Raw genomic sequence first — 55,381 nt, forward strand, 5'->3', positions numbered from 1 at the left:
CGCAGACATCTGAAGCTCCAGAATGATTATTGGAGGGAACAACAGCGTACGGTCGGTTTGCCCACCGATTAACCCCGTCGAAGCTGTCGGCTGTCAACCCTTCGATTGATCGCGGCCGTCCTGCCGCACATTTCGCATCGGCACGTGCGGTAACTCTCTACCGCAAGTGCTGCGGGCCGCGCCTCTATTGTTGAGTCCCGGCCCAAGGGCGCCCCGATCAGAGCTTTGATGATGTCCAGTTCGACCGCACCACTCCTGTTCCCCAACATTCTGAATTTCCCAGGTTTGCATCGTGCGCTGGCGACAGCTCACGGTTTCAACAGCAAAGATTTCGCCTGGCTCGCGCACGTACAGCTGGCGAGCCACGAACTGCGCAACGCGCAAACCCCGCCAATGCGCGCCGAGCGAATTCTGCTCAACGCCGACAAACAACCGGCCGTTGCTCTGGCCGGCAGTTTCATCCTCGGTGCCGGGCCGGATGACAACGGTGTTTTTCTCTATACCCCCTACGATGGGCTGAAGAAATACAGCGATGACAAAGCGCTGACGCTGGCCCTGCAAACGCGGCTCGACAACGCCACTGAAGAGGATGACCTGTTGGCGTTTCTCCGCGTTTCGCAGCGCAAGGAGCTGGTGGAAAAACGCGGTATCACCATCACCCGCGAGACCATCGAGGGAGATGTATTCGACGATCAACAAACCGCGATTACACGCTCTCAGGAGCGTTGCGCCGGTGACTTGCTGGACGAACTGAAACGCCTGCCGTCGCTCACCACCCTGCTGGAGAAAATCCTCGACGAACAGCTCCAGCCTCACTTTGGCGATCTGCAGCAGTCGCTCACCCAGGTCGGTTTTTACGCCGCTGCGCCGCCTGCCTCTTCCGGCGCAGGCAAGCAGTGGGTCGACTCGCGCTCACTGCCTGAGGCGCTGTTGCTGCATTTTCGCCGTCAGGGCTGGGCACACGGTCAGACTGTCGAATTTTCACATCCGGCCCGTCTATCCAGCGCTGGCGATCAATCAGCGTGGGCAGCTGCAATCATCCTGGCCTCGGGCAAACTCACCATGCTGTTGTTTCGGCAGCTCGAGGGCTACTGGAATGCCGCTTCATTCGAGGGTTCGCCGCGACGCACCTTCTTCGCCCAGACGCTGAAGGATCAGGCGCGCGCGGACCTGATGATCAAGCGCGAAACGGAGATTCTTTCAGCCAGTGAGTTCGACGCCCTGCACAGCCTGATCCGCGAGCCAAACGTGGCCGTGCGGCGGCCTGCGTACGAAACCGTGTGCCTGCGCGAGGGCACTGCTCAAGTCGAGTTGGCCGGCTCGCTGATGATCAACCACGACAAGGCTTATCTCTACACTCCGAGCGAGGGCGTGCAAGTGCTCACAAACTACGCCGACCTCAAACAAACGCTGACCGCCAAGCTCGGTGCTGCGGGGCACGAAGACGAGCTGTACGGGCTGATGAACCTCGAAGAGCGCAATCGCTACCTGGGTTTTGCCAATGCTCAGGTGTCAGGCGAAAACATCGGCGGCGATATCATGACGACCCTGTTTGAGGCAATCCTCACCAAGCAGCGGCAAAACATCGAATTTGTCCTGCAGCGGTTTCGCCAGAGCGAACGCACCAGCGATATTCACGCGCTGTTCGACAAGGCGCTGGATATCCGTTCAATGCTCCATCAGCGCCTGCTCAAGCTTGACGTCAATCAGCGCTGGAGCACCCGACCGTTGTTTGCCAGCGCTCCGCCATCGTCAGTGGTGCAGGCGGACAAGGCTGCGCAATTGCTGACAAAACTGCAACGAACGCTGGACAACCTCAGCGCTGAGTTCAAGAACCAGCCGACTGCCAGCAGTCGTGAGCAGCGCGGCTTTGTCGAGAGCCTTGGCTGGAAACTGGCCCAGGCTTTCGAAGCGGCCATACGCGGCGAAGCCCAGCTGAGAAACCTCGGTGGTACGTGGCTGGAAGCCGAACGACAGATCGTCGATACCGTGTTCGACACAGGCAACGCGACGCGCGCCGAGCGCAAATCGCTCAATGGTTTTCGTCCGGATGCCTGGTCAATGACGGTGAGATGCGATGGCCAGAATGACGCGTTGCCGCTTGCTCATTGCGTGCTGTTGACCGAGCGCGGTGGCATGGACGTCGCGCATTCCGGACGCGCCCTTATGTGGACGCCAGCCGATGGCCTGGAATCGTTCGACGATATCGAAACCGCGCGCAAACAACTGCAAGGTCGGTTGAATAACAACAACCGGAGCCAGGCCCTGCTGGAAAATCTGCCATCCAAGCAACGGCGCATGGGCCAGCAGTACACGCTCGGCACGTTCCAATTGATAGAAGAAAGTGTGTCGAGCAATCGCATGCAATCGGCTATCGAGCACTACATGGACGAGTGTGATCTGTTCCGCACGTGCATCAAGGACGAAGCCACGCTGGCGAAGTTCCTCGGCCACATGAAAGCCACCGTCATCGATACCAATCTGCGCCGAGCCATTGATTTCGCTCGCGCCGTTGCCGGCCATCTGGACTACCCGGACTGGTTGCGCATGGCCCCGGCGAAAGAGCAACACACGCAACTCGCACTGCTGGATGAATTGCGCCACGCATTTTTTGAAGGCAAGGATTTTCTCGAGGGCGTTCCGGCACTCGCCACTCATGTCGAGCAGACACTGAAGACACTGCTCGACGCCAGATTCCCCAACAACCGCCTCAAACCGCAGGACATCCAGATCACCCCGAACCTGACGCTGGCCGGTACAGCCTGCGACCTTGTGGAGTTTGCCCTGCATCACTACAACATCGTGCAGGGTACCGGTTTCAAAGTGACCGCGAAGACAGCTACGGCGCTACCGAAAAACTTTGGTCAATCCGCGGTGCAGCAGCTGCTGCAGTCTCTGGAAGTATCCACGACCTATGCAGGGAAAGTGACCGCCGCACTGTCCGGCGACAGTGAGTCGGCGCGCATCAGCAAACAGCGGTTTCTCCGTCAGGTGCCCTGGCAACTGATGCAACACGCACACGCGTTGAAGCTGCAACAGCAACTCTCCGAGAACGGTTACGACTACATTTGCCAGGTGCTCGACATGCCTGACGGGATGGCTCGGGCCATGGTCGAGGGCGCCCAGGCAATTGTCTGCCCGCTGTCATTGATCAAGACCGGTGGCGCTGATCCCGTCGACACACTCGGGCTGTATGTCTTCGGGCCAGGATCGGGGCACACCGGCCCACGGGTGCTCTATGCACCCTACTCCAGATTCGTGTTTCGCGAGTTTGAAAACCAAGCGCAATTGATTGATGCGCTGAACACTCCGGGGCACTTCCAGGATCTGATCATTCGGCGTCTGCCGGAGGGGCAGCAGGCCTTATTCAGAAACTTGCTGAAAACGACGATTGGCAAATCCAGCGAGATCACTGTTGGAAGTCAAGCTATCAGCGGCAACGTGCTTGAACGGCTGCACAAGGACACCCTCGGACTTCTGCCGAAAATGCTCGGCAGTCAGCCGCAGATCAATGCCCAGGCGGATTGGGAAGCGGCAAAGTTTCTCTTCAGTCACGGTGTTCGTCTGGTTCCGCACGTGCTGCCAGGCAAACTCGCCTCGTTGCTGTTCCTTTGGAAAAGCTTTGAGGACTTCAAGCAATCCGCTGAAGACCTTCAGGACCACCATTGGGCCAATGGTGTGAAGAGTTTCATCGCAGGGGCCATCTCTCTGTTCAGTCTGGGACGCTTGTCCTGGGAAGACGAAGCAGAAACGGCGACCACTGAATTTGCCGCCCACGCGCAGCCCTCATCCGGTGTCGCCACAACGGTCAAAGCAGCCCCGCGCTGGGCGAAAATGCCGCCGACTGCGGCCGCTCGCGTCAATTTGCAGCCGTATGAAACCAGCACCGCACTGGAAACCCTCAAGCTTGACGCGCAAAAGCTGGTCTACAGTGCCCCTTCGACAACTGACAAGTATGCGGCTATTGCCGGCAAGGTCTATGCGGTGGCCCAGGCCGAGAAAACCTGGCATTTGCGCAAAAAAGACGGCAGCCAGGGGCCAGCACTCGAGGTAAAAAACTCGCGACTGGTAGTCGCCAGCGCGGACCACCCGGCCCATTGCTCCAGGTCCACGCACCGTGACCCCGTGCAGCAGGATGTCGAGAAAAACCGACGCATAGAATTGCTTATCCAGGCGAGAGGAATGGCTCAGATCAATCGTCGTTACCCCGCGAGGGCCTACGTGATACAACAAGCGGTGGTTCGGGCGAGAGAGTACGCATTGAAGTGCCTGCATAACTTCGTCATAAGTCGCGACAATCTGGGCGGCACAAGGGTGGAAACGCTGCTGAAAAGCTTTTTTGAGGTGACTCAGGTTACGCCTGAACTGCTGAGGAAATTCGAGGACGTAGCCATCCCTATTTGCCGCGAATTGATGGATCCCAGAGATGATTTGCTCTCTACCGAACGTTTCTACGCGGGACTCAATGGCTACGTTGACAGCAATATCCTCGCCTTTGTTTTCAAAAACGACAAAAAGCGAATCATCCATCTTACTGAAGTTTTTTTTAATCCCGGGATGGATGGTTACACCGCCCATTTACCTTTCAGATTCGGCGTCGATTCTCACGCCCGCGCGGTGACGCTCATCCACGAACTTTCGCATCTGGTCTGCGCCAGCGAAGATCTTGTCTGGGTACAGGCAATCGGGCCATTTCCCAGCCTTATCGACACCACAACCGACATGGGTCAACTTGCCTTGGAAAGTCTTGAGCGTCAGCGAAATTCATTGTCGCGTTCTGCCCCGCACCTTTTCGCAGAGAAAACCAGCGACACGGTGTGGACTGACCTGGACCAGATTCCGTCGCGCGCCGATGAATACAAAAAAATACTCAGCCTTACCAAAACCACCAATCTCGCAGACGCGCGCAAAGCGTTTCGCAATCGTCTCTCGGGCGAGGCACGCATCGACGTCCATCTGGCCAACGCCGACTCGATCGCGTTGCTCATCAGCGAAATGGGCAAGGATCTGGATCCCCTTCCGACACCCATCCCGCTCCCTGCACCGGTCCCAAGCCAACCGGCATCCTCGCAACCTGAGCCGTAAACAAAAAAGGTGCGCCGGCTCAACGCCGGCGCACCTTTTCCAACAACCTGTATGGGAGGCTTAATCCTTCTGGTCACGCAGCACATTGCCGGAAGCGCCATCGATACGGAACTCATAGACGCTGCCATCGGCCTTGCGCCCTTCGCCTTCCCAGTAACCGTCATTGTCAGCGCCGATCTCATAGACCTCGACATAGCCGGCCTTGGTCTTGGCGACCTCGATGGCTTTCTCGATGGTTATCCAGCCCGCGCCCGGTTTGTCGGCCAGGGCGGCACCGGCGCTGAGCAAACCGGCGGTGGCAATCAGGGCTGCGAATGTCGTTTTGATCATTTTTTCACTCCATTTATGGATAGTAGGCAGTTGCTTCCTGTTTTTTTGGGCGCCACAGGGAAAAATAAGTTCCACGTTGATGGGTAAATGCCATGACGGATGTTCTCGGCAGCCTGCCGGCGAGGTTAGAATGAGCGAAATCAGGACGAGTCAATGACCCAAGACACTCTCTCGGAAGCCGAATACGATGCGATCACCGATGCCGCCGCGCATTGGTGCATGCGTCTGCACGCCGCTGACTGCACGGACGAGGAGCGTCGCGCATTTGAAGCCTGGCACGAAGCCCATCCGTTGCATGCCTTTGAATACGAAGCGATGCAGGAAATCTGGGAAGTGGCCGGGGATCTGCCTCGAACCGAGCCGGGTGAGCTGGCCGCACAACGCAAGCCTTCGCGACCGTGGCGCAAGTTCGCGGTCATTGCCGCAGCATGCGCCCTCGCCCTGCCGCTGGCGGCTTACAGCGGCTGGAGTCTGGGCTGGCTGCCCAACAGTTATCAGCATTACGCCGCCACCGACAGTGTGCGGCGGGTCACGCTGGGTGACGGCAGCCAGCTGGAACTCAACCTCAACACCGACCTGACCTTCAGCAATTACAAACATGAACGTCGCGTTACCCTGAACAAGGGTGAAGCGTTTTTCAACGTCAGTCACGACACCGGGCATCCATTCGTAGTGCGTGCCGGCGACGGCAAGATCCGCGTGACCGGCACCCGGTTCAACGTATGGATGTATGAGGATCAGGTGCGGGTCAATCTGGTCGAAGGTTCGGTGCTGGTCAGCAGCAATCGCGATCTGCCGGGCGACGGCCTGCGCCTGAGCCCCTCGATGCAGGCACGCTACCGACATGGCGATTACGCCCCGCAGATCAGCCAGACCTACCCAGGCGACACTTCACTGGCGTGGCGCAGCGGCAGACTGGTGCTCGACAACCTTGCGCTTCACGACGCCCTGCCGCTGATCAATCGTTACCTCGACAAGCCGTTGATGCTCGCCGACACCAGCACCGGCGCGATCCGCGTGGGCGGCGTCTACAACATCAAAGAGATGAACAACCTCGCCAACACCCTGCCGAAAGTGCTGCCGGTCTACCTGACCCGCAACAAGGAAGGCAATCCGGTGATCAACTCGATGCCGCAGCGTCCGCCGAAAAGCTGAAGGCCGCGTCCCTTGCGGGAGGCGGCCTTCGTTTGTTTCAGGCGACGACTGTTTACTGCGCTGCCACCTTCCCTGCCTGATCCAGCTTGATCGTCTGCACCTGATATTGCGGATCCGCCTTGATCTGCTGCTCAGTGAATGGCAGGACACTCCACTGTTTCTTCGAAAACGCCTCGGTCTGGTCACGCGAATATTGCGACGCCGGATCACTGGATAACGAAAATGCCAACAGCCCTTGGGCGTGAGGGCCTTTTTCGTCGAAGCTCACCACTTGCAGGTAGCTGGTGCCGCTGACCACCTCGAGCTTGCCGTCCTCGCGGGGAATGCTCTGCATCGCGTTGTAAATGCCCAGCGTACCCGGCCCACCGTGAATCGGCGTTTGTTGCCCGCCGCTGCTGACCACCTGGATGTCACCCCAGCGCATGTCCGGCTCCAGGCCCATTTTGCCGGCCAGCGCGACTGAAGCCAGCATCGCTTCACGCAGCGCCTTGGCCACGGCCGGTTGTTCGACCGCAAGGCCGCGCGGAGTGTGTTGCGCATCAGCCGGGTTGAACGCGACGCGCCAGATGTCCGGCGACTCGAGCAGCGCCTGCATGATGTTCTGGAAATGCACCAGACCGAGTCCGGAATCCAGGTTGGCGCGACCATCCCAGGCTTTGAGGCTGGCACAGGCAGGTTTCAGTGTCGCCGCATCGCTGCCCAGATCGGAGGCGCAGAACTTCAACAGGTCCGGCATGATCTGCGCCGCCAGGTACACCTGATCGTCCATCACCATGCTTTGCAGATCCTTGACCGCCAGCGGGCCTCTTTTGCCCAGGTCGCCCAAACGATCAAGGGCGAATCGTGAGCGCAGGCCCAGCGGCAGTCCTTCCTGACTGATCAGCGGCGAATAGCCGGTGAGCGGTTGCGCCGGGTTGGCCAGCCACGCCGAGTCGTTGGAATGCTGCACGAAATCCTTGCGCAACAGTTGCGGCAACTCGCTGGAGGCGAAAATGCCCTTCTGCGCCGCTTGCGGATCGATATCCCAGGCACAGCCGCTGTTGGAGCCGTCCAGCACAATCATGCGCAGACCAAGACGCGGGTCGCTGCACTTGGCCAGTTTTTCCGCGCTGACGTTCGGCACCACCGACAGGTTCATGTACAGCGTCTGGCCCTTGTCATCCGCTGCCAGGGTGTTGACCCACGGGATGCCCTGAATCTTCTGCACCGCGTCTTGCAGATCGTGGAGATTGCGGGCCTGGTTCATCGCATACCACTGTTTGAGTACGCGATCGTTGTCGAGGTTGGCATCGCGCAAGCTGTAGGCGTACTGCTTGTCCCAGTCGAGTTTGCCCGGCCATTGCACGATCGGACCGAACTGCGAGCTATAAATGTTGCGCGCCACCGGTACGATCTGGCCGTCAGCCTGCTTGACCTGCACGGTGACCGTCTGTTTGTTCAGCGGCAGCGACTTGCCGTCAAGCAGATACCGGGTCGGATCCTGCGGATCGAGTTGCAGGCGATACAGCGTGAAGTGTTTCGACGAATCGACGGTATGGGTCCAGGCCAGGTGCTGGTTGAAACCGATGTTGATCATCGGCAGGCCCGGCAACGCAGCGCCCATCACATCGAGCTTGCCGGGGATGGTCAGGTGCATCTGATAGAAACGCATGCCGCCGACCCAAGGGAAATGCGGGTTGGCCAGCAACATGCCACGGCCATTGAATGAACGCTCGCTGCCGACCGCCACGGCATTACTGCCGCGATCCAGGGCGAAACGTTGCTGACGTGCGTCGGCCAGTTGAAACGCCTGGGCGTTGCGCTCGACTTGCGCGGTGGCTCGCGGCGGCGTGGCGCCGGCCAGAGCCTCAGCGAACTGTCCCACCCCACCTTCTACCAACAGGCGCCGCGTCAGTTTGACCAGATCGCGGGCACTGATATCACGCACCCACTCACCCTGACATTGCTGCGGCAGCCCCTGCTGACGACGTTCGCCCAGATAGCGGTTGTACCCGGCGGCATAACCTTCGACCAGGTCGCGGACCTGCACCGGTTGCGCCTGCCAGAAGGTCTCGACCGCTTCAGGGGTATTGAGCCAGGTGAAGAAGACATCACTGACGCGGTTTTCCCGCTGTTCGACAGTGAACTGCTCCGGACCGAAGTAGCGTGAGCGCTCGCCGTTGACCGTCACAATTTCGTTGGCCAGCAAACACAGGTTGTCCTGGGCGTAGGCGTAACCGATGCCGAAACCCAGCCCGCGTTCGTTTTCGGCGCGAATGTGCGGCACGCCGAAGCTGGTGCGGCGAATGTCCGCGCTCGTTTGTGCAGCCGGACTCAGTGCATGGGCCGACAGGCTCAGTCCGAATAGGGTGCCGGCAAGGGCCAGCCCGGTGAGTTGCCTGGAAATGATCACGCTCGCTCCTGCTCGAAAGGTCAATTGCCCACGCGTCCACGCGCAATGAGCCTGTCGAAGAAACGAAACTGATGAAAAAAATTTAGCGAGCATTCCATCCAGGCAAAGCCGTCATCACACGGCCAAGACGAATTAGCGACGAAATTTCTACATCTTTTCTTTCATGATTTGTCGTGCTGAAACGTCTTGTTTAGAGAGCGCAACAAAACCTTTCCCGATCTGGCTCTGAAAAGGAGTAATCGCATGTACAACTCGCAACTACCATCGGACGGTAGCCAGACGCCACAGGGCGTTTCCATGAGTTCGCACACCGGCAGTTTCCCTCAGCGCGGCGAGCGTCCGGGCAATGAGCGTATTCGCGTGTTATTGAAGAGTTTCGGCCTGCGCACCAGCCTGATTCGGCTGAAAGTCATCGATGCCCTGCTGGTGGCGGCTCAGAGCAATCGTCGCCTGGGCGTGCGCGGTGTGCATGGTCAATTGCTCGATCTCGATGTGCCGCTGTCCTTTCTCAGCGTGCGCGAAGTGCTTAAACGCTTGTGCGCCGAAGGCGTGATCACCTTCAACGCCGACAAGAGTTACAGCCTGCACCCACAGGCTGCGGCAGTCCTCAACAACGAATGAGGCCCTGGGCGCCCGCCGTTACGGCTTGACCTTGCGGCGCATCACACCATTGATCACCACCACAACCACGGCGACACCGATGGCGACGTACTGGAAGGTCTTCTCGGTGATCATCCCGGCATTTTGCAGCCAGGACAGGCCCAGCATGATCGCCAACACGGACAGGGCGATCAGAATCGAATAAATCAAGCGTTGCTTCTGGGTCATTGCGGTTTCCTGAAACGTTGGAATAGATCTGCGCGCATGTTCATGCGCTTGCCGATGCGCGGACGCGTCGCTGCAAACGGGCTGTCATGTTACAGCCGCCGAAGCGTTTTGGCTGCATGCGGCTCAACCGCAAGGCACGGCACCACCACTCGCTCCACTGCAAACACCTCTTGCGCTGCGCCGACCCTGTAAACATGCCGAGAGTTTTTGAAATCTGCTGACGCAGCAAACGGCTAGGTGAGCCGCGTGTCTGCACCTAGGCTCTGCGAACTTTCCACAGCTGTTAAAACAGGGATGTTCATGCAGAGCACACTTATAAACATCAGCCCCCGCCAGATTGCAGGTTTCTGTCTGGCGCTGACCACTTTCGAACTTCTCACGTATATGGGCAGTGACGTGATCATGCCGGCAATGCTGGATGTCACGAGCGAACTTGAGGCGCACGCGCGGCACGTGCCCAATGCGTTCAATCTGTATCTGTTGGGCGGTGTTTGCCTGCAATGGTTACTCGGGCCTTTGTCCGATCAATTCGGGCGCCGGCCACTGTTATTGAGCGGCAGCGCGCTGTTCGGTAGTTCATGTGTGGCAGCATTTTTCAGCGACAGCATTGAAGCCTTCAACCTGTTACGTGTATTGCAGGGCATGGGCCTGGGGTTTGTCGTCGCGGTGAGTTATCCGGCGCTTCAGGAAGTGTTCTGCGAAGCCGACGCGGTCAGGCTCATGGCCCTGCTGGGGAATATCGCCTTGTTGTCGCCGCTGCTCGGGCCGCTGCTTGGCATCCTGCTGCTGGAATGGCTGAACTGGCGGGAGATTTTTCTGCTGCTTGGTTTCGCAGCGGCGCTGGTCTGGCTCGGCCTGTTGCTGTGGATGCCGGAAACCGTGGGCGTCGAGCGCCGCGACGGGCATCGAAACCCGACAGTGTCTTTCTCCTGGCGTCTCACTGCGCAACGCTATGGCACGCTGTTGGGCAATCCGCGCTTTCTCTGCGCCAGTCTGGCGCTGGGCCTTATGAGTCTGCCGCTGATTGCCTGGATTGGCCTGGCACCGTTGCTGTTGGTACGGGTTCTGGAGCTGACGCCGCTGGAATATGGCCTGTGGCAGATTCCGGTGTTCGCCGCGGTTATTGCCGGCAACCTGCTTCTCGACCGCGTGCTGCGCACCCATACATTGCAGCAATTGATTCAACTGGCGCTCTGGCCGTTCTGTCTGGGCCTGCTGCTGTTGGCGGCATGCGCCTTGCTCGGCGTGGGGATTGGGCCGGTGGTCGCCAGCCTGGCGCTGTACGCCGTCGGGCTGGGCATGAGCAACGCGGCGGTGTATCGGATTGCGCTGTTTTCCAGCGATGACAGCAAAGGCCTGGTGTCGGCGCTGACAGGCATGATCTCGATCGCCGTCATGGGACTTGGCGGTTCGCTGATCGCGGCCATCGGTGGCGGCAGCCGTCTTGAATACTTCGCTCTCTGGGCCGCGTTCGGCGGGTTGATGTGTCTGCCCATGGTGTACCGACTGCTGCAAACCACCACGCCGGATGTCGCCTCGCCTCAATAAGGAACATTGATGATCGACTTGCCCTTTGCCGACGCGCTCTGCGCGTTGACGGCCCCCTATTGCGCTGATTCCGCCCCGGCTGACCTGTTTGATCGGGCGATGGCTGAAATCAGCCGCTTTCACTGCGATCACACCCCGGGTTACGCCCACTGGCTCAGCGTTCATGGACTGGCGCCGAAGGATCTCGACAGCCTTGATGACTGGTCGCGTCTGCCGCCGATCTTTGCCAGTTTCTTCAAGCAACACCTGCTGCTGAGCAGCACGGGGACGGACGCCCTCGAACTGACTTCATCAGGCACCAGCGGGCAGAAAAGCCGCATGCGTTACGACGAACGCAGTCTTGCTCGGGCGCAGTTCATGGTTGCGCAGATATTTCGCCACTACGGCTGGGACACTCCCGATACGCCGTGCAATTACCTGTTGCTCAGCTATGAGCCTGAGGGGCGCATTACCCTGGGAACGTCGTTCACCGACCAGTTTCTCTGTCAGTTCGCCCCGGCCAATCGCGTGGTTTATGCCTTGCGCAGCACCGGTAGCGGCCATCAGTTCGACGTGTTCGGCGTCATCGCCGCGTTGCAGTCATTCGCTGAAGAAGGTTTGCCGGTAAGGATTTTCGGCTTCCCGGCGTTCCTCTGGCAGGCGCTGCAACGCATGCAGGCTACCGCTGTGCAGGACCTGCAACTGCCCGCCGGTTCACTGGCGTTTTTTGGCGGTGGCTGGAAAAACCAGGCCACGCAGGAAATTCCCAAACAGCAGTTCTACGCGCATATCCATCGGCAACTGGGCATCGAACCCGGCCGCTGCCGCGACGGTTATGGCGCTGTCGAACACGCGGTGCCTTACATCGAATGCGCCCGGCACCGCTTTCATGTGCCGGTGTATTCGCGGGTGCTGATTCGCGACCCGGTAGATTTTTCCCTGCTGCCCCATGGCCAACCAGGCCTGCTCGGCTTCGTCTCGCCCTATATCACCTCCAGCCCGGCCCACGCCGTGGTCATGAGCGACCTGGCCACGCTGCACCCGGGCGCAAGCTGCGGCTGCGGACTGACCAGCGACTGGTTCGAACTGCACGGCCGCGCCGGCACCACGGCGGGCAGGAGCTGTGCAATGGCCGCCGCCGAATTATTGGGAAGTCACTGATATGTATTTGATCAATGGACAACTGCACGACGTTTACCAACTCGACCAAGCGCTGCAAGAGTTGCAACAAAAGTTGCCGCAGCTCTTGGCGACGGCAATCGACAGCAGCCAGGTCATCAAGGCAGTGGCAAGGTTTACCGACCGACTGCGTAGCGCACCGACGAATCTGCCCCTCGACAACGAGCAGCGTCAGGCCCTGATGGATTTCTGCCGGCCCGAGGCCTTGATCTCTAAACGCGAGCGCGAACTTGGCGCCGATCCCGACTCTCTGCGTCGCATCGATTATCGCCAGCCGCGCTTCGAAGCGTGGCGCCCACTCGGGCTGGTGGTGCACATCACTCCCGCCAACGCGCCGTTGCTGGCCTTTTGTGCGGTGGTCGAGAGTCTGCTCGCCGGCAACATCAACTGGCTGCGCCCCAGCCGCAGCGATCAGGGCCTGACGGCACGACTGCTCAGCGCATTGGTGGACTGTGATCCGAGCGGACACCTGGCCGGTTACGTCGCAGTCGTCTCGGCTGATACCGAACAGATCGGCCAATTGTGCAAGCACGCCAACGGTGTTGCGGCATGGGGTGGCGAAGCGGCGTTGCAAGCGATTCGGCAACAGCTGGCGCCGGGTTGTCGCTGGATCGATTGGGGGCATCGCATCAGCTTTGTGTATCTCTGTGCAGAAACTGCGACGCCGCAAACCCTCGATGCCGTCGCCGACGAAGTCTGCCGACTGGATCAGCAGGCCTGCTCGAGCCCGCAATGGCTGCTGGTCGACAGCGATGATCCGCAGGTGTTGCGCGATATCGGCGAACGCCTGGCGCAGGCGCTGCAACGACGCGCCGCGCAATGGCCGGCACTGGTACCGACAATCCAGGAGGCCTCGCAAATTACCACGCACACGCAGATGGCCCGCCTCGGCCAGAGTTTCGCCGGTCACACCGGGCAAGTCTGGAACGGCGCGGGCTGGCGGGTGATCTGGGCGCACGACCGGCAGCTTGCGCCTTCACCGCTGTTTCGCAGCGTACTGCTGCATCCAGTGCCGCAGGCGCTGCTGAGCGCCACCCTGCTGCCGTGGCGCAATGTGCTGCAAAGTTGTGCGTTGGCGTGTGCTCAACCGCGCATTGTCGAGCTTTGCCATGCGCTGATCGCTGCCGGGGTCACGCGGATCGCACCGATCAGCGGCATTCACGACGGTTACGCAGGCGAACCCCATGACGGCGTCTACGCGCTGCAACGCCTGAGTCGACGCGTATCGGTGTGTCTGGAGGCCACGCATCTGTCGAATCAGGCCAGTCTCGATTCAGCGCCGTTACCAGCGAAGCCATGCACTGCGATCATGGACAAACAGGCCTTCGTCGCCCAGCCCATCAACGATCAGGCGCAGTTGTATTTCCGTTCTGGAGGCAGCAGCGGCACCCCTGCTCTGGCCGGCTACAGCTATCGCGACTTCAATCGGCAAATGCGCGCAACCGCAGACGGTCTGTTCGCCGGTGGCCTTGATCCGGCGCGGGATCGGGTCATGAACCTGTTCTTCTGCGGCGGGCTGTATGGCGGTTTTCTCAGCTTCAGCAAAGCGCTGGAACTGCTTGAGGTGACGCACCTGCCCATGGCCGCTCCTACAGATGACGATTATCGTGAGATTGCCCAGCTGATCATCGATCAGCGGGTCAACGTGCTGGTGGGTATGCCAGCCACGCTGCATCGCCTGTTTCTCAACGAGCAGGAATGTCTGCGCATTTATGGCGGTGTCGAAAAAGTCTTTTTGGGTGGCGAGCACCTGAGCGAGCAGAACCGGGCATTGCTGCGCAGCTGCGGCGTATCGACGATTCGTTCGGCGATCTACGGCAGCGTCGATGCCGGCCCGCTTGGCCATGCCTGCCAGGCTTCGGCCGATGGGATTTTCCATTTGATGAGCGATATCCAGCAGTTGGAAATCGTTGCGTTCGAAGAAGATGTGCCGGTTGCTGGTGATCAGGTGGGGCGGCTGCTGGTGACCTCGCTCGCCCGCGACGGTGGTCAACGCGTGCAGCGTTATGAGATTGGCGACACCGGGCGCTGGCTGCCGGGCGCCTGCGCCTGTGGGCTGAAGTCCCCTCGCTTCGAACTGTTGCAACGCCACGGCAGGTTGCTGCGTATCGGCACTGACTTTATCTCCCTGAGCGAATTGGCGTCGCGACTGCAAGTTCCGTTTCAGTTGCAGCTGGACCACAGCGCTGACGGCGTCGAGCGCATGCAACTGCGCTGCGAACTCGCAGCCGACATCGCTGAAACCCGTCTCGCCGATTACCTGACATTGATGACCGTCATCGACAGCGGACTGCTGGTCCTGCACATCGAGCAGTGCTCGCCCGCGAATTTCATTCAAAACAGACACAGCGGCAAAACGCCGCTGGTCATCGACTCACGCCGCTGACGTTCGAGCGTGAGCCTGCTCATTCGAATCAAGAAGAATACATCGTGAAAACAACCGACCCGATTAGCGAATTGACGGGTTATGCCCGTGAGCATTCGCCCTACTACAAGAACAGCCTCGCCGATGTTCCCGAGGCAATAAACTCGCTGTGCGAATTACCGTTGCTTGATCCGGCAGATTTCTGGAAAGTCAGTGCGGATCTGGCGCACTGGCCGGTACTGACAGCTCCCATTGAACACGCCTTGGTCTTCAAGACCGGTGGCTCAACCGGCGGCGGCAGGCTTTCGGTCTATACCCGCACTGAATGGCAACGCACGGTCGAAGATTTCGGCCGCAGTCTGAGCGGTCAATTCAGCCCTGGCGACCGTGTCGCCAATCTGTTTTTCGCTGGCGACCTGTACGCCAGTTTTCTGTTTATCCATGATTCGCTGGCCCATGTTGAAACAGCGATCACCGAGTTTCCGTTTACCGGTGAGGTCGATCCGCTGAAGTTGGCCGATGCCATCGCCCAGCACCGGATCAACGTGCTGGCTGGCGTGCCAGCGCAACTATTGACCTTCGCCAGTTGGCTCAAGCAACGCAACCTTGCGTTACCGTTGGTTGATACCGTGCTTTACGGCGGAGAAAGCCTGTTTGCCTCACAGCGCCAACTCCTTGAGCAAGTGCTGCCCAACGCGCGCATTGCCTCGATCGGCTACGCCAGCGTCGACGGAGGATTTATCGGTGCCAGTCATCGTGACTGCAGGGAAGGCGAACATCGCACGCCAGACGGCCACGTCCTGCTGGAGATTGTCGATCAGCACAGCGGCGCAACGGTCGAGGCCTGCGAGCAAACAGGTCTGCTGGTGTTGACCAATCTGCATCGGCGCCTGATGCCGCTGATCCGCTATCCCGTGGGTGATCTGGCGTGCTGGCGCGAACCGACTGGAACCGCGCAACGCAAATTCGCCTTGAAAGGCCGCAGCGCCAGCAGCCAGCGTGTTCGGGTCGGCATTCTGTCGCTGATAACCGATGAAATCGGCGAAACCGTGCGATGCATCACGGGCAGCGACGACTGGCAGTTGTTGATCGAGCAGGCCGACGGCAGCGATGTGTTGACCTTCAAATGCGTGATCAACGAACGCTCGATCTGCAGGCTCGGCCAGCTTGAAGCGCGACTGATCGAACTCTACCCCGGGATATTGCCCCTGCAGGCCGCAGGGTTACTGGAGTTGCGTATTCAAAGCTGCCAATTCGAGGATCTCGCACGTCATCCTCGCGCAGGCAAACGACTGCGGGTGATTGATCTGCGCTGCTATGACCGGAATGACAGGGAGGTGTCTGATGGAATCTTTGGTCCTGCGCAATTACCGTGACAGCGACGCGGTTGCTGTCAGCGAACTGTTTCGCGAGGTTTATGGCGACCGTTACCTGAAGATCGACGTGTATCTGCCCTGTCTGATCAACCAAAACCATGCGGATAAACGCTGGCATTCACTGGTGGCAGTCGAGGGCGAGCGGATCCGGGGTCATGCGACCTTGTATCGGCAGAGCGAAAAAGCGCACGACGCCGAGTTGGCGTTGAGCGCCGTACATCCCGACACACGCGGGCAGAACATTGCCACGCGGCTGGGCGAGCAACTGCTCACTCACGCGCAGGCGTTGGGCTGTCGCAGCGTTTCGATCAAACAGGTGACCCATCACCCTTACACCCAACGCATGGCCCTCAACCTCGGTTTCCATAACACCGGACTGCTCCCGGATTACGTCCGCTCACCTTTCGGCTGCAAGATGCCGGAGTCGATCGTGGTGGGCGTTCGCGCCATCGATGGTTATCAGCGACCACTGCCAGCGCAGGTGTGGCCCCCCAGCTGCCGTACGTTCATGCACAGACTGGCGGACGTATTCGGTGTCGGGGCCGGCGCTACACGCTGGCGCGGGGCCTCGGTCCAGGTCGAACAACATGGCAATCGCCATGAAATGCTGCTGGAGAAACTCGACCCGGAACTGCTCAGCCAGCTCAGAGCATTACCCAGGCATTGGCTGATTTCGATTCATCTGCAGCTGTCGCGACACTTTGCCGGGGACCTGCACAGCCTGAACGCCATCGGTTTCGCTTTCACCGGCCTGGCGCCGGCGCATGACAATTGCGGGGGATGGCTGGCGTTGTTCCATCGCGGTTACCGTCCGCGCAAACTGGCATTGCATTGCCCGCACATGCAGACGCTGCATGATCAGATACGACGGCAAATCGGCAGTGGTGATTTGCCGCCGGTTTGAACGAGCGCCAGTAAACGACATGAGCCCGCTCAACTGCGCGCGGGCTTATGCCTTGGCCGTCAGGCCCTTGTCGGATGGCACGGCAGCGTTGCCTTCACCATAGGTCTTGAGATTCTGCAGGACGTAAATGGCTTTCTTGAATTCGGGAATCAGGCTCTTGCCGTAGTAATTGCCATTGAGACTGTTGGTCTGGATAGCATCGAGCTGCGTGGCGAAATATTCCAGCGCGTTGAACTTAGCCTCCGGGTCCTTCTGCACGCCGAACCGGTCGAACTTGTCGCCGGCATTGAGCAAGGTAATCGAGGTGATCTCGGAAATCAGGCCGCGCCCGCGCAGAAACTCGCTCAGGTTGCCCAGTTGCTTGACGGAGACGTTGGCGGGGTCGAAACCCTTGATCTGCTTGCGCAAGCCCTGTTTGTCCATCTCCGCGACATTCAGTGCATTCGGATCGTTACCGACCAGGGTCAACATCTGCTGCACTTTGACGCTCTGCGAAACCTGCTTCTTCGCGCCGGTATCACGGACCAGAACGCCCGCCTTGCTTTCCCAGGCGCCGGTATAGCCGATCGTCATGCGAGTACTCCTTGTGCAGTGAGCATGAAATGTCCTTGTCCAACGATTTGAATGGGCGCGAGTATCGGCCGCTTCGCCTGATCCAACCAACCCTTTTGTGCGCTTTTTTACAAATCTCGTACATTCTGAGACAGGGCCGAAAGCCCACAAACGTTGCTTCAAAGTGTTCATCAGGATGTAACAAACGTGTCGATTTCCAGGGATGTACCAATCCCGATACCAACCGGTCATCGCCCTGTGTTCTTTAGGCACGCAAGTACCTAAAGCTTCCGCGCGCTAAGTCGATACGCTGTGATACCCGTCCTGTTTTGACCCTGCCTTCCAATAAAAAACGCCGCTCAAGGATCAGTTCCATGCCCGCACTGCGCACTATTCAGGCTCGCTACACGCTGTTTCTGGTTCTGTTCATTCTGCTGTTGTCCGTGCTGACCGTGGTCGGCATCAGCCAGTTGGTCGCTCCGACCCTGCGCGATACCGAAGAGAAGGTGGTGCTCAACCGGATCGCCGAAGTCGCCGTGCAGATTCAAGGCGAGTTGAACAAGGTGCAGGCGCAGCAACGCAGCATTACCCAGACCATCCCCCTGCTCGACAGCGCCGCGATCGACGTGGTGCTGCCAGGGCTGGTGGATCAGTACGGCGAACTGAAAGTCTTCGGCGGCGGCATCTGGCCGTTGCCGGGCCAGCGTGAAGCCGGGCGCAACAAGTTCAGCACCTTCTGGCACCGGGATGCCTCGGGTCAGCTCAAGGTCAATACGTTCTGGAACAGCGACGCCGCACCCAACTACTACGACCAGAGCTGGCACAAGGGCGGCATGGCCACCCCGCGCGGCCAATGCGCGTGGGCCGCTGCCTATAAGGACGACGCCAGTGCCGAGCCGCGCACCAACTGCGCCATGGCGATCTACAAGAACGGTAGCGCCTGGGGCGTCTCGACCATCGACGTGACCCTGGGCTTTTTCAACGATCTGGTAGCGCGCAAGGAAAAAGACCTCAACGCCGAGATGCTTATCGTCGAGGCTGACGGCAAGATCATCAGCAACAGTTCGCGCATCAGCGGCCCGATCGTGTTGAAGAACATCAGCGAACTGGCGGCCAGCTCAACCTTCATCAATCAGATCAAGACCGGCCTGCAGAACCGCGATAAAGCGCAGCGCGTCGAGTTCGACAACAACGGTGAAGACGCCACATTCTTCATGCGCCCTATCGAGGGCACACCGTGGTTCCTCGCCACTGCCCTGCCGACCAAGATGCTCACCGCCCAGCGTGACGATGTGCTCAACAGTCTCAGCCTGATCCAGATTCCACTGGTGATCCTGCTGGTGCTGTTGCAGGTTTACGCGATTCGCAAACTGGTACAGCGCATGAAGGCTCTAAAAGCCAACATCGATTCGCTGTCCAGCGGCGACGCCGACCTGACTCGCCGCATCACCATTCGCGCCGAAGACGAACTAGGTGCCATCGGCCATTCGGTCAACACCTTCATCGTCTACCTGCAGAACATGATCGGCGAAGTCACCCAGGCCACCGGCGCCATGGCTTCCAGCCTCGACAATCTGCAACGCACCTCGGCGCACACCAGCCAGATTCTGCTGCGTCACGCCTCGGAAACCGACCAGACCGTCACCGCCATTACCGAAATGAGTTCCACCGCTGAAAGCGTGGCGCAGAATGCCGCTGAAACCGCTGCGTTCACCCAGCGCGCCAATGAAAACGCCGATCGCTCGCGCGTCGTGGTGGGTGAAGCGACCAACAGCGTGGTCGCGCTGATCGACGAAGTGGCCAGCGCTACACATAAAGTTGAAAACATGCAGCAGGACGCCCAGCGCATCACCGAAATCCTCGGCGTGATCGGTGCGATTGCCGGGCAGACCAACCTGCTCGCCCTCAACGCGGCGATTGAAGCGGCCCGGGCCGGTGAACAGGGTCGCGGCTTTGCAGTAGTGGCGGATGAAGTCCGCGCCCTCGCCGCCCGCACTCAGGCCAGCACTTCGGAAATCAACGAAATGTTGACCCGTCTGACCCAAGGCGTGAGTTCGTCGGTCAGCGCCATGGAAAACACCCAGGCCAGTTGCCAGTCCGCCGCTGACGCCACCGCCCGAGTCAACTCGGGGCTGGACGAAATGGCCGGTTCGGTGAGCCATATCAACAGCCTCAGCACGCAGATCGCCACCGCCGCTGAACAACAAAGCGCAGTGACCGAAGAAATCAACCGCAGCATGGTGCAGATCCGCCACATGGTCGATGAACTGGTGCAGAGCGGCCAGGCCAGCGAGCTGAATACCCGCCAATTGCTCGAAGCCAATAGCCGCGTGAGCGCGATCATGGGGCGGTTCAAGGTCAGTTAAGCCAACCGCGACCACGGGGATTTTGGCCTTTACGCCAATCCCCTGTGGGAGCGAGCCTGCTCGCGAAAGCGATTTTTCAGTCACTGTAGCTGCGGCTGGCCGACCGCATTCGCGAGCAGGCTCGCTCCCACATTGGTTCGGGTGTTTTGTAGCAACTGGAAACACTCAGTTGATATAGGAGCGGGAAAACAGGTCAAAATGCGTTCTTGCTGACCTTCACCGAGTCGAGAGCCCATTCCCATGCGAAGCCAACTGCGTCTGCTCGCCCTGAGCGCCCTGTTCATCTCCTCCCTGGCGCAAGCCGCCGAACTGATCCCGATCGAAGTGCACCGCGATGCCAATTGCGGCTGCTGCAAAAAATGGATCAGCCATCTCGAAGCCAATGGCTTCAAAGTCGAAGACCACGTCGAAAGCGACATGAGCAGCTTTAAACAGCAGCACGGCGTACCACCGCGTCTGGCGTCCTGCCACACGGCGATCATCAATGGCAAATTCGTCGAAGGCCATGTGCCGGCCGATCAGGTGCTTGCGTTGAGCAAGCGCGACGATCTGCTGGGTGTGGCTGCGCCGGGCATGCCAATGGGCTCGCCGGGCATGGAAATGGACGGCATGAGCGATGCGTACCAAGTGATCGGCCTGAAGAAGGACGGCGCTGACGTGGTAGTGGCGGACTACCCGGCCCGTTGATGGGGGCAGCCTACTTCGGCCTGTTCTTTGCTGCGTTTGGTGCGGCAACATTGTTGCCATTGCAATCCGAGGCGCTGCTGGTCGGCCTGATCGTCAGCGAGCGTTACTGGCTGTGGGGTTTGCTCGCGGTGGCGACGCTGGGCAACGTGCTCGGTTCACTGGTCAACTGGTGGCTGGGCCGGGGCATCGAGCGCTTTCAGGATCGACGCTGGTTCCCGGTCAGTCCCAAGCACATGGCCAAGGCGCGCAAGCACTACGAGCGCTATGGGCATTGGTCGCTGCTGCTCAGTTGGCTGCCGGTGATCGGCGATCCGCTGACCTTGATAGCCGGCGTCATGCGCGAACCGCTCGGGCGCTTTCTGTTGATCGTCACCCTGGCCAAAGGCGCGCGCTATGGCGTGCTGGCCTTGCTGACACTGGGCTGGCTCGGTTGAACCAACCCTCAGTGTGATTGCCTTTGTTTAACGTCGGCGTAATCCCCGCCTTCCAGAGTCGGCCAATTTTCAAGGAGTTTGTGCTTATGTCCGTCACGCTTTCCCGCTGGCTGCCCGGCCTCGTCCTCAGCGCTGCCCTGCCATTAATGGCGCACGCAGCCACTGAAACCGCCCCCGCCGAAGGGCCTGCCTACGGCCCGGAGCTGCAAGGCTTCCAGTACCCCTACACGCTTAAACACTTCGCCTTTGAATCCCAAGGCCAGAAGCTGCAAATGGGTTACATGGACGTCGCCGCCAACGGCAAGGCCAACGGCCGCACCGTGGTGCTGATGCACGGCAAGAATTTTTGCGCGGCGACCTGGGACAGCTCGATCAAGGCCTTGAGCGATGCCGGCTACCGCGTTATTGCGCCGGACCAGATCGGTTTCTGCACCTCCAGCAAACCTGAGCACTATCAGTACAGCTTCCAGCAACTGGCCACTAACACTCAGCAACTGCTCAAAGCCCTGGGTATCCAGAAAGCCACCCTGCTCGGCCACTCCACCGGCGGCATGCTCGCCACCCGTTATGCGCTGCTGTTCCCGGAGCAGGTCGATCAATTGGCGATGGTCAACCCGATCGGTCTGGAAGACTGGAAAGCCCTCGGCGTTCCGTATCGCACCGTCGATCAGTGGTATCAGCGTGAGTTGAAGGTCACGGCCAAGGGCATTCGCGACTATGAGCGCACCACCTATTACGATGGCCGCTGGAAGCCGGAATTCGATCGTTGGGTCGACATGCTCGCCGGTCTGAGCAAAGGTCCGGGCAAGACCCAGGTCGCGTGGAACTCGGCGCTGATCTACGACATGATCTTCACCCAGCCGGTGTACTACGAGTTCAAGGACCTGAAGATGCCGACCCTGTTGCTGATCGGCACCTCCGACACCACTGCCATCGGCAAGGACCTCGCACCGCCGGAAGTGAAAGCGAAAATCGGTCATTACGACGTGCTCGGTAAACAGGTCGCCAAGCTGATTCCGCAGTCGACGCTGATCGAATTCCCGGGCATGGGCCACGCGCCACAGATGGAAGAACCGGAGAAATTCCATCAGGCGTTGCTCGGCTGGCTGGGCAAGACTCCTTCCGCTCCTTGATGAGGTAAGGCGATGACGGTGCAGATTGCAGTGATCGATGACTGGCAGGACGTGGCACGTGACGTGGTCGACTGGTCCGTGCTCGAGGGCATCGGTGAAGTAACCTTTGTGCACGATTACCCGGCCGACAACGCCACGCTGGCCGAGCGCTTGGGCAAGTACCAAGTGATCTGCGTGATGCGCGAACGCACGCGTTTTGATGCCGACCTGCTCGGGCGCCTGCCCAATCTGAAGTTGCTGGTCACCGGCGGCATGCGCAATGCGGCGCTGGACATGCCGGCTGCAGCAGCGCTGGGCATCAAGGTCTGCGGCACCGACAGCTATAAACACGCCGCGCCGGAACTGACCTGGGCGCTGATCATGGCGGCAACCCGTGATCTGGTGAAGGAAGCCAATGCCCTGCGCGCCGGCCTGTGGCAACAAGGACTCGGCGGCGACCTGCACGGCAAGACCCTGGGCATCCTCGGCCTTGGCAGCATCGGCCAGCGGGTCGCGCAGTTCGGCCAGGTATTCGGCATGCGGGTGATTGCCTGGAGCGAAAACCTCACGGCCGAACGCGCTGGACAGGCCGGTGTGACGTACGTCAGCAAGCAGCAACTGTTCGAGCAGGCCGACGTGCTGTCGGTGCATCTGGTGCTCAGCGAGCGCAGTCGCGGTCTGGTCGATGCCCAGGCGCTGGAGTGGATGAAACCGAGCGCGCTGCTGGTCAACACTGCTCGCGGGCCGATCGTCGATGAAGCGGCGTTGATCAAGGTGCTACAGAAACGGCGAATTGCCGGGGCGGCGCTGGACGTGTTCGAGCAAGAGCCTTTGCCGGCCCTGCACCCGTTTCGCACGCTGGACAATGTCCTCGCTACCCCCCATGTGGGCTATGTCAGTCGGCAGAATTACGAGCAGTTCTTCCGGCAGATGATCGAGGATATTCAGAGTTGGGCAGCTGGGGAGCCGGTGCGTCTGTTGAATTGATTCCATCGCTTTAAAGTTCAGTTGCTGCAACAGGCCTCTTCGCGAGCAGGCTCGCTCCCACAGGTTGTACGCGTCCCAATGTGGGAGCGAGCCAGCTCGCGAAGGGTCATCTCAGATACCACGCTGAAATACCCTCGCACCACAACGGTGCAACCCGCCCATCCCTTAGCACAAAAATCGTGACCGCTCAGTCACCGTTTTGGCCCACTCCGACCGAAAAACATGCCCTTCGTCGGAGCGTTTCCCCTCCTCAACCCTCGCTAACATCCCGACACAACCGATTGTCGAACAATTTACCCATTTGCCCTTACCCGCTCTAGGATCTGGCCTAGACTGATTTTTCAGTGGCCAAACCACTCGGTCATACCGACGAAAAAAAGTCGAAACTTTTGCTTCACGCCACAGGTCATCAGAACAACTGGGCGAAAGCGACTGGTGTAATCCTTGCAACGGCCTCACCACCCATTCTGCTTGCGCGTGTTGGGTCAGCATTTGCTCACCGATGCGTGGCGCCTTTGCGCCCGGCCACAGGACTTGGCCACGAAACAGCTTGTTCGAGACAAGAATCAGATCACACACGGGAGATACATATGATCAGTGCGGCATTGGATATTCAGGGAGAGCGTGCTCACCAGTCGCTTGGAGAATCGAGCACCATCAGTGTTCCCGGCAGCCGACAGATCAACGTACCCGGCACCAAGACGCTTGCTCCGGTAGCAAGCCAGAATCCCAACAAGAAAAAAGTGTTGTTCGTGACTTCGGAAATCGCCGATCTGGTCAAGACCGGCGGCCTCGGTGACGTCTCCGCCGCCCTGCCCCGGGCCATGGCCCATCTGCATGATGTGCGGGTGCTGATCCCCGGTTATCCGCAAGTGGTGCACAGCGAAAACCCGATTCACATCATCGGCGAGCTGGGTGGCCATGCCGCGCTGCCACCTTGCAAGATCGGGCGCATGGACATGCCCGATGGCCTGGTGATCTACGTGCTGATCTGCCCTGAACTCTACGAGCGTGAGGGTGGCCCTTACGGCGCCAACAACGGTCGCGACTGGCCGGACAACCATATCCGCTTCGCCCGTCTCGGCCTGGCCGCTGCCGACATCGCCGCCAATCTTGCGCAAATCCATTGGCGCCCGGATCTGGTGCACGCCCATGACTGGCCGGCTGGCCTCGCGCCCGCTTACATGCACTGGCGCGGGCAGCGCACGCCAACGCTGTTCACCATTCACAACCTTGCCTATCAAGGCGTGACCAGCCTTGGTTCCTGCCCGGAGCTGGGGATTCCCACCCATGCCCTGCAACAGGAAGGCATGGAGTTCTACGGCAAGATGTCGTTCCTCAAGGCCGGCATGGCCTATTCGAGCCACATCACCACCGTCAGCGCGACGTATGCTCAGGAAATCACCACCCCGGACTTCGGCTGTGGCCTCGACGGATTCCTTGCCGCCAAGACCCAGCAAGGCCTGCTCAGCGGCATCCCGAACGGCATCGACGAGAGCTGGGATTCGGCGACCGACCCGCACCTGTTCGCCCCGTTCGCCATCGGCGACTGGGAAGGCAAAGCGGTCAACGCCGCCCACGTCCGTGAGCTGTTCGGCCTGAATGACTCTACCGGCCCACTGTTCGCCGTGGTTTCGCGCCTGGTCTATCAGAAAGGTCTCGACCTCACCGAAGCGGTGTCCGAGTTCATCGTGCAGAACGGTGGTCAGATCGCAATCATTGGTCGCGGCGAGCCGGAAGAAGAGCAAGCCATGCGCGAATTGGCTCTGCGCTTCCCAGGCCAGATCGGCGTACGCATTGGCTTCAACGAAACCGATGCCCGACGCATGTTCGCCGGCAGCGATTTCCTCCTGATGCCTTCGCGTTACGAGCCTTGCGGCCTGAGCCAGATGTACGCCCAGCGTTTCGGCTCGTTGCCGGTCGCGCGCAACACCGGCGGTCTGGCCGACACCATTGAAAACGGCGTCACCGGTTTCCTCTTCGATGAGTCCACCGTTGATAGCTATAAAGAAGCCCTGAGCCGCGCGTTCAAGGTCTTCGCCTTCCCGGAATTGCTCAATGCCATGCGTTGCCGCGCCATGGCTGCACCGTTCAACTGGAGCAAAGCGGTTGAACCGTACGCCGAACTTTACGAACAACTGGTCGCCAAGGCGTTGGGTAAAGCCAGCCACAAATAACCAGGGAGTTGCAGAAAATGCCGTCAAGGACCCAAGAAACCTGGCCCCACGGCGCGATCATGCTGGATGCCGAGCACACGCAATTTGCGTTGTGGGCGCCTGACGCGTTCTACGTCAGTGTGGAACTGGAAGATGGAAAATCGTTGCCCATGCTGCCTCAGGGCGACGGTTGGTTTGTAATCAAGGCCAATTGCCCGGCGGGCAGTCGCTACCGTTACTGCATCGATGGCGAACTGGAGGTGCCGGACCCGGCCTCCAGAGCGCAGGATGGTGACCTCGACCGCCACAGCGTGGTGGTCGACCCCCATGCCTATCAATGGCGGCACACGACCTGGAATGGTCGGCCGTGGAGCGAAGCGGTGATTTACGAGCTGCACGTCGGTGCGCTCGGTGGATTTGCCGAAGTTGAACAGCATCTGGCGCGCTTGGTGGCGCTGGGCATTACCGCCATCGAACTGATGCCGCTGGCGCAATTCCCCGGTGATCGCAACTGGGGCTACGACGGAGTGCTGCCCTATGCCCCGCAAGCCTCCTACGGCACACCGGAACAACTCAAACACCTGATCGACACCGCCCACGGCCATGGCCTGGCGGTGATTCTCGACGTCGTTTACAACCACTTCGGTCCCGACGGCAACTATCTGCATCGTTACGCCAAAGGCTTTTTCCGCGAGGACAAGCACACGCCCTGGGGCGCGGCGATCGACTTCCGTCGTCCGGAAGTGCGCGAGTTCTTCATTGAAAACGCGCTGATGTGGCTGCTTGAATACCGTTTCGACGGCCTGCGTCTGGATGCGGTGCACGCGATTGAAGATCCCGACTTTCTCAGCGATCTGGCCCGACGCATTCGCCAGCAGATAGACCCGACCCGGCACGTCTGGCTGACCGTCGAGAACGAGCTGAACCAGTCGAGCCTGCTGGAAAACGACTACGACGCGCAGTGGAACGACGACGGTCATAACGCCTTGCACGTGCTGCTGACCGGCGAAACCGACGCCTATTACGCTGACTATGCTGCGCAGCCCACCGAGCAACTGGTGCGCTGCCTGAGTCAGGGCTTCGTGTTCCAGGGCCACATCACTCGCCATGGCGAACCTCGCGGCGAGCCGAGCGAACATCTGCCCTCCACTGCTTTCGTGCTGTTCCTGCAGAACCATGACCAGATCGGCAACCGTGCCTTTGGCGAACGCCTGCATCAGCTCGCCGACCCGCGTGCGGTACAAGCGGCGACGGTGTTGTTGCTGCTGTCGCCGATGATTCCGTTGATGTTCATGGGCGACGAGTTTGCCGCCGAGCAACCGTTCCTGTTTTTTACCAGCCACCACGGTGAACTGGCAGAGCTGGTGCGAGAAGGCCGGCGCAATGAGTTCGCCGCGTTCAGTGCCTTTACCGATCCGCACAAGCGCGAGCAGATCCCCGATCCGAATGCCGAAGAAACCTTCCGCGCCTCGCAGCCACGACTGGTTGGCAGTGGCACGCCGTTACAACAGGAGACGCAAGAGCTCTACCGGCAGCTGTTGAAGTTGCGTCACCAGTACATCATTCCCCACCTCTCCGGAACTCAAGCGTTGGGCGCGCAAATGCTCGGCCATGGCGCGGTCAGCGCACGCTGGCGGCTGGGCAACGGCAGTGAGCTGCGAATTGACCTGAACCTCAGTGACACGCCAGTGGTCAACCCTGCACAGACTGATACCGAGTGGTTGTTTCAACAGCCAGCCGCAGTCGAACTGTCGGACCCGAACCAACTGCCGGCGTACACCGCGCTCGTCAGCCTCACGGCCGCACCCCTTTTGCACCCCCTGGATGGAGAGCGCCTATGAGCGATGCGCAACTGGAAATACTCGCCAGTCGAGCCGGCCTTGCCGTCGACTGGATCGACGCCAACGGGCGTCAGCAAAAAGTCGCTCCTGCTGTGTTGCGCAATGTCCTGATCGGACTCGGCCACCCCGCCAGCACCGCGCAAGAAATCGATGCCAGCCTGCTGGAATTGCAAGAAGTCCAGCAAGACCGCCATTTGCCGCCCCTGCTGACCTGCGACGTGGGCGTCGCCCTCGACCTTAGTCGCTATTTCTCACCGGAAACCCCCTGCGAAATCCATCTTGAAGACGGCTCGCAGATGAACCTGAAGCTGGACAACGAAGCCATGTTGCCCGGCTTGATTCCGGTCGGTTACCAGCAAGTGCATATCGCCGATCAGTATTTCACGCTCGCCGTGGCGCCTGAACGCTGCTTCAGCGTCGCCGATGCGGTCGATAGCCCGATCCCGCGCGCCTGGGGTCTGAGCGCCCAGTTGTATTCGCTGCGCCGTCCGGGTGACGGTGGTTTTGGCGACACCCAGGCGCTGGAGGAACTGGTTCGTGTCGCGGGTGAACGTGGCGCCGATGCGCTGGCGATCAGCCCGATGCACGCGATGTTCAGCGCAGACAATGGCCGCTACAGCCCTTATTCGCCGTCCAGCCGTTTGTTTCTCAATTCACTGTATGCCGCGCCGGGGAGCATTCTCGGCGAACGCGCGTTGCGTGATGCAATTGATGCCAGTGGTCTGGCCGCGCAGTTCGAGCAGCTGGAAAATCTCAAGCTGATCGACTGGCCGACCGCTGCCGAAGCCAAGCAGAAACTGCTGCAAGCCTTGTATGACGGTTTCGTCGCTGGTGAGCATCCGCTGCACGCCGACTTCGCCAGTTTCCGCCATGCCGGTGGCGAAGCGCTGGAAAACCATTGCCGCTTCGAAGCGATTCAGGAAATGCGCGCCGCCCGTGGCGAAAGCCTCGACTGGCGCGAATGGCCGGAGCACTGGCAGGACCCGCGCGGCGCGGCGCTCGGCGCGTTTGCCGAGGAATACGCCGAGCGCATCGGTTATTTCGCCTTCTGCCAATGGCTGATCCATCGCTGCCTCGAACGCGCCCAAACTGCTGCGCGCAGTGCTGGCATGGGCATCGGTCTGATCGCCGACCTCGCCGTCGGTGCTGACGGTGCAGGCAGTCAGGCCTGGAGTTTTCAGGATGAATTGCTCGCCTCGCTGACCGTCGGCGCGCCGCCGGACATCCTCAATCGCAGCGGCCAGGGCTGGGGCATTTCCGCGTTCTCGCCGGAAGGGCTGATCCGCAACGGTTTCCGTGCCTTCATCGACATGCTGCGCGCCAACTTCGCCCACGCCGGCGGCCTGCGTATCGACCATGTCATGGGCCTGCAACGCCTGTGGGTGATTCCCAACGGTGCCGCCCCGGCCGATGGCGCCTATCTGTATTACCCGTTCGACGACATGTTGCGCCTGCTGACCCTGGAATCCCATCGGCATCAGGCCATCGTGCTCGGCGAAGACCTCGGCACCGTGCCGGAAGGCCTGCGGGAAAAACTTGCCGCGCGGTCAATCCTGGGCATGCGCGTGCTGTTGTTCGAACAGGACAACACCCGCTTCAAACCGATTCTCGACTGGCCGGATGATGCGCTGGCCACCACCAGCACCCATGACCTGCCGACGCTCAACGGTTGGTGGCATGGTCGTGACATCGACTGGAATGCACGCCTCGGTCTGGTCGATGCCAACGGCGAAATCGACTGGCGTCGGCATCGTGAGCGTGAACGCGAAGGCCTGCGCGATGCGCTGCGCCAGGATCCGCAGAACTTCCGCGAAGAGTCCCACGAAGCCGATCAAGTGGTCGATGCCAGTGTGCGTTTCCTCGGCCATACCCGCGCGCCGCTGGTCCTGCTGCCGCTGGAGGATGCCTTGGGTATCGATGAACAGCCGAATCTGCCTGGCACCACCGATTCACATCCGAACTGGTCGCGACGTTTACCCGGTCCCAGCGAAGCGTTGCTGGACGGCCCCGATGCCGCCCGCCGCCTGGAACTGCTGGCCTGCGCGCGCCTTCAAGCCTCTGAGCGTGACCAATGAACCAACAGCAAATCCAGCCACTGCGCGCCACCTTGCGCCTGCAGTTTCATAAAGGTTTTACCCTCGAACAAGCGGTGCCACTGGTGCCGTACTTTGCCCGACTCGGCATCAGCCATATCTATGCCTCGCCCCTGCTGGCAGCCCGCGCCGGTTCCATGCATGGCTACGATGTGGTCGACCCGACCCAGGTCAATCCTGAGCTGGGCGGCGAGCCGGCGTTGCGCCGACTGGTCAGCACCCTGCGCGAACACAACATGGGACTGATCCTCGACATCGTTTCCAACCACATGGCCGTCGGCGGCAACGACAACCCGTGGTGGCTCGACCTGCTGGAATGGGGACGCCTGAGCCCGTACGGCGAGTTCTTCGACATTCAGTGGCACTCGCCGGATCCGTTGATGGAAGGCCAGTTGTTGCTGCCGTTCCTGGGCAGCGACTACGGCGTGGCGTTGCAGGAAGGCACACTCAAGCTCAAATTCAACGCACAGACCGGCACTTTTTACGTCGAGCACTACGACCACCATTTCCCGATCTGCCCGAACAACTATGGCGAACTGCTCAAGTCCGACGACACGCTGAAGTCTCTGGCAGATCGCTTCAGCACACTCAGCTACCAGACCGACGCACATTCGCTGGCGATGCCGCTCAAGCAAGAGCTGCGCGAGCTGGCAAGCGATCCGCGTATTCTGGCGACTATCGAAGGCAACCTCGCACAGTTCGATTCCACCACCGAGGACGGCTTCCACAAGCTCCACGAGTTGCTCGAGCGGCAAAGCTATCGCCTGGCCAGTTGGCGCACGGCGGCGGACGACATCAACTGGCGGCGCTTCTTCGACATCAACGAGCTTGGCGGCCTGCGCGTCGAGCGTCCTGCGGTGTTCGAAGCGACCCACGGCAAGATCTTCCAGTTAGTTGAAGAAGGTCTGGTCGACGGCCTGCGCATCGACCACATCGACGGCCTCGCCGATCCGCGTGGTTACTGCCGCAAACTGCGTCGGCGTCTCGATCACTTGGCACCGGGACGTCATCTGCCCATCTATGTCGAAAAGATCCTTGGTGAGGGCGAAACCCTGCGCCGCGACTGGAGCGTTGATGGTACCACCGGTTACGAGTTCATGAATCAGCTGTCGCTGCTGCAACACGACCCGGACGGCGAACACGTGCTCGGCGAACTCTGGCAGCGCCGCACTGAGCGCCCGGCTGCGTTCATGGAAGAAGCGCAACTGGCCCGTCAGCAGATCCTCAACGGCTCGCTGGCCAGCGACTTTGAAAGTGTCGCGCAGGCCCTGCATCAAGTCGCGCGGGATGACCTGATGACCCGCGACCTGACCTTGGGCGCCATTCGCCGCGTGCTCCACGCGTTGATCGTGCACTTCCCGGTTTATCGCACTTACATCAGCGCCATGGGCCGGTCCGAGCAGGACGAAGCGATTTTCCAGCATGCCATGGATGGAGCACGGCAAACCCTCAGCGAAGCTGACTGGCCAGTGCTCGACTCGGTCGCCAGCTGGCTCGGCGGCACGCCTTGGCGCCGCAAGCCACGGGGTCGCTCGCGCAAGATCCTCAAGCATGCCTGCGTGCGTTTCCAGCAACTGACTTCGCCGGCAGCTGCCAAAGCCGTGGAAGACACCGCGCTGTATCGCTCGGCGGTGCTGCTGTCGCGCAATGATGTCGGTTACAACACCGAGCAATTCAGCGCGCCGGTCAGCGAGTTCCACGAAGTCAATCAACAGCGCATGGCCGAGTTTCCTGACAACCTGCTCGCGACTGCTACCCATGACCATAAGCGCGGCGAAGACACCCGCGCCCGGCTGGCGGTACTCAGCGAGCGCAGCCATTGGTACGCCGATCAGGTCGAACTGTGGCGCGCCCTCGCCCGCCCGGTGCGCATCGAAGATGACGCGCCTTCCGCTGGCGACGAGCTGATCCTCTATCAGGCATTGCTCGGCAGTTGGCCGCTGGATCTGCGGGACGACGACAAGGCCGGTTTCGCCGATTACGCCAAGCGCATCTGGCAGTGGCAACAGAAAGCCCTGCGCGAAGCCAAGCTGCAAAGCAGCTGGAGCGCGCCGAATGAAGCCTATGAAAACGCGGCACAGGCTTTCACGGAAAAGCTGCTGACCGGCGAAGAAGGTGAGTTGCTGCGTGCGGCGCTGAGCAAGACCGTCAACAGCATCGCCGCTGCCGGCGCGCTCAACGGGCTGGCGCAAACCTTGCTGCGCATGACCGTGCCGGGGGTGCCGGATCTGTACCAGGGCAACGAGTACTGGGATTTCAGTCTGGTCGATCCGGACAACCGCCGCCCGGTGGATTACGCCGCCCGCGAGCAAGCGTTGCAGGCATCCGTGCCGGGTACCGAACTGCTCAAGGACTGGCGTGACGGGCGCATCAAACAGGCGCTGATCAGTGAGGTGTTGAACCTGCGCAAGGAACACAGCGAGCTGTTCCGTCGAGGCGATTACCAGCCACTGGAAGTGCTGGGCAGCCAGGCGCACAACGTGCTGGCGTTCGCGCGTGAACACGAGGGCGTGCGGGCCATTGTGGTGGTGCCGGTGCGCTGCGCAACGTTGCTGGAAAACAGTGCCATACCGCAGGTCGATGCGCTGCGCTGGGGCGATACGCGGGTGGTTTTACCGTCTGCCGCTTCGGATGCAAACCTGAAGGGACTTTTTGCCAGCAGCGTAGTCACACAAAACAGGGAGCTGAATGTCAGCGAAGCGCTGGGGGATGTCCCGGTCAATCTCTTTATCCAACACTTAACACAAGCATGAGTTCAGTTCAGGAGCATTGCGATGAGCACCGACGATAAACGCATTCGCGAATTCGCCTATCAGATCTGGGAGTCGGAAGGGAAACCTGAAGGCCACGAAGAACGTCATTGGGAAATGGCGCGCAAGCTGGCCGAGGCCGAAGCGCTGGCACCCAAGAAGCCACCGAAAGCGGCGGGCAGCAAAGTGGCTGGCAAGACTTCAGGCGCAGCAGCGAAAAGCACCGACGGCAAGACTCCGGCAGCCGCCAAAGCCAAACCAGCAGCAAAAGCCAAGCCGGCGGCCACGCCCAAAGTAGTCCCGCCGGGCGAAAAGGCTGCCGAGAAAAAGCCGCGAGCCGCGAAGAAGCCTCCGGCGAACTGACCCGATCCATTTTTGAACTGAATGACTGTGTGGCGAGCGTGCTCGCCACAAGGGGTTCTTGCGCCCCGAAGAAAGTCCCTAATTGGGAAAAACACACAACCCTGTGGGAGCGAGCCTGCTCGCGAAAGCGCTAGGTCCGTTCCCGAAGATGTCGGATATGCCGACGCTTTCGCGAGCAAGCTCGCTCCCACAGGAAATCTCATTGCCTGAACTGTCCCGTTTTTTTGCAGGAGCAATCATGACCCGTCCAAAGAAAGCCGAACCCGCTGCGCACGCCGAGCCGTCGAGAATCCGTGAAGGCCTGCCCTTCCCGCTCGGTGCGACCTGGGATGGTCTGGGGGTGAACTTTGCTCTGTTTTCCGCCAACGCCACCAAGGTCGAGCTGTGCATTTTCGACGATGCCGGCGAGGTCGAACTCGAACGCATCGAGCTGCCGGAATACACCGATGAGATCTACCACGGCTACCTGCCGGATGCGCATCCTGGCTTGATCTACGGCTACCGCGTTTATGGTCCTTATGACCCGGCCAATGGTCACCGCTTCAACCACAACAAACTGCTGATCGACCCGTATGCCAAACAATTGGTCGGTGAGCTGAAATGGTCGGAGGCGCTGTTCGGCTACACCATCGGCCACCCCGACGCCGACCTCAGTTTCGACGAGCGCGACAGCGCGCCGTTCGTGCCCAAGTGCAAGGTTATTGACCCAGCGCACACTTGGGGCAACGACCATCGCGTCAGCGTGCCGTGGGACAAGACCATCATCTATGAAACCCACGTGCGCGGCATCAGCATGCGTCACCCGTCGGTGCCGGAAAACCTGCGTGGCACTTTCGGCGGTCTGATGGTTGACGACGTGCTCGAGCACATTCGCAAGCTCGGTGTTTCGTCTGTCGAACTGCTGCCGATCCATGCTTTCGTCAACGATCAGCATCTGCTGCAAAAGGGCATGACCAACTACTGGGGCTACAACAGCATCGCGTTCTTCGCCCCGGACCCGCGTTATCTGGCCAGTGGCAAGATTGCCGAATTCAAGGAAATGGTCGCGCACCTGCACGATGCCAACCTCGAAGTCATTCTCGACGTGGTCTACAACCACACTGCCGAAGGCAACGAGCAAGGCCCGACCCTGTCGATGCGCGGTATCGACAACGCCTCCTACTACCGCTTGATGCCCGACGACAAGCGCTACTACATCAACGACTCCGGCACCGGTAACACCCTGGACCTGAGTCACCCATGCGTGCTGCAAATGGTCACCGACTCCCTGCGCTACTGGGCCAGTGAGATGCACGTTGACGGTTTCCGCTTCGACCTGGCAACCATTCTTGGCCGCTACCACGATGGTTTCGACGAGCGCCACAGCTTCCTCGTCGCCTGCCGTCAGGACCCGGTGCTGCGTCAGGTGAAAATGATCGCCGAACCGTGGGACTGCGGCCCCGGCGGTTATCAGGTCGGCAACTTTCCGCCGGGCTGGGTGGAGTGGAACGACAAGTTCCGCGACACCGTGCGCGCCTTCTGGAAAGGCGACGACGCTCAGCTTGCCGATTTCGCCAGCCGCATGACTGCCTCTGGTGAGATGTTCAACCAGCGTGGGCGCCGGCCGTATTCGTCGGTGAATTTCATCACCGCCCACGACGGTTTCACTCTCAACGATCTGGTCTCGTACAACGACAAGCACAACGAAGCCAACGACGAGAACAACCAGGACGGCAGTAACAACAACCTGTCGTGGAACCACGGCGTCGAAGGTCCGACCGATGATCCGGAAATCAACGCTTTGCGCCATCGGCAGATGCGCAATTTCTTCGCCACGCTGCTGCTGGCCCAAGGCACACCGATGATCGTTGCCGGTGACGAGTTCGCCCGCACCCAGGACGGCAACAACAACGCCTATTGCCAGGACAGCGAGATTGGTTGGGTCAACTGGGACCTGAGCGAGGACGGCAAGGCCCTGCTCAAGTTCGTCAAACGCCTGATCAAGCTGCGCCTGACTTATCCGATCCTGCGTCGCGGACGCTTCCTGGTCGGCGAATACAACGAAGACATCGGCGTCAAGGACGTGACCTGGCTGGCACCGGACGCTACCGAGATGACCACCGAGCACTGGCATGACGCGCACAACCGCTGCCTCGGCATGCTCCTCGATGGCCGCGCGCAGGAAACCGGCATCCGCCGCAAAGGTGCCGACGCGACCCTGTTGCTGGTGGTCAACGCGCACCACGACATCGTCAACTTCACCCTGCCGGAAGTGCCGGACGGTGGCTTCTGGACCTGCATGATCGACACCAATCAGCCGTCGATTCGCGGCCAGGAGCGCTTTGACTTCGGCCATGAATATTCGGTGACCGGGCGTTCGTTGCTGTTGTTCGAACTGCAACGTGACGAAGAAGATTGATATGGACTTTCAACATTATCTGGCCCGCCGTCCGCCAGATTACGCCGACACCAACGCCCTCGGCCGTTGCCTGCGGGCAATGGTCGAGGCCGGCCTCGACCGCTTGCCGTTGCCCGGCAGCGGTCACACGCTGGAGCGCTTTCAGCGTCTATCGGAAGTCGGTGGACACGATTTAGGCCTGTGCAAACTCTATGAAGGCCACACGGATGCGCTGGCGATCATCGAGCAATTGGGCGGTACGCCAACGCCCGGCAGCACGTGGGGAATGTGGGCCGCCGAACCGCCGCAGGCACGGGTGAAAGTCACGCCGGCCGGGCATATGGTGGCGCTGAACGGGCGCAAGGCCTGGTGCTCTGGCGCTGCGGTGCTCAGCCACGCCTTGCTCACCGCATGGGACGTGGACGGTCAGCAGCAATTGGTTGCAGTCGCACTCGATCAACCTGGCGTGACCATCACCGATCAAGGCTGGCAAGCGGTGGGCATGGCGGCGACCGGCAGCGTCGAGGTGCTGTTCGACAACGCCGAAGCGCAGGCCATTGGCAACCCCGGTGATTACCTGCAACGGCCGGGTTTTTGGCAGGGCGGAATCGGTATCGCGGCTTGCTGGTATGGCGCTTCACGACGGATTGCCGAAGGGCTGCGTCAGCATTGCGCGCAACGCGATGAACCGCACGCCCTCGCCCATCTGGGCGCCGCCGACACAGCGCTGCAAGCGGCAGCCGATGTGTTGCGCTTCAGCGCGCTGCAAATCGATGCGCAGCCCGAGGCCGACGCTGAATTGCTCGCCCGTCGCGCCCGCGCCGTGGTTGAACAGTCTGCTGAACAGGTGATGCGTGAAGTGGGTCGCGCGCTGGGTGCCGGGCCGTTTTGTCAGGATCGGCATTTCGCCCGGTTGAGTGCCGACCTGCCGGTGTTTCTGCGCCAGAGTCACGCCGAACGCGACCTTGCTGCGCTGGGCCAGCAGATTGCTGGTCAGTCCTGCGAGGTCTGGGCGTTATGAAGGACAACCCGATCGTTGGCCAGGGCACTTCGCTGCAGCAATGGCAGGCTTCGCGACGTCTGGCCGAGCTGCCTGCCATCGATATTCTTGACTTGGTACCGCTGGGCTCGCGAGCGGTGATCATCGCGCCGCACCCGGATGACGAAGTGCTCGGTTGCGGCGGCATCATGCAGTTGCTGGCGGCAGCCGGACGTCCGTTGCAGTTGATCTCGGTCACCGATGGCAGCGCCAGTCACCCCGGCTCGCAGCGCTGGACAGTCGAGCGTTTGAGTGTGGTGCGTCCGCAGGAGTCTGCCGAAGCCTTGCGGCGCCTCGGTCTGCCGATGCATAGCCTGAAATGGCTGCGCGGCGGTTTTACCGACACCCAAGTGGCGGCGCAGGAAGCCGAATTGAGCGAATTCATCGCCGGGTATCTGCACGCCAGTGATGTGGTTTTCACTACCTGGCGCCAGGACGGCCACAGCGATCACGAGGCCGTCGGCCGCGCCAGTGTCGAAGCGGCGCGACGCGTTGGTGCGACCTGCCATGAACTTCCGGTCTGGACCTGGCACTGGGCAACCCCGGAAGACGCCACAGTGCCATGGGAGCGTGCGCGCAAGATCCTCCTTTCACCGACGCACATCGCACGAAAACGACACGCAGCGCACGCGTTCGCCAGCCAGTTGGAAGGCGACCGCGACGTCGGCCTCGGGCCGGTGCTCGCGCCCTATGTGCTCGATCGTTTGCTGCAACCTTTTGAAGTGGTGTTCCTGTGAGCGTCGATGACCGCTATTTCGACGGCCTGTTCGCGGGCAATGACGACCCATGGGCGTTCCGCCAGCGTTGGTACGAACAGCGCAAACGCGCGATCACCCTCGCCGTCCTGCCCCGTCCGCGCTACAGGTCGGTGTTCGAACCGGGCTGCGCCAACGGCGAACTGAGTGCAGAGCTGGCTCCGCGCTGCGACCGCCTGTTGTGCTGCGACACGGCGAGCGCGGCGGTGAAGCTGGCGCGTACGCGCTTGAGCGTGTTCGAGCATGCCGAAGTCCGTCAGGGCCGCCTTCCGGCTGACTGGCCCGAGGAAAAATTCGACCTGATCGTATTCAGCGAAATCGGCTACTACCTCGACGAAAAAGATCTGACAGAAATGATCCGCCGGATCAGTGAATCGCTGACCGCCGACGGCCAATTGCTGGCCTGCCACTGGCGCCCGCCGATCGAGGGCTGCCCGCTGAATGCGCGTCAGGTCCACGATCAAATTCACGATCAATTGGCTTTGCCGCGTCTGGTGCTGCATCAGGAAGCGGATTTCATTCTCGAACTGTGGAGCCGCGAGCCACGCTCGGTGGCGGCCCTGGAGGGCTTGCGTTGATTGGTATTGTGATTCCGGCGCACAACGAAGAGGCGCTGCTTGATGAATGCCTGCGTGCAGCGTTGCGCGCCAGCGAGCATGCACAACTGGCCGGCGAGCCGGTGGAAATACTGGTCGTGCTCGACAGTTGCAGCGATGGCTCGGCGCAGATCGTCAGCGCTTATCCAGTGCTCAGCTTGCAGATCGATGCGCGCAACGTTGGCGAAGCCCGCGCCACCGGTGCGCGCCTGTTGCTCGAGCGCGGTGCCCGCTGGATCGCCTGCACCGACGCCGACAGCCGCGTCGCCGATGACTGGCTGGCGGCGCAACTGGGGCTGGAGGCTGACGCAGTGTGCGGCACGGTAACGGTCGAACACTGGCACGAATCGATCGATGAGGCGGCGCAGATTCGCTATCACCATCACTATCAGGCCCGCGATGGCCATCGGCACATTCACGGCGCCAACCTCGGTGTCAGTGCCGAGGCTTATCGTCTGGCCGGCGGTTTCAAGCCGCTGACCTGTGACGAGGATGTGCAATTGGTGCGTGCACTGGAGCGCAGCGGCGCCAATATCGCCTGGAGTCACCGTCCGCAAGTGCACACCAGCGCCCGTCTCGACAGTCGGGCCAAGGGCGGATTCGGTGACTTTCTGCGCAATCTGGTACAGGTGGAATAAAAAAATACGTATCAGATTGATCTGTGACGCGACGAATCGGCTGTCTTGAGCAATACTCTGCCTCGCAGAAATCCAAGGGTTGGAGCACTGCACCGTTGCTATTCATTTGCCTTCACGGGCCGCGATCAGCGTTGGCTGCTCACGACTGAGGGCGAGATACCACAAGGACGTCGCACTCATGAAATCGTCATTGCTCAACGAACACGGCCTGCCGGCACAGATCTGGAACAGCGCGCCGCAACTCGACAATATTCCCGTCATCAACACCCACAGCTTGGTACCCGCCGGCGCCCGCGCCGTGGTCATCGCCCCGCATCCGGGCGACGAAGTGGTCACTTGCGGCGGTCTGCTGCAACTGCTCTCCAGCCTTGGCCATCCTCTGCAATTGCTCTCGATTACCGACGGTAGCGCCAGCCACCCCGGCTCGCGCCAGTGGTCGGAACAACGTCTGAGCGTGTTCCGCCCGCAGGAAAGCGTCGAAGCCCTGCGCCGCCTCGGCCTGCCGATGCACAGCCTGAAATGGGTGCGCGGCGGCTTTACCGACAACGCACTGAGTGATCAGCAAAGCCAGCTCACCGAGTTCATCGGCCGTTACCTGCGGCCGGGCGACGTGGTGTTCAGTACCTGGCGCAAGGATGGCCCGCCGGATCATGAAGTGGTTGGCCGGGCCAGTTTCGACGCGGCGCAGAAGGCCGGGGCGACCTACCACGATGTGCCGGTGTGGGCCTGGCACTGGCCGGAGCGCGAGCAGCGCATGATTCCGTGGGAACGCGCGCGCAAGCTGCGCCTCGACACCTGGACGGTCGCGCGCAAGAGCCACGCCACCCACGCTTACGCCAGCCAGCTCAAGGGCGAACCGGCCATCGGCATCGCCCCGCTGCTGCCGCCGGTGCTGCTGGAGCGGATGCGCTTGCCGTATGAAATCGTCTTCTTCTGAACGGCGGAAGCTCAACATACCTGTGGGAGCGAGCCTGCTCGCGAAAGCGGTGTGTCATGTGTCAGATGTATTGAATGTGATGAAGTCTTCGCGAGCAGGCTCGCTCCCACATTAGCCCAGCAGTGAATCATCGGAAGGAACTGCCACCCCCTCAAACCAGTCGCATGAACAGGCATGGCCCAATTCAGAGGAGTGAACGTGTCCAGCGATCCCAAGCGTCAAGCGGTCGACGCGCCAGTCATTCATCGCCTGCGGGTACTCACGGTCAACACCCACAAGGGCTTCACCGCATTGAATCGGCGGTTCGTTCTCCCGGAGCTGCGTGAAGCGATGCGCAGCACCTCCGCCGATCTGGTGTTTCTGCAGGAAGTGGTGGGTGAGCACGAACGCCATTCCAGTCGTTACAACGACTGGCCGCAGACCTCGCAATACGAATTTCTCGCCGACAGTATGTGGAGCGATTTTGCCTACGGGCGCAACGCCGTTTACCCGGATGGCCACCACGGCAACGCGCTGCTGTCGAAATACCCGATCCGCGAATATCGCAACCTCGACGTGTCGATCACCGGGCCTGAACGGCGCGGGCTGTTGCACTGCATTCTTGATGTGCCCGGGCATGCCGAGGTGCATGCAATCTGTGTGCATTTGAGTCTGCTGGAAAGCCATCGACAATTGCAGTTGCAACTGCTCTGTCAGCTGCTTGAATCTCTACCCGACGATGCGCCGGTGATCATCGCCGGCGATTTCAATGACTGGCAGTTGCAAGGCAACGCCGCCCTCGCCCGTCGCGATTATCTGCATGAAGCCTTTGAGCGCCATCATGGGCGCCCGGCGAAAACCTATCCCGCGCGGTTTCCCTTACTGAGGCTTGACCGGGTCTACTTGCGCAATGCCAGTAGCCACGATCCCCGAATTCTCGGCAACAAGCCGTGGACGCATCTTTCCGATCACCTCCCGCTGGCGGTCGAAGTGCATCTGTAAGTGCATTTTTGACAGCAATTAAATGACAGGCCTTCCCGGCAACTAACGCTCGGAAGGACCTTTCGTCGGCGGCAAAAAACCGTCAGCCGCCTGCCTTGCAAGCGTTTTTCCATGCAAACAAACACTTAGTTATGTGCAGAAAAACAAACGCTTGCAAAGGCCGATTTAAGTGCACCATTCATCGTGCATTTTCTTGACGCGCAGGCATCACTCTTCTTATCTCTACCTTACTACCCCCGGAATCACTACTGGGGCTGACCTTCCGGCACTCGCGAAATCGAGCAGCCGCGGTTCGCCCCGCTCTATTCGGTCGCCCCTCGTTCGGGGTAGGAGAGACGCCAAACACGAGATGACGCATGCGCTTGCAAGGTAGACCTCCATGAAAACTTCACTGACCCCACACGAACTCAAAATCACCCTTTGCACAGTGTCAGGTTCGCTGTTGCTGTGCTCGTCCATGGAGGCGCATGCGGGATCTGCGGCGGACGAACCCGCGTGGTATCACGCCGACGTACCGGTGCTGACCTTGCCAGTAACCGTGATAACACCCGGACCGCTGCCATTGAGTCAGCAGAGTTCGCGCCTGATCACTGAGGATCTTGCCCCATCTGCCTGGGACGAGCTGTACGGCAAAGGCGCTCGGCAAGCACAGACCGACGCACTTTCATCCGGTTATGCGATGGCCGCTGGCGAGTTCAAAGGTCCGGCCGTGGTCACGTTAAAAAGCGCTAACGGGACTACTCAGACCCTTGGTCTTATAGGTGGCGACAATCAGGTCCAGCTGAATGCCGATGGTGCGCTGACCCGACGTGCCCTCGCCGACCGCAACACTGACAGCCTCAACCTGCAAGGCCAGAGCCTCGGCGCCTATTACAGTCTGGTGGGTGCGCAAGGCTGGCACGTCGACCTGTCGGCCAGCGGCGGTCGGGTCAGCGGCTTCAGTCGCACTGCGCAAGGTAATCGGCAAGCCACCGAAGGCAATGCGATGACCTTTTCCGTCGAAGGCGGTTACCCGATCGGCTTGAGTGAAAACTGGGTGATCGAGCCGCAGGCACAACTGATCAACCAGCGCATCAGTCTCGACGCTCCGTACGCCGGCTCGGGCAATGCCTCTTCCACCGACCTGACCGCGTGGAGTGGCCGCGTCGGTGCGCGGTTGAAAGGCAGTTATGACTTGAACGGGTTGCCTGTCGAACCCTACGTGCGCACCAACCTTTGGCACACCGTTTACACCGGCAGCACGGTGACGCTCGATCAGGTCGACAAGATCAGCAGCAGCCGCAAGTCTTCAACAGTGGAGTTGGGTTTGGGCCTGGTGGCGCGGGTCACACCGGCGGTAAGCCTGTACATGAGCGCCGATTACAGCAGCGATGTGGATGACAATGACCTGAACGGGATCATCGGCAGCCTTGGCGTGCGGATGCGCTGGTGATCTGCTGAACGCTGAACGCTGAAGAACCTTGTGGGAGCGAGCCTGCTCGCGAAAGCGGTATCACCTTCAACATCATCGTTGACTGACATGACGCCTTCGCGAGCAGGCTCGCTCCCACAGCTGCTAGCCCTGCGGCTTGAGAATCAAAACCGCCAACGGCGGAAGATTCAGTTCCAGCGACAACGATTGACCATGACTCGGTACTTCATCGGTCAATGCCCCGCCACCATTGCCATAGTTGGAGCCGGCGTAAATGTCGGCGTCACTGTTGAACAGCTCGGTCCAGCGCCCGGCAAACGGCACGCCGACCCGATACGACTGGCGCGGTACCGGTGTGAAGTTGGCAACCACCAGCACCGGCGAGCCGTCCTTACTCCAGCGTAGCCATGCGTAAACGCTGTTGATCGCATCATCGCCAATCAACCACTGGAAGCCTTGCGGCGCGTCGTCCTGATCATGCAGCGCCGGCTCTTCGCGATACAGCCGGTTGAGATCGCCAACCAGTTTCTGCACACCTTTGTGCTCGGAATACTGCAGCAGGTACCAGTCCAGCTGCTGATCGTGGTTCCACTCGCGCCACTGGCCAAACTCGCAGCCCATGAACAACAGCTTCTTGCCCGGATGCGTCCACATGAAGCTCAGATAGGCGCGCAGGTTGGCGAACTTCTGCCAGCGGTCGCCGGGCATCTTGTCGATCAGCGAGTGCTTGCCGTGCACCACTTCGTCGTGGGAAATCGGCAGGATGAAGCGTTCCGACCAGGCATAGACCAGACCAAAGCTCAACTCGTTGTGGTGATGGGCGCGGTACACCGGGTCCTGCTGGATGTAGTGCAGCGAATCGTGCATCCAGCCCATGTTCCATTTGTAGGAAAAGCCCAGGCCGCCCTGCTGGGTGCTCTGGCTGACGCCCGGCCATGCGGTGGATTCTTCGGCAATCACCAGCGCACCCGGCGCTTCCAGTTCAACCACGTCGTTCAAATGACGCAGGAAGTCGATAGCCTCCAGGTTCTCCCGACCGCCGTGGCGGTTCGGCACCCATTCGCCAGCCTTGCGCGAATAATCGCGGTATAGCATCGAGGCCACGGCATCGACACGCAGGCCATCGATATGGAAGTGTTTCAGCCAGTGCAGCGCCGAGGCCAGCATGTAACCGTGCACTTCGGTGCGACCGAGGTTGTAGATCAGCGTGTCCCAATCCTGATGGAAGCCTTCCAGCGGATTGCCGTATTCGTACAGCGCGGTGCCGTCGAACTGCGCCAGACCGTGGGTATCGGTGGGGAAATGCGCCGGCACCCAGTCGAGAATCACACCGATGTCGGCCTGGTGACAGGCGTTAACGAACGCGGCGAACTGATCCGGTGTGCCGTAACGCGCGCTCGGCGCGAACTGCGAAAGCAACTGATAACCCCAGGAACCGCCGAACGGGTGCTCCATGATCGGCATCAATTCGATGTGGGTGAATCCCAGCTCTTTCACATAAGGAATCAGCCGCTCGGCCAGCTCCGGCCAGGTGTACTGGCGCGCGACTTCGCCGAGATCATCCAGCTCGCACTGCCACGAGCCGGCGTGCAACTCATAGATCGACAAAGGCTTGGAGCGCTGCTGACGATCCTGACGGGAATTCATCCACTCGTGATCCTGCCAATCGATTTGCAACGGCGAGGCGACTTTCGAGGCGGTGTCCGGTGGCAGGCTGGTGGCCAGCGCCATCGGGTCGGCCTTGAGCGGCAGAATGCCGTGGGCGCCGAGGATTTCGTACTTGTACAACTCCCCCGCTTGCAGGCGAGGGATGAACAACTCCCATACGCCCGAAGGATGGCGCAGGCGCATCGGGTGACGACGACCGTCCCAGACGTTGAAATCGCCGACCACCGAGACACGCCGGGCATTCGGTGCCCACACGGCAAAGCGCACACCGTCGACACCATCGACGGTTTTCAGCTGCGCACCGAGGCAAGCGCTGAGGTCGCGGTGATTGCCTTCGGCAAACAGATACAGGTCCATTTCGCCGAGCAACTGACCGAAGCTATATGGATCTTCGGCGACCTGCTCGCCACCGGCCCAGCGCGTGCGCAACAGGTACGGTCGCGCCTGATCGAAATGGCCGACAAACAGCCCCGGCGTCTCGGTCATCTCCAGCGGGCCAAGCTCTTCGCCGCTGTCCCTGTCCAGCACCGCCACACTCAGCGCACCCGGCAAATAAGCGCGGATGAACTGCCCGCCGGCGCCATCGCCGTGCGGGCCGAGAATGGAAAACGGGTCCTGATGTTCAGCGCGCACCAACGCATCGATGTCGCGCGCCGAGGGTAACAATGCTTCCTTTACCACACCCTGTTCCTTGTTCGAGAAACTCATGACTACTCTCCACCAAGATCGGAAAAGGGTTTAAGCCCTGTCAATAATCCATACAAGCCGTGCAATGGCACGGGCAGCCACGTTGGGCGGTTTTCCGCCTCGTAGGCCACTTCATAAGCGGCTTTTTCCAGGCCGAACAACGCCAGCGCGGCGTCGGCACCCTGAGGATCCTGCCAGGCATGCTCAAGACTAGCTGCTGCCTCGCGATATGCCTGGACAAATGCCTCGCGTGCTTCGCGCAGATAACGCTCGGCGACACGTTTACGCGCCGCTTCGGCTTCGACGCTGTTGTCGACGTTATGCACATTGATGGTCATCGCCGCTGCATAATCGAACGAACGCAGTACGCCGCTGACGTCCTTGTACGGGCTGTGCTTGCCGCGACGCTCACTCAACGGCCGCGCCGGTTCGCCCTCGAAGTCGATCAAGTAGGCATCGCCCTTGATCACCAGCACCTGACCCAAATGCAAGTCGCCATGCACCCGGATGCGCAAGCCGCCAGTGGCTTTCTTCGCCAGATCCTGGACATGGGCAAGAATGGTTTTTTTCTCGTCGAGCAGACGCTTAACCAGTTTCTGGTCCGCCGCGTTCAACTCGCCTTGATGCTGCTTGAGCAGTTTCAAGGCATGTTCGACCTGGGCGGTGACATCCTTGGCCGTCGCGGCCATGTCCTTGCTCGACGACACTTGCGGCGCAAAGTCGGCGTTCTCGGTTGGCGCAGCGAGCACCTGATGCATCTCGCCCAGACGTTGGCCGAGCATGCCGGCGAAGTCCCTCAGCTCGCCGAGCGCGTTGTAATGCTGCTCCTGCTCGGACATGGCGTCGGCCAGTTCATCGCGCAACGCCCGTTCGAGGTTGTTCTGCGTCCATTCCCATGCATCGCCCTGATTGCTCAGATAGCCTTGGGCGATCATCAGCAAGTTATCTTCGCCCTGCGCATCACGGCGAATCACCGAACCCAGCAGTGGCGAGATATTGGCAAACCCGGCCTCGGTCAGGTAAGCGCTCATCTCCAGTTCCGGGTGTACGCCAGAAGCCACTTTGCGTATCAGCTTAAGCACTAGGCTGTTGCCGACAACCACGGAGCTGTTCGATTGCTCGGCCGAGAGGTAGCGCACATCCGACTCGGCGCCGAGGCCGAGTTTTTCCAGATGATCTGTCTGTTCGAAGCGGATTTCGCCTTCGATCGACTCCAGTACGGTGTTGCTCTGCATGCCTTGCAGAACGGCGCGGACGAAAGTTTCCAGGCTGAACGCATCGGTGATCAGGCCGACCTGACGCACACGCCGTACACGCGACAGCGCCAATTGCTGCGGCAACGGTGGGCCGACATGGTCTTCGCCAATGAAGCCGAACGGCAGTTGATAACGGTTGGTCTGGCCGCCGCTGGTGACTTCGATTTCGCTGAGCAGCACCGGATGCTGGGCGTCGCCGAAACGCACGCCGTAAGCCAGATTGACCTTCTCGATCGCCGCGTCCTTGCCGGCGAACCAGCGACGGTTCTGCAGCCAGCTCGGCAGAATGCTTTGCTCCAGCGTCGTACGCGACGGCGCTTCGAGCAGCTCTTCCATGCGTTTTTTCAGCACCAGTGTCGTGAAGTCCGGCAGGCTCTGTGCCGGCTCGACGTGCCAGCTCGGCATCTGGTTTTCCGCCGCCAGCGCAAACCAGTAGAAGCCATAAGGCGCCAGGGTCAGAAGGAAATTCAACTGACCGATCGGCGGGAACGCGTTACCGCCGAGCATTTCCACCGGCACCATGCCGACGTACGCCGACAGATCCAGCTCCACTGCTTGCGCACTGCGCGAGACGTTGGCCACGCACAGGATGATTTCGTGCTTGCCATCGACATCGGTGTATTCGCGGGTATAAGCCAGCACGCGACGGTTGGCCGGCGAGAGCATTTTCAACGTGCCACGGCCGAACGCTTTCGATTGCTTGCGCACGGCCAGCAGGCGCCGCGTCCAGTTCAACAGCGAATGCGGATCGCCGGACTGGGTTTCGACGTTGACCGACTGATAGCCATACTGCGGATCCATGATCGGCGGCAGTACCAGACTGGCCGGATCGGCGCGGGAGAAACCGCCGTTGCGGTCGATCGACCACTGCATTGGAGTACGCACGCCGTCGCGGTCGCCGAGGTAGATGTTGTCGCCCATGCCGATTTCGTCGCCGTAATACAGGGTCGGCGTGCCGGGCATCGACAGCAGCAGACTGTTGAGCAGTTCGATGCGGCGACGGTCGCGTTCCATCAACGGTGCGAGACGACGGCGAATACCGAGGTTGATCCGCGCGCGACGGTCAGCCGCGTAGTAGTTCCACAGGTAATCGCGCTCACGATCGGTGACCATTTCCAGGGTCAGCTCATCGTGGTTGCGCAGGAAAATTGCCCATTGGCAATTCGCCGGAATTTCCGGGGTCTGCCGGAGAATGTCGGTGATCGGGAAGCGATCTTCCTGCGCCAACGCCATGTACATGCGCGGCATCAGCGGGAAGTGGAAGGCCATGTGGCATTCGTCGCCATTGACCCCAGCGGCATCGGTGTCACCGAAATACAGCTGAGTATCTTCCGGCCACTGATTGGCTTCGGCCAACAGCATGCGGTCAGGATAATTGGCGTCGATCTCGGCACGGATCTGCTTGAGGACGTCGTGGGTCTCGGGCAGGTTTTCGTTGTTGGTGCCGTCGCGCTCGATCAGGTACGGAATCGCATCGAGACGCAGACCGTCGATGCCCATGTCCAGCCAGTAACGCATCACCGACAACACGGCTTTCATGACTTGCGGGTTATCGAAGTTCAGATCCGGCTGGTGCGAATAGAAGCGGTGCCAGAAGTATTGGCCGGCGACCGGGTCCCAGGTCCAGTTGGACTTCTCGGTGTCGAGGAAGATGATCCGCGTGCCGTCGTATTTCTGGTCGTCATCGGACCAGACGTAGAAATCCCGCGCCGCCGAACCCGGCTTGGCTTTACGCGCACGCTGAAACCACGGGTGCTGGTCGGAGGTGTGGTTGATGACCAGTTCGGTAATCACCCGCAGACCGCGCTTGTGCGCTTCGGCAATGAAGCGCTTGGCGTCGGCCATGGTCCCGTAGTCGCTGTGCACGCCACGGTATTCGGCGATGTCGTAACCGTCGTCGCGGCGTGGCGAGGGATAGAACGGCAGCAGCCAGATGGTGTTGACGCCGAGGTCGGCAATGTAATCGAGTTTGGCGATAAGCCCGGGAAAGTCGCCGATCCCGTCATTGTTGGAGTCGAAAAACGATTTGACGTGAACCTGATAGATCACCGCGTCCTTGTACCAGAGCGGGTCTTTGATGAAGGCGGCTGCCTTGGGTTTCTTCGCCATGTGGAACTCCTGAAAAATTCTCTGATACACCGAGGGACTCGCATTGGTGAGCCCCTGTGGCGAGGGGATTTATCCCCGTTCGGCTGCGCAGCAGTCGCAAATTATTAACGCGGTGCAGCTTGAAAAATGGGGCCGCTGCGCGCCCCGGCGGGGATGAATCCCCTCGCCACGAGTGCGGTGCAAATGTTACGAAGCTGTAATCCGCCAAATCCCGAACGGCTGATACGCCGGGTCAATACGCATGAACTGATATTTGCCGTGCCAGTCCCAGCGATGGCCGTTCATCAAATCTTCGCCATGGGTGGTGGCATCGTCCGGCAGGCCCATTTCCCACAGCGGCAGTTCGAAATTCGCTTCCTGCACGTTGTGCGGATCGAGGCTGACCGCGACCAGGATGAAATTGCTGCCATCGGCGCTGCGCTTGCCGAAGTACAGAATGTTGTCGTTCCAGGCGTTGTAGATTTTCAGCCCCAGATGCGTGTGCAGCGCCGGGTTCTGCCGGCGGATGCGGTTGAGCTGAGCGATCTCGGCAATGATGTTGCCCGGCGCGGTGAAGTCGCGGACACGGATCTCGTATTTCTCCGAATCCAGGTATTCCTCTTTGCCCGGCACCGGCGCCGATTCGCACAATTCGAAACCGGAATACATGCCCCACAGCCCCGAGCCCATCGTCGCCAATGCAGCGCGGATGAGAAATCCGGGACGCCCTGACTCATGCAGGAACGCCGGGTTGATGTCCGGAGTATTGACGAAGAAATTCGGCCGGTAGCATTCGCGCCACGGCGACTGATTCAGTTCGGTGAAGTATTCGGCCAGCTCGGCCTTGGTGTTGCGCCAGGTGAAATAGGTGTAGCTCTGCGAATACCCGACCTTGCCCAGACGCGCCATCATCGCCGGCGTGGTGAAGGCCTCGGCGAGGAAGATCACTTCCGGATACAGGGTGCGCACATCGGCGATCAGCCATTGCCAGAACGGCAGCGGTTTGGTGTGCGGGTTGTCGACGCGGAAGATCTTCACGCCTTCCTTGACCCAGCCGACGACGATGTCGCGCAACTCGACCCACAGGCTCGGAATCGCGTCCGGCGCATAGAAGTCGACGTTGACGATGTCCTGGTATTTCTTCGGCGGGTTCTCGGCGTATTTGATCGTGCCGTCCGGGCGCCAGTTGAACCAGCCCGGATGCTCTTTGAGCCACGGGTGATCCTGGGAACACTGGATGGCGAAGTCGAGAGCGATTTCCAGGCCATGGTCGGCGGCGGCAGCCACCAGGCGGCGGAAATCTTCACGGGTGCCGAGTTGCGAGTGAATCGCTTCGTGGCCGCCCTCTTCGCTACCAATCGCGTACGGGCTGCCGGGATCGTCTGGGCCAGCGGTCAGGGAATTGTTGCGGCCCTTGCGGTGGGCGCGGCCGATCGGGTGAATCGGCGTGAAGTACAACACGTCGAAACCCATGTCCTGAATCATCGGCAGACGCGAGTGCACATCGTTGAAAGTGCCGTGACGCTGGGGATCGTCGGTGATCGAGCGCGGAAACAGCTCATACCAACTGGCGAACTCGGCGAGTTCGCGCTCGACGTCCATGGGGAATTCGGCGCTGACGCTGAGGTAGGCGCGGTGATCGGCCTGGGCCATCAGCTCTGCACTGCGCGAGTGCAGAAACAGCGCAACCTGCTCGGTTTCGAGCAGGCCCGACAATTCATGGTGCAGCGCCGCGAGCTGCTCGCTGAGCTGGCCTTCGCTGCGTTCGGCGGCCTGTTGCACCATCGTCCGGCCTTCCTGCAATTCCAGCGAAACCGGCACTGCCGCGCTGTGCTTCTTTTCCAGTTCGTACTGGAAGCTGGCGAAGTGGTCGATCCACGCTTCGATGCAATACAGGTAGCGGCCCTGCTCCTCAGGGCGGAACTGGCCTTGCCAGGTGTTGTTGCCCTGATCGGACATGACCTCGGTCTGCCAGGTTTCCTGGCCTTCCTCACGCCAGCGAATGCGCACGGCGAGCTTGTCATGGCCGTCGGCGAAGACTTTGCTGGTCACCACTACTTCGCGCCCGGCAATCGATTTGGCGGCGAACTGGCCGCCGTCGAGGGTCGGCATGGTGTTTTCGATGACGATGCGTGGCAGCAGCAACGCCTGCGACAGCGGCATGTGCGGGTTGTAACTCAGCTCTGAAGGTCTTTCAGCAGTCATTGAGCATCTCTCCTTAACGCCCCAAGGACGCTCTTGTGCCGGATCAGTATTCGCGACAAAGCGCCGGCCCTGTCATGAACTCACTTAGGTTCCGAGCAACCGGCGCGGGGAAAAGTTCAGATGAAATTAACAAGACAAACCTGCGGATCGAATTTGCCGTGGCCGGGTCAACTCACTTAAGCACGTCCCACGCCATGTGCCATACGGAGGTCACCTGATGAGCATCCCGATCCCGGCGGAAACGCCCGATCCGAACATCGACAAACCCACCCTGCCGGACACCGAGCCGCCGCCGGTGCCCGAGCAAGAGCCGCCAGGCACCACGCCACCACCGAAGGAAGAGCCACCGAGCACGATGCCGCCGGTGATCGTCTGACATTGGCATGTCTGCGTGCCATCCCTGTAGGAGCTGCCGAAGGCTGCGATCTCTTTGCCGCGCTGCAATGCAAATCAAAAGATCGCAGCCTTCGGCAGCTCCTACACGGGACCGAGTGATTAGCTAGAGGTGGTCGTTCTTGTCGACATCCTTTTCGAACACTCTCACCACGTAGGGCATCACACTGAAGATCGCCAGCGCTAGGATGGTACTGAGCAATGCCGTCGCTTCCTTGCCCAGCCCCGCCGCCACGCCGATCGCCGCCGTCATCCATAAGCCCGCCGCCGTGGTCAGGCCTTTGACATGCGCCTCGTCGCCCTGCTGATTTTTCAGAATGGTCCCGGCGCCGAGAAAACCGATCCCGGCAATCACGCCCTGCAATACCCGACTCATCGCATCGGACTCCGCGCCCGAGGTCTGCGGCACCAAAACGAATAGCGCAGCACCCAATGCCACCAGCATGTGCGTGCGCACCCCGGCAGCCTTGCCTTTATGTTCGCGCTCGAAACCGAGAATCCCGCCAAGAATCGCCGCCATCACCAGGCGTACGGTGATTCGGGTCATTTGCGAGGCGTCGCCGATGTCGGCAAATTCGGCCTGCAAGGTTGACCACACTTCATCCCACCAGTCTTCCATCGTGCCTCCCTTGTTATTGGCTTGATAAGCGATGGACAACAGCGACCATTAATCGGTTGCGCAGAACGATCGGCGCGTTGCGCTTCCTAATATGCAGACCTCCCTGGAACAAGGACTGCCGCCATGCCCGTTCGAATCGATGAATCCAACCCCGAACAGAAAGTGTGTTTTTTCACCGTCGAGCATGGTGAGGAAATTCGCATCTGCGACACTCTGGAAGTCATGACCGATAGCGACAAAGCCATGTCGTTCGTGGAAATCGAAGGCAAACGCACCTACATCACCGAAGCCGAAGCCGATGCCTTGACCGTCGCCGGGGCCAGGGACGGGCGCAAACATCTGAAGGCCGATGACAGTGATTCGGTGGTTTGATTGATCTCGATCAACACCCGACGCAGACGCCTGCACCAGGCGTTTGCGCCGCGCCCACCTTGATGCTTCAAGTTGTCGCAGAGATAGCGCCAAACCTCATCTGATCCGCTTTTTATTGCCAAACCTGAGTCTGTTCTGCAAACAGATCGGCGCTCATAGTGCATCGGCCTGATGGAGGCTGATGAGCGAACGAACATGAGCGAGCAAATCCCCGTCCGAACCGTAGAAGCATCGCCAACGATAAAAAGCGTACCCGCGCGCCCACTGAAGGCGACTGCCGGATCCACCGACAAACAGATCCACACCCGCAGCTTCACCGGTCTGTTCCGCAACCTGCGTATGAGCGGTGCCGGGCTTCTGTTTGTGCTGTTCTTCGGCACCGTGTGGCTGAACTGGGGCGGTCGGCAGGCGGTGCTGTGGGATCTGGCGGAAAGTAAATTCCATATCTTCGGCGCGACGTTCTGGCCGCAGGATTTCATTCTGCTCTCGGCGCTGCTGATCATCGCTGCGTTCGGACTCTTCGCCATCACCGTGTTTGCCGGTCGCGTCTGGTGCGGTTACACCTGCCCGCAGAGTTCGTGGACGTGGATCTTCATGTGGTGCGAGAAGATCACCGAAGGCGAGCGCAACCAGCGAATCAAACTGCAAGCCGCGCCATGGAGCCTGAACAAACTGGCGCGGCGCGCCGCCAAACACACGTTGTGGCTGGCAATCAGCGTAATCACCGGCCTGACCTTCGTCGGCTATTTCACCCCGATCCGGCCGCTGGCCGAAGAACTGCTGACCCTGCAGATCGGTGGCGTCAGTCTGTTCTGGGTGCTGTTTTTTGCCGCCGCCACCTATATCAACGCCGGTTGGCTGCGTGAGGCGGTGTGCATGCACATGTGCCCGTATGCGCGGTTCCAGAGCGTGATGTTCGATAAAGACACGCTGACCATTGCCTACGACGCCGCCCGCGGCGAAAACCGCGGCCCGCGCAAGCGTGACGTGCGCCCGGTCGAAGCCGGCCTGGGTGATTGCATCGACTGCCAGTTGTGCGTGCAGGTCTGCCCGACCGGCATCGACATCCGCGATGGTTTGCAAATGGAATGCATCGGCTGCGCAGCGTGCATCGACGCCTGCGATTCGATCATGGACAAAATGCATTACCCGCGCGGCCTGATCCGCTACAGTTCCGAGCGCGAATTGCAGGGCGGCAAGACCCACCTGCTGCGTCCGCGCTTGATTGGCTATACAGCGGTGCTGTTGCTGATGATTGGAGCGTTGGCATTGGCATTGATCGAGCGGCCGATGGTGTCGCTGGACGTAACCAAGGATCGTGGGTTGTTTCGTGAGAACGCTCAGGGCCAGATCGAGAATATTTATTCGCTGAAAGTGATCAACAAGACTCAGCAACGGCAGGAATACCGGTTGAGTCTGGTTGATGGCGACGGGTTCGAGTTGCAGGGCAGAACGGAACTGAGCCTGGCGCCGGGGGAGATTGTCGATGTGCCGGTGTCGGTGGCGATGACCACCGAGCGCCCGGCGAGCAGTTCGCAGACGTTGAGTTTCAGGATTGAAGACAGTGACGAGCCGCAGGTATACAGCGTGGCGAAGAGCCGGTTTGTGGCGCCGATGAATCGTTGAGGAACTGGCACTGCTGCCCTCACCCCAGCCCTCTCCCGGAGGGAGAGGGAGCCGACCGAGGTGTCTGTCGCTATGCATCGACCTGAAAGACCGAGTCGATTATGGATTCGGCAAAGCACTGTCAGGTCGGCGTATTTCATCAGCCTCCCCCAATCAGTCCCCTCTCCCTCTGGGAGAGGGCTAGGGTGAGGGCTCCTTCCCTGACACCCCACAAAATCAAGTCCACCAAGGCCCACCGATGAAACGCTACGAAAAATTCGCCGACGACATCGCTGAACTGATCCGCTCCGGCGTCCTCGGCCCTGGCCAGCGGGTACCGTCGGTGCGCTATGCCAGCCAGGCTTACGGGGTCAGCCCGTCGACCGTGTTCCAGGCCTATTACCTGCTCGAACGCCGCGGCCTGATCCGCGCCCGGCCGCGCTCCGGTTACTTCGTCAACGCCCATACACCGAGCACATTTTCCGAGCCGGTGATTAGCAGTCAGGTCAACGAATCCACCGAAGTCGACGTCAGCGAACTGGTGTTCTCGGTACTCGACTCGATCAAGGACCCCAACACCGTACCGTTCGGCTCGGCCTTCCCCAGCCCGACCCTGTTCCCGCTGCAACGCCTGTCGCGCTCCCTGGCCAGCGCCGCGCGGGAGATGGATCCGCGCATGGTCGTCACCGATATGTCGCCGGGCAACCCGCAACTGCGCCGGCAGATTGCCCTGCGCTACATGGTCGGCGGGCTGATGCTGCCGATGGAAGAACTACTGATCACCAACGGCGCCCTCGAAGCGCTGAACCTGTGCCTGCAAGCGGTGACCGAGCCCGGTGACCTGGTGGCCATCGAGGCCCCGGCGTTTTATGCCTGCCTGCAAGTGCTGGAGCGCCTGAAGCTCAAAGCCGTGGAAATCCCCGTGCACCCGCGTGACGGCATCGACCTCGGCGTGCTCGCGCAAACTCTGGAACGCCATCCGATCAAGGCCTGCTGGTGCATGACCAGTTTCCAGAACCCGATGGGCGCGAGCATGCCCGAAGCGAAGAAACAGGAACTGGTCGAACTGCTGCGCCAGCATCAGGTGCCGTTGATCGAGGACGACGTCTACGCCGAGCTTTATTACGGCCAACAGGCACCGAAACCGGCCAAGGCCTTCGACACTGAGGGTCTGGTCATGCATTGCGGTTCGTTCGCCAAAAGCCTCGCCCCCGGTTATCGCATCGGCTGGGTGGCGGCCGGGCGTTTCGCGCAGAAGATCGAACGGCTCAAGCTGATGACCTCGCTGTGCGCTTCCATGCCGGCGCAAGCGGCGATCGCCGATTATCTGCAACACGGCGGCTACGATCGGCATCTGCGCAAACTGCGTTATGCCCTGGAAGAACAGCAGAGCGCGATGCTCGCGGCGATTGCCCGTTACTTTCCGGCGCAGACCCGGGTCAGCCAGCCGGCGGGGGGCTACTTTCTGTGGCTGGAGTTGCCGGAGCAGATGGATTCGCTGAAGCTGTTCCAGATGGCACTGGCACAAGGCATCAGCATCGCGCCGGGGCCGATTTTCTCACCGACCCAGCGTTTCAGAAATTGCATTCGCTTGAATTACGGCAGCCCATGGACCGAGGAATCGGAAAAGGCCATGGAGACGTTGGGGCGGATTGTGCGGTCGTTTTGACGGATAGGTGTTGTCTGGGCTGGCCCCTTCGCGAGCAGGCTCGCTCCCACAGTTGATTTGTGAATACAGAACCAATGTGGGAGCGAGCCTGCTCGCGAAGAGGCCGGCTTTAACACTGCAAATCCACCGGTTTACCGCCCACCCCCCAAGTCAACAAACGTCCCGGTCGCATACGACGCCTTGTCCGACAGCAACCAGACAATCGCCTCCGCCACTTCATCCGGCCGCCCGCCCCGGGCCATGGGAATCGCCGATTCGAGCTTGCTGACCCGATCCGGGTCGCCGCTCAGGGCATGGAAGTCGGTGTAGATGTAACCCGGACGCACGGCATTGACGCGAATGCCCTCGCCCGCCACTTCTTTCGACAGACCGATAGTGAAGGTGTCGAGCGCGCCTTTGGATGCGGCGTAATCAACGTACTCGTTCGGCGAACCGAGGCGTGCCGCGACCGAGGAGACGTTGACGATGCTGCCGCCCTGCCCGCCGTGTTTGGGCGACATGCGCAGGATCGCGTGCTTGGCGCAGAGGATCGGCGCCAGCACGTTGGTTTTCATGATTTTGAGGATGCGGAATTCGGACATTTCATCGACCCGCGACTTTTGCCCGACGGTGCCGGCGTTGTTGACCAGCGCAGTAACCCGGCCCAGTTCGCTGTCGACACGCTGAAACATCGCGATCACTTCGTCTTCGATACTGACATCGGCGCGAACCGCAATGGCCTGGGCGCCCAAGGCGCGAACCTGTTCGAGTACGCTGTGTGCGGCCTGCTCATCCGACTGGTAGTTGATGCAGATCCGGTAGCCCTGTTCGGCTGCCAACAATGCCGTAGCCGCGCCGATTCCGCGCCCGCCACCGGTGATGACAATGACTTTATCCATGCTGGCCTTCCCCCACGTGCACACGTAACAGTCGGGGGAAGAATAACTGCGATTGGCGGGTTTTGCATGGAGTCTGTGGCGTCTGGCCGGACGCCTTCGCGAGCAGGCTCGCTCCCACAAGGGAATGCGATCACCTGTGGGAGCGAGCCTGCTCGCGAAGAACGATGACTCGGTCTCTCAGACCACCGCCAGCCGTTGCCCACGCACGATGTCCTGCATGAAGCGCTCCGCCGGCATCGGGTGGCCAAGCAGATAGCCCTGCAGCGAATCACAGCCCAGTTTGGTCAGGAAATCCTGTTGCGCGCCGGTCTCGACACCCTCGGCAACAATGCGCAGATCCAAGGCCTGCCCCAGCGCAACAATCGCCGAGACGATCGCCGCATCATCGCTGTCGTGCTCCAGATCACGGACGAAACCGCGGTCGATCTTCAGCTCATTGGCCGGCAGGCGCTTGAGGTACATCAGGCTGGAATAACCGGTGCCGAAGTCGTCGATCGACAGGTCGACGCCCATGTCCGACAGCTCTTGCAGCACGGTCATGCTCGCGTCAGCGTCGCTCATGGCGGTGGTTTCGGTGATTTCCAGGGTCAGGCTGTTGGCCGGCAAGTGGTGGGTCGCCAGCGCCTTGGCCACACTTTGCACCAGCCCGGCATGGCAGAACTGCAAGGCTGAGAGGTTCACGGCAATGCGCCAGTCGGTGTAACCGAGCACGTACCATTCGCGCA

General features: G+C 60.5%; 41 protein-coding genes. 30 read left to right on the plus strand and 11 right to left on the minus strand.

The features are described from left to right. Nucleotides 1-93: 93 nt before the first annotated feature. A complete protein-coding gene (locus D6877_RS30155) occupies nt 94-816 on the minus strand; it encodes a hypothetical protein (protein ID WP_241662961.1) in 723 nt (240 codons plus the stop codon). A 510-nt stretch (nt 817-1,326) separates the two neighbouring features. Between D6877_RS30155 and D6877_RS29010 the strand changes: the two genes are divergently transcribed. Next, nucleotides 1,327-5,085: a DUF6543 domain-containing protein gene (locus D6877_RS29010; RefSeq protein ID WP_241662962.1), complete on the plus strand. Its 3,759-nt coding sequence runs from the start codon at nt 1,327-1,329 to the stop codon at nt 5,083-5,085. 60 nt (nt 5,086-5,145) lie between these two features. Here D6877_RS29010 and D6877_RS29015 read toward each other — a convergent pair whose 3' ends face one another. After that, on the minus strand, nt 5,146-5,415 hold the full coding sequence (locus tag D6877_RS29015; RefSeq protein ID WP_130912916.1) for a PepSY domain-containing protein: 270 nt from the start codon (nt 5,413-5,415) through the stop codon (nt 5,146-5,148). 153 nt (nt 5,416-5,568) lie between these two features. Here D6877_RS29015 and D6877_RS29020 point away from each other — a divergent pair, with 153 nt between their 5' ends. Continuing rightward, on the plus strand, nt 5,569-6,570 hold the full coding sequence (locus D6877_RS29020) for a FecR family protein (protein ID WP_130912917.1): 1,002 nt from the start codon (nt 5,569-5,571) through the stop codon (nt 6,568-6,570). Between the two features lie 52 nt (nt 6,571-6,622). On the opposite strand, the gene D6877_RS29025 is transcribed toward D6877_RS29020, so the two are convergent. Beyond that, entirely contained in the window at nt 6,623-8,962 is a 2,340-nt protein-coding gene (locus D6877_RS29025) for an acylase (protein ID WP_130912918.1), read from the minus strand. A gap of 243 nt (nt 8,963-9,205) precedes the next feature. On the opposite strand from D6877_RS29025, the gene D6877_RS29030 reads away from it, so the two are divergent. Next, nucleotides 9,206-9,583, plus strand: coding sequence for a fe2+ zn2+ uptake regulation protein (locus D6877_RS29030; RefSeq protein ID WP_130912919.1), 378 nt, complete (start codon nt 9,206-9,208; stop codon nt 9,581-9,583). Between the two features lie 18 nt (nt 9,584-9,601). Here the strand turns inward: D6877_RS29030 and D6877_RS29035 are convergent, their stop codons facing one another. After that, nucleotides 9,602-9,790 (minus strand): hypothetical protein, encoded by a 189-nt coding sequence (locus D6877_RS29035; protein WP_016770563.1) that lies wholly within the window; start codon nt 9,788-9,790, stop codon nt 9,602-9,604. Nucleotides 9,791-10,090: 300 nt separating this feature from the next. Between D6877_RS29035 and D6877_RS29040 the strand changes: the two genes are divergently transcribed. Genes D6877_RS29040 through D6877_RS29060 form a run of 5 tightly spaced genes read left to right on the plus strand, consistent with a single transcriptional unit; the run spans nt 10,091 to nt 17,141 of the window. Next, nucleotides 10,091-11,338 carry an MFS transporter gene (locus D6877_RS29040; protein ID WP_130912920.1) on the plus strand — a complete coding sequence of 416 codons (1,248 nt, stop codon included), beginning with the start codon at nt 10,091-10,093 and terminating at the stop codon, nt 11,336-11,338. Nucleotides 11,339-11,347: 9 nt separating this feature from the next. Beyond that, entirely contained in the window at nt 11,348-12,478 is a 1,131-nt protein-coding gene (locus D6877_RS29045) for an acyl-protein synthase (protein ID WP_130912921.1), read from the plus strand. A gap of 1 nt (nt 12,479) precedes the next feature. After that, nucleotides 12,480-14,882: an aldehyde dehydrogenase family protein gene (locus D6877_RS29050; RefSeq protein ID WP_130912922.1), complete on the plus strand. Its 2,403-nt coding sequence runs from the start codon at nt 12,480-12,482 to the stop codon at nt 14,880-14,882. 44 nt (nt 14,883-14,926) lie between these two features. Then, complete coding sequence (locus tag D6877_RS29055; RefSeq protein ID WP_130912923.1) at nt 14,927-16,237, plus strand: phenylacetate--CoA ligase family protein; 1,311 nt, start codon at nt 14,927-14,929, stop codon at nt 16,235-16,237. Then, nucleotides 16,206-17,141 (plus strand): GNAT family N-acetyltransferase, encoded by a 936-nt coding sequence (locus D6877_RS29060; RefSeq protein ID WP_130912924.1) that lies wholly within the window; start codon nt 16,206-16,208, stop codon nt 17,139-17,141. The genes D6877_RS29055 and D6877_RS29060 overlap by 32 nt, the downstream gene beginning before the upstream one ends. A 45-nt stretch (nt 17,142-17,186) precedes the next feature. On the opposite strand, the gene D6877_RS29065 is transcribed toward D6877_RS29060, so the two are convergent. Beyond that, nucleotides 17,187-17,714, minus strand: a complete 528-nt coding sequence (locus D6877_RS29065) for a hypothetical protein (RefSeq protein WP_130912925.1) — start codon at nt 17,712-17,714, stop codon at nt 17,187-17,189. A gap of 353 nt (nt 17,715-18,067) precedes the next feature. Here D6877_RS29065 and D6877_RS29070 point away from each other — a divergent pair, with 353 nt between their 5' ends. The 18 genes from D6877_RS29070 to D6877_RS29160 all read left to right on the plus strand — a co-directional run bounded on the left by D6877_RS29070 (nt 18,068) and on the right by D6877_RS29160 (nt 41,237). Continuing rightward, nucleotides 18,068-20,059, plus strand: a complete 1,992-nt coding sequence (locus tag D6877_RS29070; protein ID WP_130912926.1) for a methyl-accepting chemotaxis protein — start codon at nt 18,068-18,070, stop codon at nt 20,057-20,059. Nucleotides 20,060-20,299: 240 nt separating this feature from the next. Next, nucleotides 20,300-20,746: a DUF411 domain-containing protein gene (locus tag D6877_RS29075; RefSeq protein WP_041480975.1), complete on the plus strand. Its 447-nt coding sequence runs from the start codon at nt 20,300-20,302 to the stop codon at nt 20,744-20,746. Beyond that, complete coding sequence (locus D6877_RS29080) at nt 20,746-21,180, plus strand: YqaA family protein (RefSeq protein ID WP_071172371.1); 435 nt, start codon at nt 20,746-20,748, stop codon at nt 21,178-21,180. Before D6877_RS29075 ends, D6877_RS29080 begins: the two co-directional genes overlap by 1 nt. An 86-nt stretch (nt 21,181-21,266) precedes the next feature. After that, nucleotides 21,267-22,313, plus strand: coding sequence for an alpha/beta hydrolase (locus D6877_RS29085; protein ID WP_130912927.1), 1,047 nt, complete (start codon nt 21,267-21,269; stop codon nt 22,311-22,313). A gap of 12 nt (nt 22,314-22,325) precedes the next feature. Continuing rightward, nucleotides 22,326-23,279 carry a D-2-hydroxyacid dehydrogenase family protein gene (locus tag D6877_RS29090; protein ID WP_130912928.1) on the plus strand — a complete coding sequence of 318 codons (954 nt, stop codon included), beginning with the start codon at nt 22,326-22,328 and terminating at the stop codon, nt 23,277-23,279. A gap of 590 nt (nt 23,280-23,869) precedes the next feature. Next, the gene (gene glgA, locus D6877_RS29095) at nt 23,870-25,456 is read left to right on the plus strand and encodes a glycogen synthase GlgA (protein ID WP_016774645.1); all 1,587 of its coding nucleotides are present in this window, start codon (nt 23,870-23,872) and stop codon (nt 25,454-25,456) included. A gap of 17 nt (nt 25,457-25,473) precedes the next feature. Further along, nucleotides 25,474-27,276: a malto-oligosyltrehalose trehalohydrolase gene (gene treZ / locus D6877_RS29100; RefSeq protein ID WP_130912929.1), complete on the plus strand. Its 1,803-nt coding sequence runs from the start codon at nt 25,474-25,476 to the stop codon at nt 27,274-27,276. Beyond that, on the plus strand, nt 27,273-29,351 hold the full coding sequence (gene malQ / locus D6877_RS29105) for a 4-alpha-glucanotransferase (protein ID WP_130912930.1): 2,079 nt from the start codon (nt 27,273-27,275) through the stop codon (nt 29,349-29,351). The genes treZ and malQ overlap by 4 nt, the downstream gene beginning before the upstream one ends. After that, a complete protein-coding gene (locus D6877_RS29110) occupies nt 29,348-32,122 on the plus strand; it encodes a malto-oligosyltrehalose synthase (protein ID WP_130912931.1) in 2,775 nt (924 codons plus the stop codon). The genes malQ and D6877_RS29110 overlap by 4 nt, the downstream gene beginning before the upstream one ends. Nucleotides 32,123-32,143: 21 nt before the next feature. Then, a complete protein-coding gene (locus tag D6877_RS29115) occupies nt 32,144-32,482 on the plus strand; it encodes a DUF2934 domain-containing protein (RefSeq protein ID WP_130912932.1) in 339 nt (112 codons plus the stop codon). A 238-nt stretch (nt 32,483-32,720) separates the two neighbouring features. After that, nucleotides 32,721-34,880, plus strand: coding sequence for a glycogen debranching protein GlgX (gene glgX, locus D6877_RS29125; RefSeq protein ID WP_024012878.1), 2,160 nt, complete (start codon nt 32,721-32,723; stop codon nt 34,878-34,880). Nucleotide 34,881: 1 nt separating this feature from the next. Continuing rightward, nucleotides 34,882-35,880 (plus strand): acyl-CoA dehydrogenase family protein, encoded by a 999-nt coding sequence (locus D6877_RS29130; RefSeq protein ID WP_130912933.1) that lies wholly within the window; start codon nt 34,882-34,884, stop codon nt 35,878-35,880. Beyond that, on the plus strand, nt 35,877-36,635 hold the full coding sequence (locus D6877_RS29135) for a PIG-L family deacetylase (protein WP_130912934.1): 759 nt from the start codon (nt 35,877-35,879) through the stop codon (nt 36,633-36,635). The genes D6877_RS29130 and D6877_RS29135 overlap by 4 nt, the downstream gene beginning before the upstream one ends. Next, on the plus strand, nt 36,632-37,231 hold the full coding sequence (locus D6877_RS29140) for an SAM-dependent methyltransferase (protein WP_130912935.1): 600 nt from the start codon (nt 36,632-36,634) through the stop codon (nt 37,229-37,231). The genes D6877_RS29135 and D6877_RS29140 overlap by 4 nt, the downstream gene beginning before the upstream one ends. Continuing rightward, on the plus strand, nt 37,228-37,887 hold the full coding sequence (locus D6877_RS29145; protein WP_130912936.1) for a glycosyltransferase: 660 nt from the start codon (nt 37,228-37,230) through the stop codon (nt 37,885-37,887). The genes D6877_RS29140 and D6877_RS29145 overlap by 4 nt, the downstream gene beginning before the upstream one ends. Nucleotides 37,888-38,065: 178 nt before the next feature. After that, complete coding sequence (locus D6877_RS29150) at nt 38,066-38,824, plus strand: PIG-L family deacetylase (RefSeq protein ID WP_130912937.1); 759 nt, start codon at nt 38,066-38,068, stop codon at nt 38,822-38,824. Nucleotides 38,825-39,022: 198 nt separating this feature from the next. Further along, nucleotides 39,023-39,805 (plus strand): endonuclease/exonuclease/phosphatase family protein, encoded by a 783-nt coding sequence (locus D6877_RS29155; RefSeq protein WP_130912938.1) that lies wholly within the window; start codon nt 39,023-39,025, stop codon nt 39,803-39,805. A 379-nt stretch (nt 39,806-40,184) separates the two neighbouring features. Continuing rightward, nucleotides 40,185-41,237 (plus strand): autotransporter outer membrane beta-barrel domain-containing protein, encoded by a 1,053-nt coding sequence (locus tag D6877_RS29160; protein WP_130912939.1) that lies wholly within the window; start codon nt 40,185-40,187, stop codon nt 41,235-41,237. 123 nt (nt 41,238-41,360) lie between these two features. Here the strand turns inward: D6877_RS29160 and glgB are convergent, their stop codons facing one another. From glgB to D6877_RS29175, 3 genes are all read right to left on the minus strand, one after another. After that, on the minus strand, nt 41,361-43,592 hold the full coding sequence (glgB, locus tag D6877_RS29165; RefSeq protein WP_130912940.1) for a 1,4-alpha-glucan branching protein GlgB: 2,232 nt from the start codon (nt 43,590-43,592) through the stop codon (nt 41,361-41,363). A 2-nt stretch (nt 43,593-43,594) separates the two neighbouring features. After that, nucleotides 43,595-46,936: a maltose alpha-D-glucosyltransferase gene (treS, locus tag D6877_RS29170; RefSeq protein WP_130912941.1), complete on the minus strand. Its 3,342-nt coding sequence runs from the start codon at nt 46,934-46,936 to the stop codon at nt 43,595-43,597. Between the two features lie 186 nt (nt 46,937-47,122). Beyond that, complete coding sequence (locus D6877_RS29175; RefSeq protein WP_130912942.1) at nt 47,123-49,120, minus strand: alpha-1,4-glucan--maltose-1-phosphate maltosyltransferase; 1,998 nt, start codon at nt 49,118-49,120, stop codon at nt 47,123-47,125. 217 nt (nt 49,121-49,337) lie between these two features. Between D6877_RS29175 and D6877_RS29505 the strand changes: the two genes are divergently transcribed. Continuing rightward, a complete protein-coding gene (locus tag D6877_RS29505; protein WP_163012245.1) occupies nt 49,338-49,496 on the plus strand; it encodes a hypothetical protein in 159 nt (52 codons plus the stop codon). A gap of 123 nt (nt 49,497-49,619) precedes the next feature. On the opposite strand, the gene D6877_RS29180 is transcribed toward D6877_RS29505, so the two are convergent. Then, complete coding sequence (locus D6877_RS29180; RefSeq protein ID WP_130912943.1) at nt 49,620-50,132, minus strand: MgtC/SapB family protein; 513 nt, start codon at nt 50,130-50,132, stop codon at nt 49,620-49,622. Between the two features lie 123 nt (nt 50,133-50,255). Between D6877_RS29180 and D6877_RS29185 the strand changes: the two genes are divergently transcribed. The 3 genes from D6877_RS29185 to mapR all read left to right on the plus strand — a co-directional run bounded on the left by D6877_RS29185 (nt 50,256) and on the right by mapR (nt 53,778). After that, nucleotides 50,256-50,504: a DUF3203 family protein gene (locus tag D6877_RS29185; protein WP_130912944.1), complete on the plus strand. Its 249-nt coding sequence runs from the start codon at nt 50,256-50,258 to the stop codon at nt 50,502-50,504. Between the two features lie 195 nt (nt 50,505-50,699). Next, nucleotides 50,700-52,130: a cytochrome c oxidase accessory protein CcoG gene (gene ccoG / locus D6877_RS29190; RefSeq protein ID WP_130912945.1), complete on the plus strand. Its 1,431-nt coding sequence runs from the start codon at nt 50,700-50,702 to the stop codon at nt 52,128-52,130. A 238-nt stretch (nt 52,131-52,368) separates the two neighbouring features. Further along, nucleotides 52,369-53,778 (plus strand): GntR family transcriptional regulator MpaR, encoded by a 1,410-nt coding sequence (mapR, locus tag D6877_RS29195; RefSeq protein ID WP_130912946.1) that lies wholly within the window; start codon nt 52,369-52,371, stop codon nt 53,776-53,778. Between the two features lie 131 nt (nt 53,779-53,909). On the opposite strand, the gene D6877_RS29205 is transcribed toward mapR, so the two are convergent. Next, on the minus strand, nt 53,910-54,656 hold the full coding sequence (locus D6877_RS29205; protein WP_130912948.1) for an SDR family oxidoreductase: 747 nt from the start codon (nt 54,654-54,656) through the stop codon (nt 53,910-53,912). A gap of 177 nt (nt 54,657-54,833) precedes the next feature. After that, nucleotides 54,834-55,381: EAL domain-containing protein (locus D6877_RS29215; RefSeq protein WP_130912949.1), on the minus strand; the 548-nt coding region annotated here is incomplete at its 5' end.

It is taken from the genome of Pseudomonas sp. Sample_9 (assembly GCF_004307535.1).
GTDB lineage: Bacteria > Pseudomonadota > Gammaproteobacteria > Pseudomonadales > Pseudomonadaceae > Aquipseudomonas > Aquipseudomonas mercuritolerans.

Coding starts and splice junctions, on each gene's coding strand:
- D6877_RS29010 (WP_241662962.1), top strand. CDS start 1,327: ATGATCAACCACGACAAGGCTTATCTCTACACTCCGAGCGAGGGCGTG.
- D6877_RS29015 (WP_130912916.1), bottom strand. CDS start 5,415: ATGATCAAAACGACATTCGCAGCCCTGATTGCCACCGCCGGTTTGCTC.
- D6877_RS29020 (WP_130912917.1), top strand. CDS start 5,569: ATGACCCAAGACACTCTCTCGGAAGCCGAATACGATGCGATCACCGAT.
- D6877_RS29030 (WP_130912919.1), top strand. CDS start 9,206: ATGTACAACTCGCAACTACCATCGGACGGTAGCCAGACGCCACAGGGC.
- D6877_RS29035 (WP_016770563.1), bottom strand. CDS start 9,790: ATGACCCAGAAGCAACGCTTGATTTATTCGATTCTGATCGCCCTGTCC.
- D6877_RS29040 (WP_130912920.1), top strand. CDS start 10,091: ATGCAGAGCACACTTATAAACATCAGCCCCCGCCAGATTGCAGGTTTC.
- D6877_RS29045 (WP_130912921.1), top strand. CDS start 11,348: ATGATCGACTTGCCCTTTGCCGACGCGCTCTGCGCGTTGACGGCCCCC.
- D6877_RS29050 (WP_130912922.1), top strand. CDS start 12,480: ATGTATTTGATCAATGGACAACTGCACGACGTTTACCAACTCGACCAA.
- D6877_RS29060 (WP_130912924.1), top strand. CDS start 16,206: ATGGAATCTTTGGTCCTGCGCAATTACCGTGACAGCGACGCGGTTGCT.
- D6877_RS29065 (WP_130912925.1), bottom strand. CDS start 17,714: ATGACGATCGGCTATACCGGCGCCTGGGAAAGCAAGGCGGGCGTTCTG.
- D6877_RS29070 (WP_130912926.1), top strand. CDS start 18,068: ATGCCCGCACTGCGCACTATTCAGGCTCGCTACACGCTGTTTCTGGTT.
- D6877_RS29075 (WP_041480975.1), top strand. CDS start 20,300: ATGCGAAGCCAACTGCGTCTGCTCGCCCTGAGCGCCCTGTTCATCTCC.
- D6877_RS29080 (WP_071172371.1), top strand. CDS start 20,746: ATGGGGGCAGCCTACTTCGGCCTGTTCTTTGCTGCGTTTGGTGCGGCA.
- D6877_RS29085 (WP_130912927.1), top strand. CDS start 21,267: ATGTCCGTCACGCTTTCCCGCTGGCTGCCCGGCCTCGTCCTCAGCGCT.
- D6877_RS29090 (WP_130912928.1), top strand. CDS start 22,326: ATGACGGTGCAGATTGCAGTGATCGATGACTGGCAGGACGTGGCACGT.
- glgA (WP_016774645.1), top strand. CDS start 23,870: ATGATCAGTGCGGCATTGGATATTCAGGGAGAGCGTGCTCACCAGTCG.
- treZ (WP_130912929.1), top strand. CDS start 25,474: ATGCCGTCAAGGACCCAAGAAACCTGGCCCCACGGCGCGATCATGCTG.
- malQ (WP_130912930.1), top strand. CDS start 27,273: ATGAGCGATGCGCAACTGGAAATACTCGCCAGTCGAGCCGGCCTTGCC.
- D6877_RS29110 (WP_130912931.1), top strand. CDS start 29,348: ATGAACCAACAGCAAATCCAGCCACTGCGCGCCACCTTGCGCCTGCAG.
- D6877_RS29115 (WP_130912932.1), top strand. CDS start 32,144: ATGAGCACCGACGATAAACGCATTCGCGAATTCGCCTATCAGATCTGG.
- glgX (WP_024012878.1), top strand. CDS start 32,721: ATGACCCGTCCAAAGAAAGCCGAACCCGCTGCGCACGCCGAGCCGTCG.
- D6877_RS29130 (WP_130912933.1), top strand. CDS start 34,882: ATGGACTTTCAACATTATCTGGCCCGCCGTCCGCCAGATTACGCCGAC.
- D6877_RS29135 (WP_130912934.1), top strand. CDS start 35,877: ATGAAGGACAACCCGATCGTTGGCCAGGGCACTTCGCTGCAGCAATGG.
- D6877_RS29150 (WP_130912937.1), top strand. CDS start 38,066: ATGAAATCGTCATTGCTCAACGAACACGGCCTGCCGGCACAGATCTGG.
- D6877_RS29160 (WP_130912939.1), top strand. CDS start 40,185: ATGAAAACTTCACTGACCCCACACGAACTCAAAATCACCCTTTGCACA.
- glgB (WP_130912940.1), bottom strand. CDS start 43,592: ATGAGTTTCTCGAACAAGGAACAGGGTGTGGTAAAGGAAGCATTGTTA.
- treS (WP_130912941.1), bottom strand. CDS start 46,936: ATGGCGAAGAAACCCAAGGCAGCCGCCTTCATCAAAGACCCGCTCTGG.
- D6877_RS29175 (WP_130912942.1), bottom strand. CDS start 49,120: ATGACTGCTGAAAGACCTTCAGAGCTGAGTTACAACCCGCACATGCCG.
- D6877_RS29505 (WP_163012245.1), top strand. CDS start 49,338: ATGAGCATCCCGATCCCGGCGGAAACGCCCGATCCGAACATCGACAAA.
- D6877_RS29180 (WP_130912943.1), bottom strand. CDS start 50,132: ATGGAAGACTGGTGGGATGAAGTGTGGTCAACCTTGCAGGCCGAATTT.
- D6877_RS29185 (WP_130912944.1), top strand. CDS start 50,256: ATGCCCGTTCGAATCGATGAATCCAACCCCGAACAGAAAGTGTGTTTT.
- ccoG (WP_130912945.1), top strand. CDS start 50,700: ATGAGCGAGCAAATCCCCGTCCGAACCGTAGAAGCATCGCCAACGATA.
- mapR (WP_130912946.1), top strand. CDS start 52,369: ATGAAACGCTACGAAAAATTCGCCGACGACATCGCTGAACTGATCCGC.
- D6877_RS29205 (WP_130912948.1), bottom strand. CDS start 54,656: ATGGATAAAGTCATTGTCATCACCGGTGGCGGGCGCGGAATCGGCGCG.